Below are 56,585 nucleotides of genomic sequence, written 5' to 3'. Positions count from 1 at the left end.
ACATACGGGCTTGAGCGCGAGCGAGGTCGTCGAGCGTCATGCGGGCGGCGCCTACGTGGTGTTCTTTCTCGGCTTTCAGCCCGGCTTCGCCTATATGGGTGGGCTCGACGCGGCGCTGCACACGCCGCGCCGCGCGTCGCCACGGCTCGAAGTGCCGGCGGGCTCGGTCGGCATCGGCGGCGAGCAGACCGGCATCTATCCGGCGGTGTCGCCGGGCGGCTGGCAGCTGATCGGCCGCACCGAGGTGCCGCTGTTCGACCCGGCGCGCCGCCCGCCCACCCTGCTGCAGCCCGGCGACCGGGTGCGCTTCACGATCGCGGGGATGCACGCATGATCGACGTGATCCGCGCGGGTCTCCAGACCACGATCCAGGACCTCGGCCGCCACGGCTACCGGCATCTCGGTGTCGCGATGAGTGGTGCGCTCGACCGGTTGTCGCTCGAAGTCGGCAACCGGCTGGTCGGCAATCGCCCGGATGCGGCCGGCCTCGAAATCACCTTCGGTCCGACCGTGCTGCGCTTTCTGCGCGCAACGCGCGTCGCCATCGCCGGCCCCGACTTCGGCTCGACGCTGGACGGCAAGCCGGTCTTTTCATGGTGGAGCCTGCCCGTGCAGGCCGGCCAGGAACTCGTGCTGAACGCGGCGAAGCGCGGCATGCGCGGTTATGTGTGCGTGGCGGGCGGCATCGACGTACTGCCGATGCTCGGCTCGCGCAGCACCGATCTCGCCGGTCGTTTCGGCGGACTCGGCGGCCGCGCGCTCAACGATGGCGACCGTCTGCCGGTCGGCGCGCCGCCGCAGCGCGGCCAACTCGGCTTCGCGCCGGAGGCGCCCGCGTTCGGCGTGAAGGCGCCCACATGGTGCAAGTTCGTGCTGGTCCCCGAGCCGCTGCGGCGCGGCCGACATCCGTCGGGCGTGCCGTGGGCGGTTCCGATCCGCGTGCTGCGCGGCCCCGAATACGACAGCTTCACCACGGATGCGCAGCAGTCGTTCTGGTCCGACGAGTGGCTCGTCACGCCGAACAGCAACCGCATGGGCTACCGCCTCGCGGGCACGGAACTGAAACGCACGCACAAGACCGATCTGCTGTCGCACGCGGTGCTGCCCGGCACGATCCAGGTGCCGCCGAACGGTCAGCCGATCGTGCTGATGAGCGATGCGCAGACCACCGGCGGCTATCCGAAGATCGGCGCGGTGATCCAGGCCGATCTGTGGAAGCTCGCGCAGGTGCGCCTGAACGCGGCGGTCCGTTTCATCCCGACGACGCCCTACGAGGCGCGCCAGGCTTTGCTGGAAGAACGCACGTATCTGCGGCAGATCGATGCCGCGATCGCGATGCATGAAGAGCGTTGCACGCGCCAGGCGGCGCTCGCGGCGCTGTAACGGTGAGAAGGGGAGTCCCCATGGAAATCGACCTGAACGCCGATCTCGGCGAAGGCTGCGGCTCCGACGAGGCGCTGCTCGACCTCGTGAGCTCGGCCAACATCGCATGCGGCTGGCATGCGGGCGGACCCAACGCGATGCGCGACTGCGTGCGCTGGGCCGTGCAGAAAGGCGTGTCGATCGGCGCGCATCCGAGCTTCAACGATCCGGAGAATTTCGGCCGGAAGGAAATGGATCTGCCGGCGGGCGAGATCTACGCGGGCGTGCTGTATCAGCTCGGTGCGCTGTCGGCGATCGCGCAGGCCGAGGGCGGACGCATCGCGCATGTGAAGCCGCACGGCGCGCTGTACAACCAGGCCGCGCGCGACGCGAAGATCGCCGACGCGATCGTCTCCGCGGTGCACGACTTCGATCCGTCGGTGGCGGTGTTCGCGCTCGCCAACAGCGGGCTCGTCAGCGCCGCGCGCAACGCGGGCCTGACCGCGATCGAGGAAGTGTTCGCCGACCGCGGCTATCGCGCCGACGGCTCGCTGGTGCCGCGCAAGGAGCCGGGCGCGCTGCTCGACGACGAGGACGAAGTGCTCGCGCGCACGCTTACGATGATCCGCGAGCAACGCGTGAAGGCCGTCGACGGACAGTGGGTGCCGTTGAAGGCGCAAACCATCTGCCTGCACGGCGACGGCCCGCACGCGCTCGCGTTCGCGCGACGCATTCGCGCCGCGCTCGCCGACGCCGGCATCGAGGTGCACCCGGCGGGCGCCGCGCGCGTCTGAGCGTTCGCATCGCCACCGTGCACGCCTCGCGCGGTGATGCCCGCTGCAAACCCGCCGATGCCGACGCACACGCATCCGCGGGGCAGGTAAAGAGAGTTCGACGCGGCCGCAGAGCCGCGGCAGCACGCCGGCGCATGGGGCCGCATGCACCGGTTCACGTCAGCCGCCACCCGCGGCGAAGTTGTAACCTCTTTGGAGACCCTGATGCAGACAACTGTCAGTCTTTGGCCGCTCATCGGCGTGGCGGTCATCATCGTTGGCTTTCTGTTGCGCTTCAATCCGATGCTGATCGTGGCCGTCGCCGCGATCGTCACCGGTTTCGCCGCGCATTTCCCGCCGGAAAAAATCCTCGCGCTGATCGGCACCGGCTTCATCAAGACGCGCAACATCCCGCTGATCATCCTGCTGCCGCTCGCGGTGATCGGCCTGCTCGAACGACATGGCCTGCGCGAGCGTGCGCAGGCATGGATCAGCGGCATCAAGGCGGCGACCGCCGGGCGTCTGTTGATCGTCTATCTGGCCGTGCGCGAGCTGACCGCCGCGGTCGGCCTGACCGGGCTCGGCGGCCATCCGCAGATGGTGCGTCCGCTGATCGCGCCGATGGCCGAGGGCGCGACCGAGAACCGCTTCGGCAAGATCAGCGACGCGGTGCGCTTCCGGCTGCGCGCGTTCTCGGCCGCAACCGACAACGTCGGCCTCTTTTTCGGTGAGGACATCTTCGTCGCGTTCGGAGCGATCGTGCTGATGACGACCTTCCTGAAGGAAGCGGGCATCGTCGTGGAGCCGATTCACGTTGCGGTGTGGGGCATTCCGACCGCGATCAGCGCGTTCATCGTGCACGGCTTCCGGCTCTGGCTGCTCGACCGGTGGCTCGAGCGTGAATTGCGCGGCAAGGTGTCGGGCGGTACTTCTAGCGCGAAAGCGACTGCCGCATCGAAACCGTCGTCGGCCACACGTGCTACCGGAGACGAAGCATGACCTTCACGATCACTTATCTGTTCTGGTTGCTCGGCATCGTGCTGCTGATCGTCGGCGGCATGATCGTTGCGGACCGCCAGCATCCGCGCCGCTTCACCGCGGGCGGCTTCTGGATTCTTTACGCGCTGATCTTCCTGATCGGCGACCGGCTGCCGCCGGCCGTGGTCGGCGTCGCGGTGATCGCGATGGCGCTGATCGCGGGCTTCGGCGGCGTCACCGCGGGCAAGCCGAAGACGCTGTCGCTCGAAGCGCGTCAAGCGAGCGCCGCGCGTCTGCGCAACAAGCTGTTCGTGCCCGCGCTGACGATTCCGGTCATCACCGTGATCATCACGCTAGCGGCAAGCCATCTCGTGTTCGGCGGCGTGCCGCTGATCGAGAAGGCCAACGTCACGCTGATCGGCTTCGGCATCGGCTGCGTGATTGCGCTCGCGATCGCCTGCATGATCACGCGCGACACGGTCGGTCAGTCGATGAAGGAGGCGCGCCGCCTCGTCGATGCGCTGTCGTGGGCCGCGGTGCTGCCGCAGATGCTCGGCATGCTCGGCCTCGTGTTCTCGGACGCGGGCGTCGGCAAGGCGGTCGCGCACGTGACCACGTCGTATATCAGCCTCGACTACCGCTTCGTCGCGGTGGCCGTGTACTGCATCGGCATGGCGTTGTTCACGATGGTGATGGGCAACGGCTTCGCGGCGTTTCCGGTGATGACGGGCGGCGTCGGGGTGCCGATCCTCGTCGGCGTATTCCACGGCAACCCGGCCGTGATGGCCGCGATCGGCATGTTCTCCGGCTACTGCGGCACGCTGATGACGCCGATGGCCGCAAACTTCAACATGGTGCCGGTCGCGCTGCTCGAATTACCCGACAAGAATGCAGTGATCAAGGCGCAGATTCCGACGGCGTTGACGCTGCTGGTGATCAATATTTTTCTGTTGAACTTTTTGATGTTTCTGTAGCGCTGCTGACAAGCGCGTTGCTCAGACAAGCGGCGCGTGAAAAGACGTGAGCGGTCTTGCGCCGCTCACCCCGCCTCCACCACGAAGCCGTGCTGCCGCAACAGCTGCAGCACGCCCTTCGGTCCACCCAGATGGAGCGCGCCGATCGCGACGAACAGCGGCTTGTTCGGCGCGGCGAGCTGCAGCATCTTCGCGACGAAGCGGCGATTGCGCTCGTAGACGATCCGGTTGTCGATCGAATCGGAGATGCGGGGATCGCGCGCGAGCTTCTCAGATTTGGCGGCCTGCCACGCGGCGATCGCGTCGGCATCGCCGACCTGCCATAGCCGATGCAGCGTGCGCACGTCCTGGACGTTCTGCGCCGGCGTCTGCACCAGGTCCTGTGCGAGCATCTCACGCTGCTGCGCGGCCGACAGTCCGGTGAACGAACGCATCTGCTGTGCGAGCGTTTCGAGTCCGACGATCTTGCCGCGCGTCTTCAGATACACGTTCTGCAATTGCGCTTCGGTACCGTACTCAGTTTGCAGACCCGCTGACAGCGAGTCGTAGGTCTCGACCACCAGCGACGCAAGCCACGGCCGCATCTTCTTGATCGCATCGAGCGCGGCCGGGTTGCCGCGCAGCCGCAGCGCGAGCTTGTGCCACAACGGCTCGGGCAGCAGGCCCGGCAGGCAGTCGTGCTTGCACACGCCGTACTTGGAGACGTCGTCCTGCGACACCAGCAGTTCGTCGGGCGACAGTTCGAGCGCGAGTGTCGGCGACGCGGCGAGCGCCGCGAGGATCGGCGCGCGGAACGGCTGCGCCGCCGGATAGTCGGCCGGATCGCCGACGTGCAGCGTGCCGAGCACATAGATCGTGATATTGCCGCGTGTCGCGACATAGAACGGCATGCGCGCCGGTTGCTGACGCACCGGTCCGCTCGCGGTGGTGCCGGGGACCGGGGGCGGAGCAATCGACGGCGGTGGCGTGGTTGGCACATTAACCGCCGGTCGGGCCGCCTGCGCCGCCGGGGCTGGCGTATTGGCCGCCGCGCCGGCCGCGTCAGCGATGCCGGGCACGGCCGCGCCGACCGACAGCGCGCAGCCTACGCGCAATAAAGCGGACAGCGAAGCGTGAACAACTACGGAACAAAAGGCGCGCGCGAGCGCATCGACAAACGCGCACAAGAACGTGCGAAAAAACTCTCTGACGAAGCTTCCAGCAAATGCGCCGCAGGGCGCGGCGCCTCCCGACGCACGCGCCCCGCGGCGCCGCACGAAGGCGGCTATCCCGCCGCCCTCACACAAGCGGCGCGCAAGACGACGCGCCGCCACCCCATCAGGCATCCACGTCCCCCACCTCTTCGGCGCGGTGACACGAGACGAGGCGCCCATCCACTTCACGCAGCTTCGGCACCTCGCTGCGGCAACGATCGATCACGTACGGGCAGCGCTGATGGAACGTGCAGCCCGACGGCGGATTCAGCGGCGACGGCATTTCGCCTTGCAGCTTGATCTTGATCGTGCGGTCCGCCTCGAAGATCGACGGGGTCGCCGACATCAGCGCGCGCGTGTACGGATGGCGCGGGTGCGAGAAGATGCGCTTCTTGTCGCCGAGCTCGGCGACGCCGCCGAAGTACATGACCATCACGTCGTCGGCGATATGCTCCACCACCGACAGGTTGTGCGAGATGAACACGTAGCTCGTCTTGAACTCATCCTGCAGGTCCATGAACAGGTTCAGGATCTGCGCCTGGATCGACACGTCGAGCGCGGACACAGGTTCGTCGGCGACCACGATCTGCGGATCGAGGATCATCGCGCGCGCGATCGCGACCCGCTGACGCTGGCCGCCGGAGAACATGTGCGGATAGCGCTTCGCGTGCTCGGGCCGCAGGCCGACCGTGCGCATCATCTGCGCGATGCGCTCGGCGCGCTCGGTCGCGCTCATCTGCGTGTTGATCGCGAGCGGTTCGCCGAGCGTTTGCTCGACGGTCTTGCGCGGATTGAGCGACGCAAACGGGTTCTGGAACACCATCTGCACGCGCCGCCTGAGCGCGGCGATCTTCTCGTGATTCGCGCCGGCCACGTCCTCGCCATCGATCAGCAGGCGGCCCGCGCTCGGCGTTTCGATCATCGTCAGCTGACGTGCGAGCGTCGACTTGCCGCAGCCGGACTCGCCGACCACCGCCAGCGTCTTGCCGCGTTCGAGCGCGAACGACACGCCGTTCAGCGCCTTCACCGTGCCGTGCGCGAACATGCCGCGCTTGACCGTGTAGTAGCGCGCGAGCTGGTCGGCGACGAGCACGTGATCGCCAGGACGATCCGACTGGCGACGGGTTTCGGGTACTGCGCTCATCGGGCGCCTCCTTGCGTGTGAACGTTGGCGTCCTTCTCGAGGTTCAGCGGCTTGATGCAGCGCACGCGCGTGAATTCCGCATGGGCGGGCAGCGCGGCGAGCGCGGGGCGCGCCTTCATGCAGTCGTCGACCACGTACTTGCAGCGCGGCGCGAACAGGCAGCCCTTGGGCCGGTCGTCGCGGCCCGGCACCATGCCCGGCAGCGCCGCGAGCCGCACCGCGCCCACGTTGTGCTCGGGAATCGCGGCCAGCAGCGCTTCCGTGTACGGATGATGAGGCGCGGCAAAGATGTCGGGCACCTTGTTCGTCTCGATCACCTCGCCCGCGTACATCACGGCGACGCGCTGCGCGACCTCGGACACCACCGCCAGATCGTGAGAAATCAGCACGAGCGCCATGCCGCGTTCCTTCTGCAGGCGCATCAGCAGTTCCATGATCTGCGCCTGGATCGTCACGTCGAGCGCGGTGGTCGGCTCGTCGGCGATCAGCAGCTTCGGGTTGCAGGCGATCGCCATCGCGATCATCACGCGCTGGTTCATGCCGCCCGACATCTGATGCGGAAACGCGCCGATGCGGTTCTTCGCATCCGGAATGCCGACCTGGTCGAGCAGTTCGAGTGCGCGTTTGTCGAGCGCGCTGCCGCGCAAGCCTTCGTGCAGCTTCAGCACTTCCTTGATCTGATAGCCGACCGTGTAGCTCGGGTTCAGGCTCGTCAGCGCGTCCTGGAACACCATCGCGATGTCCTTGCCGATGATCTTGCGGCGTTCCTTCGCGGAGGCGTTCAGCAGGTTCTTGCCGTCGAACGTGATTTCGTCGGCGGTGACCTTGCCGGGCGCGTCGATCAGGCCCATCAGCGCCATCATCGTCACGCTCTTGCCCGACCCCGATTCGCCGACCACGCCGAGCACTTCGCCCGGTGCGACGTCCAGATTGATGCGATCGACCGCGGGCAGGCCGCCGAAGTTGACCGCGAGATTGCGGATGGTCAGTAGATTGCTCATGTTCAGGCCATCCGTTTCAGTTTGGGGTCGAGCGCGTCGCGCAGCCCGTCGCCGAGCAGGTTGATCGCAAGCACCGAGATCAGGATGGACAGGCCAGGCATCGTGACGATCCACCATGCGCTGTCGATGTAATCGCGCGCCGACGCGAGCATCGCGCCCCACTCCGCCGACGGCGGCTGCACGCCGAGGCCGAGGAAGCCGAGCGCGGCGGCATCCAGAATCGCCGACGAAAAGCCCAGCGTTGCCTGCACGATCAGCGGCGCGGTGCAGTTCGGCAGGACCTGCGAGAACATCAGCCGCAAGGTGCCCGCACCCGCCACGCGCGAAGCGGTCACATACTCCTTCTGTAACTCGCCCTGCGCGGACGCGCGCGTCAGACGCACATAGCCCGGCAGCGCGACGATTGCGATCGCGAGCATCGTGTTGACGAGACCCGGACCGATGATCGCGACCACTGCAACCGCGAGCAACAGCGACGGCAGCGCGAGCAGCACGTCCATGATGCGCATGATCGGCGTGTCGGCCCATTTCTCGAAGAACGCGGCGATGAGCCCGAGCACGATGCCCGGAATCAGCGCGAGCACCACCGACACGAAGCCGATCCAGAACGACAGCCGCGCGCCGTACATCAGACGCGAGAGGATGTCGCGGCCCGCTTCGTCGGTGCCGAGAATGAACTTCCAGTTGCCGCCGTCGAGCCACGCGGGCGGAATCTTGACGGAGTCACGATACTGCTCGATCGGGCTGTGCGGCGCGATCAGCGGCGCGAAGATCGCGATGAAGATCAGCACCAGCACGATGATGCCCGCGCCGACCGCGCCTCGGTTGCGCGAGAAGTTCGCCCAGAATTCGCGTGCCGCGATGGCGCGGCCGCTCGGTGGGGTGACCGCCTGGGGGACGGTGTTTTGAATGTCAGCCATGGTCGTGATTACCTCGTATGGCGAATGCGCGGGTTGAGCACGCCGTACAGCAGATCGACGACGAGGTTCACGACGATCACCAGCGTCGCGATCAGCAGGATACCGCCCTGCACGACCGGATAATCGCGCCGGCCGATCGCATCGATCAGCCATTTGCCGATGCCCGGCCATGAAAACAGCGTTTCGGTCAGCACCGCGCCCGCAAGCAGCGTGCCGACCTGCAAACCAATCACGGTGACGACCGGAATCAGCGCATTGCGCAGCGCATGCACGACGATCACGCGTCCCGGCGACAGCCCCTTCGCGCGCGCGGTGCGGATGTAGTCCTCGCGCAGCACTTCGAGCATCGACGAGCGCGTCATGCGCGCGACGACCGCGAGCGGAATCGTGCCGAGCACGATCGCGGGAAGGATCAGGTGACTGAGCGCGGACGTGAACGCGCCTTCGTCGGTGGACATCAGCGAGTCGATCAGCATGAAGCCGGTCACGTGCGGGATGTCGTATTCGACCGCGATGCGGCCCGACACCGGCGTCAAGCCGAGCTTGACCGAGAACACCATGATGAGGATCAAGCCCCACCAGAAGATCGGCATCGAGTAGCCGGTCAGCGCGGTGCCCATCACGCCGTGATCGACCACCGTGCCGCGCCTCAGCGCCGCGAACACGCCCGCCGGCAGACCGACGATCAGCGCGAACAGCATCGCGCACATCGACAGTTCGACGGTGGCGGGAAAACGCGCGAGGAATTCGCCCATCACGCTGGTGTTGGTGATGATCGAAGTGCCGAGGTTGCCGTGCAAGGCGCGGACGATGTAGTGGAAGTATTGAATCGGCAGGGGCTCGTCGAGCCCGAGGCGGTGCATCGCGGCCGCATGCATGGCCGGATCGACGCCGCGCTCGCCCATCATCACTTCGATGGGGTCGCCCGGGATCAGGTGAATCAGCGCGAACGCGAGGATGGTGATGCCGATGAACGTCGGTATCACCATGCCGATGCGGCGCAAAACGAAGCGGAACATGGTTCGCTCCTATAGTACTGGTGATGAAAAAACGCAACCGGCGACGAGGGCTCGTGACCCCGGTCGCCGGACCATTTCGACCAGTTTTCTAACCGTGCGAAAGCGTACTTTACTGCGGCGTACTGTGCGAACTTTACGAATTACTTGATGCTGACGCCGTCGAAGCGTGCGTAGCCAAGCGGTTCGATGCGCATGTCGACCACTTTCTTGCTGACCGGCTGATAGACGGTCGAGTGCGCGATCGGCGAGAACGGCAGTTGCTGCGCGAAGATATGTTGCGCGTCGCCGTAGATCTTCGTGCGGCTCGGCACGTCCGAAGTCGTGCGGCCCTTCTGGATCAGATCGTCGAACGGCTTGTAGCACCACTTCGAGAAGTTGTTGCCGTTGATCGCCTCGCAGCCGAGCAGCGTGCCGAGCCAGTTGTCCGGATCGCCGTTGTCGCCGGTCCAGCCGATCAGCATCGAGTCGTGTTCGCCCGCGTGCGCGCGCTTGATGTACTCACCCCATTCGTAGGTGACGATCTTCGCCTTCACGCCGATCTTCGCCCAGTCCGCCTGGATCATTTCCGCCATCAGACGCGCGTTCGGGTTGTACGCGCGCTGCACCGGCATGGCCCACAGCGTGAGGTCGAAGCCGTTCGGGTAGCCCGCCTTCGCCAGCAGATCCTTCGCCTTGGCCGGATCGTACGAGGCGGCCGGCAAGTTCTTGACGAACGACCATTGCGTCGGCGGCATCGGGTTCGTCGCGAGCTGGCCCGCGCCCTGGTAGACCGAGTCGATGATCGCCTTCTTGTTGATCGCCATGTCGAGCGCCTGACGCACTTCGAGCTTGTCGACCGGCTTGTGCGTCACGTTGTACGCGAGGTAGCCGAGGTTGAAGCCCGGCTGCGACGGCATGTCGATGTTCGGCTCGGCCTTCAGCGGCGCGATATCGGCCGGGCGCGGATAGCTCATCACCTGGCATTCGTCGCGCTTGATCTTCTGCACGCGCACGCCGGCGTCCGGCGTGATCGAGAAGATCAGCTTCGAGATCTTCACCGCGTTCGGCTTCCAGTATTCCGGATTGCCGTCGAAGCGGATCGTCGCGTCCTTCGTGTAGCTGCGGAAGATGAACGGACCGGTGCCGACCGGGAACTGATTGATATCGGCGGCCTTGCCTGCCTTCAGCAGTTGATCCGCATATTCGGCCGACAGGATCGACGCGTATTCCATCGCCAGATTCTGGATGAACGGCGCGTTGACTTCCTTCAGCGTGAACTTGACCGTGTACGGGTCGACTTTCTCGATGCTCGTGATCAGCTTGTCGAGGCCCATGTCGGTGAAGTACGGGAACTGCACCGGATACGCCTTGCGGAACGGCTGGTTCGGGTCGAGCATGCGCTGGAACGAGAACACCACGTCGTCCGCGTTGAATTCGCGCGTCGGCTTGAAGAACGAGGTGGTCTGGAACTTCACGCCGTGACGCAGATGGAACGTGTAGGTCTTGCCATCCGGCGAGACGTCCCACTTCTCCGCGAGGCCCGGTTCGACCTTGGTGCCGCCGCGCTCGAATTCGACGAGGCGGTTATAGACGGTGAACGTGTTGGCCGTGAAGTCGACGCCCGTCGTGTATTGGGCCGGATCGAAACCCGCGGGACTGCCTTCCGAGCAGTAGACGAGGGTTTTGTTCGGAATCCCAGCGGCCTGCGCGCTCGTGGCGCCAAGCAGGGATGCCGCTGCGGCAGCGACGAGCGTAGACACACGCGCGACGCGCAACAGATTGTTTTGCTTCATGTTTCCTCCAGGTTCAGGGCCGGCTTGCGCCGGCGTAGCGGGATATTACTTGAGCTTGGGCCGGCCACCAAGCGGAGCAATATCCCTCTGTTGACGATAGGAAACACTTCGTGCAAACGTTTTGCCGCGGTACTGTCGCGGGCCGGACGGCCCGTTCGAGCCGCCCGGCGACGAAAGCGGCGCAAAAAGCGCGCCGCGTCCGCTTACTTCACCCCGACCTCCAGGAATTGCGTCGGTCCGAACGGATCGATCTTGAAGCCCGTCACGTTCTTGCTGATCGGCTGATACACGGTCGAATGCGCGATCGGCGTGAACGGCACCTGGTCCTTGAAGATTTCCTGAGCCTGGGTATAGGCCTTCAGCCGATCGGGCATCTTGGTGGTGCTGCGGCCCTGCTTGATCAGATCGTCGTAAGGCTTGTAGCACCACTTCGAGAAGTTGCTGCCGTTGACCGCGTCGCAGCCGAGCAACACGCCGAGCCAGTTGTCGGGGTCGCCGTAGTCACCCGTCCATCCGATCAGCATCGCCTGATGCTCGCCGGCGTGCGCGCGGCGGATGTACTCGCCCCACTCGTACGTGGCGATATTCACCTTGACGCCGATCTTCGCCCAGTCAGACTGCAGCATTTCGGCCATCAGGCGCGCGTTCGGGTTATACGGGCGCTGCACCGGCATCGCCCACAGCGTCAGCTCGAAGCCGTCGGGGTAGCCGGCCTCCTTCAGCAGCGCTTTCGCTTTGTCGACGTCGTACGGCGCGTCCTTCAGGCTCTTGTCGTAGCCCCATTGCGTCGGCGGCATCGGGTTGGTCGCGAGCTGGCCCGCACCCTGGTAGACCGCTTCGATGATCGCCTTCTTGTTGACCGACATGTCGAGCGCGCGGCGCACGAGCACGTTATCGAGCGGCTTTTTGCTCGTGTTGTAAGCGATATAGCCGAGGTTGAAGCCCACTTCGCTCGGCATCGCGAGCGAGCCATCGGCCTTCACGGTCGGGATGTCGGCCGGGCGCGGATACGACATCACCTGACATTCGCCGCGCTTCAGCTTTTGCAGGCGCACGGCCGGATCGACGGTGATCGCGAAGATCAGCTTGCCGACCTTCGCGACGCCCGGCTTCCAGTAGTCGGGATTGCCGTCGAAGCGGATCGTGTCGTCCTTCGTATAGCTGCGGAAGATGAACGGACCGGTGCCGACCGGGTACTGGTTGATGTCGGACGCCTTGCCCGCCTTCAGCAGCTGATCCGTGTATTCAGCCGACAGGATCGATGCGAACGGCATCGCAATCTGCTGCAGGAACGGTGCGTCGACTTCCTTCAGCGTGAAGCGCACCGTGTACGGATCGACCTTCTCGATTTTGGCGATGTTCTTCGCGAGACCGAGGTCGTTGAAGTACGGAAAATTGACCGGATACGCCTTGCGGAACGGATTCTCGGGATCGAGCATGCGCTCGAAGGTGAACACGACGTCGTCCGCGTCGAATTCGCGGGTCGGCTTGAAATACGACGTGGTCTGGAATTTGACGCCGCGGCGCAGATGGAACGTATAGGTGAGGCCGTCGGGCGACACGTCCCACTTTTCGGCGAGTCCCGGTTCGATGTCCGTGCTGCCATGCGCAAATTCGACCAGCCGGTTATAGACCGTGTACGAGCCGGCGCTGAACTCGACGCTAGTCGTGTATTGCGCGGTATCGAAGCCCGCCGGGCTGCCTTCGGAGCAGAAAATCAGCGTCTTGTCGGGCAGCGAGGCCGCCTGCGACGCGGCGGGCGCGAGGCCGCTGGTGGCGACCGCGAGCGCGGCGAGAGCCGGCAGGCAGAACTGGTGAAGCGCGAACAGTCGGTGTGCCGCAGTCATTCTTGTCACTGTCATATCGTCCTCCGCACAGCAGCCGGGGTAGCTGCTTTTCGATGATAGACAGCCCAAAAATGAGCTTCAACAGGGACTTACCACGCTATTTGGGACAAATTCGAGACTCAAGCCGGACTGGCGGGGACCGCGCGGCCGTTGCTGCCGCGCGAGCATGGCCGTTAAACGGCGAGCCGTTCGCAGATCGCCTTGGTCGAGGTGGCCGCGTTCAGCGTATAGAAGTGCAGCCCCGGCACCTTCGCGTCGACGAGCCGTTGACACAGATCCGTCACCACGTCGAGCCCGAACGCGCGGATCGACTCGCGGTCGTCGCCGAAGCTCTCGAGCCGGCGCGCGATCCAGCGCGGCACTTCGGCGCCGCACATTTCGGAGAAGCGCATCAGCTGCGAGAAGTTCGTGATCGGCATGATGCCGGGCACGATCGGCACGTCGACGCCGAGCTGGCGCGCATCGTCGACGAAACGGAAGTACGCGTCCGCGTTGAAGAAGTACTGCGTGATCGCCGAGTTCGCGCCGGCTTTCACCTTGCGTGCGAAATTCTCCAGATCGTGACGCGGCGAACGCGACTGCGGATGGTATTCCGGATAGCCGGCCACCTCGATCCAGAACCAGTCGCCGAACTCGGCGCGGATGAAGCTGACGAGCTCCGACGCATAGCGCAACTCGCCGACCGCGCCCATGCCCGAGGGCAGATCGCCGCGCAGCGCGACGATATGGCGGATGCCGTGCGCGCGGTACTCGTTAAGAATCGCGCGCAGGCTTTCCTTCGACGAGCCGATGCACGACAGGTGCGGCGCCGCCTCGAGCCCTTCCTTCGTCATGTCGATGACGGTATCGAGCGTGCCTTGCTGGGTCGAGCCGCCAGCGCCGAACGTGACGGACACGAACTTCGGCTTGAGCGACACGAGTTGCGCGCGGGTCGCGCGCAGTTTGTCGATGCCTTCCTGCGTTTTCGGCGGGAAGAATTCGAATGAGAGTTCGATCGGATTCATAGTCAATGAGGTCAACCTAGACTGCGGTTGCCGAAAATGAGCGCGGACAGCAGCCACGACACGATGCTGTACAGGATCGAGCCGAAGAACGCCGACCAGAAGCCCGACACCTCGAAGCCCTTCAACAGCGACGAGGCCAGCCAGAAGCACAGCGCATTGACGACCAGAATGAAGAGTCCGAGCGTGAGAATCGTGACGGGTAGCGTCAGCAGGATCAGTACCGGCCGAATCACCGCATTGATGAGACCGAGCACGATAGCGACGATCAGCGCGGTGCCGAAGCTGCGGATGTGGATCGACGGAACGATGTAGGTGATGATCAGCAGCGCGAGCGCGTTGATGAGCCAGGTCAGCAGCACGGTCATGTTAGAACTCCTTGTAAGCACCTGTGCGGGGAAGATGTCCAGCAAATGAAAAGCGGCGCTGTCGAACAAAGCGGCGCATTGCGCGCCGCCCCGAGATCAGACCGTCAAACTTTTCACCGCCGTCCGCTTGGCCGGGCGCGCGAAGCGCGCCTCGAACCCGCGGGCGGCCGCCTACTTAGTAGCGATAGTGGTTCGGCTTGAACGGACCGTTCTTGTCGACGCCGATGTAGCCGGCCTGCGCGTCGGACAGCACGGTCAGGTTCGCGCCGATGCGCGCCAGATGCAGACGCGCGACCTTCTCGTCGAGATGCTTCGGCAGCACGTACACCTTGTTCTCGTACTTCGCGCCCTGCGTGAATAGTTCGATCTGCGCGAGCGTCTGGTTCGTGAACGAGTTCGACATCACGAACGACGGGTGGCCCGTCGCGCAGCCGAGGTTCACGAGACGGCCTTCGGCCAGCAGGATCACGCGCTTGCCGTCCGGGAAAATGATGTGGTCGACTTGCGGCTTGATGTTTTCCCACTGGTACTGACGGGTCGACGCAACGTCGATTTCCGAGTCGAAGTGGCCGATGTTGCAGACGATCGCGTTATGACGCATCGCCTTCATGTGATCGTGGTTGATCACGTGGTAGTTGCCGGTCGCGGTCACGAAGATGTCGGCTTTATCCGCCGCGTATTCCATCGTCACGACGCGGTAGCCTTCCATCGCCGCTTGCAGTGCGCAGATCGGATCGATTTCGGTGACCCACACGGTCGCGCCCAGACCACGCAGCGATTGCGCGCAGCCCTTGCCCACGTCGCCGTAGCCGGCCACGACCGCGATCTTGCCCGCGATCATCACGTCGGTCGCGCGCTTGATGCCGTCGACGAGCGACTCGCGGCAGCCGTACAGGTTGTCGAACTTCGACTTCGTGACCGAGTCGTTGACGTTGATGGCCGGGAACGGCAGACGGCCTTCCTTTTCCATCTGGTACAGGCGGTGCACGCCGGTGGTGGTTTCTTCGGTGACGCCCTTGATCGCCGCGAGGCGCTTCGAGTACCACGTCGGGTCGATCTCGAGGTGCGCGGCGATCGACTTGTACAGCGCGATCTCTTCCTCGTTGGTCGGCTTGGCGATCACCGAGCGGTCTTTTTCGGCCTTCGAGCCGAGGATCAGCAGCAGCGTTGCGTCGCCGCCGTCGTCGAGAATCATGTTGGCGAACTCGCCGTTCGGCCATTCGAAGATGCGGTGGGAGAACTCCCAGTATTCGTCGAGCGATTCGCCCTTGAACGCGAACACCGGCGTGCCGGCCTGCGCGATCGCGGCGGCGGCATGGTCCTGGGTCGAGAAGATGTTGCACGAGGCCCAGCGCACGTCGGCGCCGAGCGCGGTCAGCGTCTCAATCAGCACGCCGGTCTGGATCGTCATGTGCAGCGAGCCGGCGACGCGCGCGCCCTTCAGCGGCTGCTGCGCCTTGTACTCTTCACGCGTTTGCATGAGGCCGGGCATTTCGGTCTCGGCGATCGTGAGTTCCTTGCGGCCCCAAGCGGCGAGCGACATGTCGGCAACAACGTAATCCTGCTTTTGGGAATCGATGACTGCGGCGTTCATCACGCCCTCCTTTCTAAGAAATTGACTAGAAATGTGACGTGAGCGCGGTTTGAGGCAACGCACGGATTCGCGTGATGCGCATTCCATGCTGCCGATTGAAGCCTTCGAGCCTGGCGGGCGGCCGGCGAATGCGGATTCGCGGTACCCGTCGCAACGCTCCTCGAAGACGAACGGCGATTGTAGCAAATCGAGATGACTTCGGCGTGCGCGAGATGGCGTGGCGCGCCGGTTCAGATCGGCAGCAGTCCCAGCATTGGCGCGAGCAGCACCATCGCGACGCCGGCGATCATCATCGTCAGGCTGGACACCACGCCCTCCTCGCTGCCGATCTCGCGTGCCTTGGCGGTGCCGACGCCGTGCGCGGCCGCGCCGAACAGCGCGCCGCGCGCGAGCCGCGTGCGCAGCGGCATGAACGCGAGCACGAGTTCGCCGAACAGCATGCCGCAGACGCCCGTCGCGATCACGAACAGCGCGCTCAGGTCCTTCGGCGCGTGAATCCGGTCGGACACGGCGAGCGCGAACGGCGTCGACACCGAGCGCGTCATCAGGCTGCGCTGCAATTCCGGCGACAGATGCAGCAGCTTCGCGAGCATCAGAGAGCCGCCGACGCCGACCAGAATGCCCACCGTCACCCCGACGGACAGCGAGATCCAGTGGCGCTTCAGCAGTGCGCGGTACTCGTAGATCGGCACGGCGAACGCGACCGTCGCGGGGCCGAGCAGCCACATCAGCCAGCGCGTGTCCTCGAAGTACAGCGAATACGGAATGTGCGCGAGCGCGACGATCGCAACGAGCGCGGCCGGCACGGTCAGCATTGGCGTGAGCCACGGCGAGCGCACGCGCGCATACAACGCCTTCGACGCGAAATACAGCGCGATCGTCAGCACGAGGCAGCCTGCCGCGATCAGGCGAGAGGCGTCGTCGGCCAGCAGCGAAGCGAAAAAGTGCGGGTTCATCGGCGCTCGCGCGACAGACTGCCTGCCTCGCGCGCAACCCGCACCCGGCGCAGCGCGAAACGTCGTTCGACGCGCGCGGCCTGATCGACGGCGAACGCCACCGCGACCATCACCATCAGCGTGCCGGCGATCACGACCAGCGCGAGGCGCCAGCCGTCCGCGCGGAACAGGCCGCCGTATTGCACGGCGGCGACCGCAGCCGGAATGAAGAACAGCAGCATGTCGGACAGCAGCCAGTCCGCGCCGGCCTTGACCCAGCGCGGCGCGACGCCGCCGCAGAACAGCAGCGCGAGCAGCACGACGAGGCCGAGCACGCCGCCCGGCACCGGCAGATGCAGTCGGCGCACGATGAAATCCGCGCCCATCCACAGCACGGCGATCGCGGCGCTTTGCACGGCGATGCGTGCAACCCGGCCGAAGCCACCCGCGCCGCCGCTCGAACCGCCATCGGCGGGAGGCACGGAACGGGCGAAAACTGGGGTGGACATGGCATTCCCTGGCTGACTCGGAAGGCATTCAGTATGGGGCCCATCGCGCCATAAACAAAATGACTTACAATCATCGGAACCATTCCAAACTGGAATTCTGGAGGCCGCGATCATGGAACTCCGCGCGCTGCGCTATTTCGTCGAAGTAGTCCGTCAACAGAGCTTCACGGTCGCCGCCGAGCAGATGTTCGTCACGCAGCCGACCATCAGCAAGATGGTCAAGTCGCTGGAAGATGAAATCGGCTCGCCGCTGCTGCTGCGCGACGGCCGTCAGATGGTGCTGACCGACGTCGGCCGGATCGTCTATCAGCGCGGCCAGGACGTGCTCGCCGCGCACGCGCAACTGCAGGCCGAACTGAACGATCTCGACACCCTTGGGCGCGGTGAACTCGCAATCGGCATCCCGCCGATGGGCGGCGAGCTCTTCACGCCCGCAATCGCCGCATTCCGCCAGCGCTATCCGAAGATCGAACTGAAGCTGTTCGAGCAGGGCTCGCGCGCGATCGAAGCCGCGCTGATCAACGGCGAGCTGGAACTCGGCGGGGTGCTGCAGCCGGTCGATCCCGACAACATCGACGTGCTGCCAATGTCGCGCCAGTTGCTGTGGCTCGTCGCGCGCACCGGCTCGCGCTGGGATGCGTTGAACGAGGTGCCGCTCGCGCAGCTCGCGAACGAGCCGTTCGTGTTTTACGGCGAGAGCCTCGCGTTGAACGACGTCGTGCTGAACGCGTGCCGCGCGGCGGGGTTTGCGCCGGCTATCGTCGGGCGTAGCGGGCATTGGGACTTCATGGCGGCGCTGGTGCTGGCCGGCGTCGGCATCGCGCTGCTGCCCGCGCCCTATTGCCGCCGGCTCGACCCCGCGCAGTTCACCTGCCGCCCGGTCGTCGAACCGGAGATCCCGTGGGAAATGGCGATCGGCTGGCGCCGCAACGGCTATCTGTCGCACGCGGCGCGCGCATGGCTCGACGTCGCGCGCGAGACGCTGCCGACGCACGTCAGCGACGATTTCATGCTCGGACCGGGAATCGGCTTCAACGGAATCGCAGCGCCGGACGAAGCTTAGCTACCCGCGCACGAGTGACGCGCGGCGGGCGGTTGCATCGCGCCGCCGCGTTTCTCGAACCCGTCGTCAGCGGCGATCAAACCGCCTGCGCCGACATCCCCGCTCCCTGTCGCCGGCTCGCCGCAATCAGCTCCGCCGCCCGCTCACCGATCATCACCGTCGGCGAATTGGTGTTGCCGCCTATCAGTGTCGGCATCACCGACGCATCGACGATCCTCAACCCCGTTACGCCGCGCACGCGCAATTGCGGATCGACGACCGAGCGCGCGTCGCCGCCCATCCGGCAGGTCGCGACCGGGTGATAGATCGTGTCCGCGCGCTCGGCGATCGTCTGGCGCAGTTCTGCGTCTGATTGCCCCGGCCGCGTGTACAACTCCTCGCCGCCATGAAGCGCGAGCGACGGCGCGTCGAGAATGCGCCGCGCGATCTTCGCGCCCTCGACGAGCAGATCGAGGTCGCGCGCATCGCTCAGAAAGCGCGGATCGATCAGCGGCGCGACACGCGCATCGGCGCTCGCGAGCGTCACGGAGCCGCGGCTATGCGGACGCAGCACGCACACGTGCAGCGAATAGCCGTGGCCCCAGTGCATATGGCGGTTGTGATCGTCGACGATCGCCGCGCAGAAATGCAATTGCAGATCGGGCCGCTCGAGCGTCGGCCGGGTCTTCAGAAACCCGCCCGCCTCGGCGACGTTGCTCGACAGCATGCCGCGCTCGTGCCGCATGAACGTGACGAATTGCGGCAGCATCCGCGCGATGCCGCGCACCGAGAAACCGACCGGCTCGATCGACCTCACCCGTTTGTTGATCGTGAAATCGATGTGATCGGTCAGGTTCTGGCCCACTTCGGGTGCATCGTGCAGCACGTCGATGCCGAGCGAGCGCAAATGCGCGGCCGGCCCGATACCCGAGCACATCAGTAGTTGCGGCGAGTTGAACGCGCCCGCGGCGAGCACGACCTCGGCGCGCGCGGCGAGCGTTTCGATCCGGCCGCCGCGCGCGATCTCGACGCCGCTCGCGCGCTTGCCGTCGAACACGACGCGCAGCACGGTTGCATCGGCGATCGCGTGCAGGTTCGCGCGCGGCCGGTCGTAGATATACGCGCGCGCAACGCTGCAGCGGCGTCCGTCGCGCTGCGTGACCTGATAGAAACCGATGCCTTCCTGGTCCGCGCCGTTGAAATCGTCGTTCGCCTTGTAGCCCGCTTCGAGCGCGGCCTGCACGAAGCGCTTTGAAAACGGATTCTTGAAGCGCAGATCGGACACCGTCAGCGGACCGGCCTCGCCATGCCACGCATCGGCGCCGCGCTCGTTGTCTTCCGCGCGGCGGAAATACGGCAGCACCTCGGCCCACGACCAGCCGTCGCAGCCGAGCCGCGCCCACTCGTCGTAATCGAGCGGATGGCCGCGCGTATAGATCATCGCGTTGATCGCGCTCGATCCGCCGAAACCGCGGCCGCGCGGCTGATAGCCCTGGCGACCGGCGAGCCCCGGCTGCGGCGTGGTCAGGTAGCCGTAGTTGGTCTTCAGCCGGTTCGGCACCACGGCCGCGACGCCGACCGGCATGTTCACCAGCAGATTGCGCTCGGTATGCGGACCGGCTTCGATCAACGCGATGGTCGCGTCGGGACAGCTATCCGCGAGACGGCTCGCGAGCGTGCAGCCACCCGAGCCCGCACCGACGATGATGTAGTCGTATTGCATGCGCTCCTCCTGATGGGCCGCGTTGCTCGCGGACCCTGTCTCGTGCACACTTGTCTACGTGTGTTTTCTGCGCATTGTAGGGAGCGTTTTGGGGCTGCGGCGGCTTACTGGCAGAACGATTCCTCTAAACGCCGGCGGCATCGCGCCCCTATGATGAAAGGCGCGCACGGGCCGCGCGCGGCACGCAAACACGGCGCGGCGCGCGCCTTTCTCCCTCATCCGGCATCACGCGCGGCGCCCGAACAGATGCGTCGAAACACATCGCGGATGCCGTCGGCAAAGCGGCGCACAATAGCGAAAGCACGGAGACAGCAGATGGAACGGCACGGCTTCGGCCAGACTCACGAGGTGACGAATCAGGCGCCTGCGCTCGCGGACTACAACCTGTTCGCGAGCGACGCCGCCTTGAGCGCGGCCGTCGATCGCGACGGCGCGAGCTGGCATCGCGAGGCGCTGCTGCGACACGGCGCGGCGCTGACGACGCCCGACACGCTCGCGCTCGCCGAGCTCGCCAACCGTCATACGCCGGAGCTGGTCACGCATAGCCCTCGCGGCGAGCGCATCGACGCGCTCGAGTTTCATCCCGCGTGGCACGAACTGCTCGTGCTGCTGCGCCGCGAAGGACTGCACGCGCTGCCGTTTTCCGATCCGCGAAGCGGCGCGATGGCCGCGCGCTGCGCCGGCTACTTCATGCATGCGCAGATCGAATCCGGCTCGCTGTGTCCGCTGACGATGACCTTCGCGAGCATTCCGGTGTTGCAGCGCGAGTCCGCGTTGTTCGACACACTGCGCGAGCAGTTGTACACGCGCGAGCACGATCCGCGCGACGTGCCGCTCACGCAGAAACGCTCGATGATGATCGGCATGGGCATGACCGAGAAACAGGGCGGCTCCGACGTGCGCAGCAACCAGACGCGAGCGCATGTGCTCGACGGTGCCGGCGGGCGCGGCGGCGCCTACGGGCTCATCGGTCATAAGTGGTTTTTCTCGGCGCCGCAATGCGACGCGCATCTGGTGCTCGCGCGCACCGGCACGCACGAGGGACTGTCGTGCTTCTTCGTGCCGCGCTTCGCGCCGGACGGCAGCAAGAACGCGGTGCAGATCCAGCGCCTGAAGGACAAGCTCGGCAACCGCTCCAACGCAAGCAGCGAAGTCGAATTTCTCGACGCATACGGCGTGATGATCGGCGACGAAGGACGCGGCGTGCCGACCATCATCGAGATGGCGAACTACACGCGGCTCGACTGCGTGATCGGCAGCGCCGCGCTGATGCGCGCCGCGCTCGTGCAGGCGATCCATCATGCGCGGCATCGCAGCGCGTTCGGCCGGCACCTTGCCGAGCAGCCGCTGATGCGCAACGTGCTTGCCGATCTCGCGCTCGAATCGGAAGCGGCGACGGTGCTGTTCATGCGTCTCGCGCGCGCCTTCGAGGAATCCGCCGACGCGTCGTCGGCTTCATCGGCCGAACGCGCGTGGCGGCGCATCGTTACGCCGGCCGCGAAGTACTGGGTCTGCAAGCGCGCGCTCGAATTCACCGGCGAGGCGATGGAAGTGTGGGGCGGCAACGGCTACGTCGAAACCGGGCCGATGGCGCGCTTCTATCGCGAGGCGCCGGTCAACTCGATCTGGGAAGGCTCGGGCAACGTGATGTGCCTCGACGTGCTGCGCGCGATGGAGCGCGAGCCGCAAGCCGCGCAAGCGCTGTTCGCCGCCTGGCAGGACGTCGCGCGCGCGCATCCGGCGTTGGGGGCGGCGCTCGCGCGTCTGACCGCGACGCTGAACGGGCCAGCCGAACAGCGCGAGGCGTCGGCACGACGTATCGCGCAGCAGATCGTGCTGCTCGCCCAGGCGACGCTGCTCGCCGAGCACGCGCCCGCGGCGGTCGCCGACGCGTTCATCGCGACGCGTGTCGCCGACGGCTGCGGCGAAAGCGGCCGCGTGTACGGCACGCTGCCGGCCACGTTCGATCACGCGGCGATCATCGAGCGCGCCTTTCCCGCCTAAGCGCGGCGGGGCACGCTAACTCCGGGCGCTCCGCTCGCAATACCGACGCCAAGCTCAATCCAATAAGCGCGCTCGACGCGCATCGTCATCCATCAGGGAGTGGACTCACATGAAGAATGATCTGGCGGGAGTCGCCGCGCTCGAAGCGCTGCTGCGCGATCAACGTCACGCGCATCTGCGCGCGCCGTATCCGTCGTGGGACACGCGCGCGACGCATCTGCGCGCGCTGCGCAAGCTGATGCTCGACAATCGCGACGCACTCGCCGATGCGATGCACGCGGACTTCGGCAATCGCGCGAAGGAAGAAGTGCTGCTCGCCGAATTCCTGCTCGTGAAGGAAGAGATCGACGCCGCGCTGCGTCACGGCAAGCGCTGGATGAAAGCGCAGCGCCGCCGCACCAACAAATGGCTGCTGCCGGCGCGCGCGAAGGTGGTGCCGCAGCCGCTCGGCGTGGTCGGCATCATCGTGCCGTGGAATTACCCCGTGTTGCTCGCGGTCGGGCCGTTGATCAGCGCGCTGACGGCCGGCAATCGCGCGATCATCAAGATGTCCGAGCTGACGCCGCGCACCTCGGCGCTATTCGAGTTGCTGATCGGCCAGACCTTCGCGCGCAATCACGTCGCGGTCGTCAACGGCGACGCGGCGCTCGCGGCCGCGTTCAGCGCGCAGCCGTTCGATCATCTGCTGTTCACTGGCTCGACGAAGGTCGGCCACGAAGTGATGCGCGCGGCGGCCGAGCATCTGACGCCGGTCACGCTCGAACTCGGCGGCAAGTCGCCGGCGCTGATCGGCGCGCATGCGCGTTTCGACAACGCGGTCGACAACCTGATCGCCGGCAAGACGCTGAACGCCGGGCAGACCTGCATCGCGCCCGACTACGTGCTGGTGCCGCGCGGCAAGGAGCAGGCGTTCATCGAACGGGCGCGCGTGCGAATGGCGAGGATGTACCCGAATTTCGCGCACAACCCGGACTACACGTCGATCATTTCGGCGCGGCACTTCGAGCGGCTCGAACGCCTCGCCGACGAAGCGCGGGCTGCGGGTGCGCAGTTGCATGCGCTGACCGACGCGACGCCCGATGCCGCGAGCCGGCGCTTTCCGCTGATCGCCGTAACCGGCGCGCCGAACGAATGCGCGCTGATGCAGGAGGAGATTTTTGGGCCGCTGTTGCCGCTTGTGCCGTACGACACGCTCGATGATGCGATCGCATGGATCAATGCGCGGCCGCGGCCGCTGGCGCTTTATCTCTATGCCGACGATGCGCGGACTATTGAGCGTGTCACGCTCGAAACTATTGCCGGTGGCATGGCGGTTAATGAGACGCTGATGCAGCTTGCCTGTGAGAGTTTGCCTTTCGGCGGGGTTGGGGCGAGTGGGATGGGGGCGTACCACGGGTATGAGGGGTTCGTTACTTTTTCGAAGATGAAGCCTGTGCTTATGCAGGCGCGCCTCAACGCGCGTGGGTTAATCTCGCCGCCCTACGGTCGGCGTGTGAATGCGTTGTTGAAGTTGATGATGAGGTTTTGATTTTTACCTTGGGCGGGGTGAGGGCTTTGGCCGCTTTCCATCTTTGCGAACGGCAAGCGTGGCAACTTGAATATCACGTCATATTTGCGAATCAATAATCAGGACTCTTTCCGTAACCGCATAGGAAAGACACGAACAGCGCCGGTTGCGGGAAGTCCTGGTCCATATCGGCGAAGACTACCGGCGCATCAATGACTGCGATCACGAACTGTTCACCGCTCTGGGGCTCGACGCGAAGGACCTTCCGAACCGGCGACTCACGCGTCGTGATGCGGCAGACCTTCTCGACGACGTGGCACAAAGCGCAGGCGACAGTCTGGCGGCTTTGAGCGCTCTCGCGACGAAGCACGAACGCGTTGATCCCTGACGGCAAAGGCGGGCCGATGCCGCCTTTCCGTCTGCGTCGCAGTAAAAATCGAATCCACATATTTCCGAAAAAAAACGTCCATCAGACCGATCCGATTTTCGAAAATCCGTTGTCATCGCGCATTCATTAACATTGCCTGACAGATCTGAAAAGCATGTTGGCCTATCTTCGGAAGATAGCCAAAAAAGCGTCACGCAAAATGAATAAGAATATCTTCCGGCTGGTATTCAGCCGCTGTCGGGGCATGCTCGTTGCCGTCGCAGAAACAGCCGTCGCCCATGGCCGGACCGGTGACGGCGAAACGCGCGCGCCTTGCACTCCGGTTTCCATCATGCAGTTCGCGATGCGCCACGTGGCCTTTGCCGTACTGGTGCTCGCCGGATTCGCTCCCGCTCTGTCGGACGCACAGATCGTCCCCTCTGGCGCGAACGCGCCGAACGTGATCAGTACGGCGAACGGGTTACCACAGGTGAACGTGAACCGACCCTCGGGGAGTGGAGGCGTATCACTGAATACCTATTCGCAATTTGACGTCTCACGTTCAGGCGCGATTCTGAACAATTCACCCGTGATAACGGGCACGCAGCAGGCCGGGCAGATCAACGGCAACCCGAATTTCGGGGCGAACCAGGCTGCGCGCATCATCGTGAACCAGGTCAACAGCAGCGCGGCGAGTCAGATCAACGGCATGCTTGAAGTGGCAGGACAACGCGCAGAGGTGGTGATAGCTAACGGTTCCGGCATTTCGGTGAACGGCGGCGGCTTTCTGAATACCTCGCGCGCCATTCTGACGACAGGCACGCCGAACTTTGCCCCGGATGGTTCGCTCACCGGTTTTAATGTGACTCGCGGCAACATCACCGTGCAGGGAGCGGGACTCGACGGCTCGACTGTGGATCAGGTTGACCTGCTGGCCCGAGCGGTGCAGATCAATGCGGAGGTGTACGCCGGGAAAAACCTGAATGTCATCACCGGCGCAAACCAGATCGGTCACGACTCACTGGCGTTCACGCCGATTGCGGGCGACGGACCCGCACCGGCCGTCTCTATTGACGTGAGCCAGCTGGGCGGCATGTACAGCGGGCGGATTTTTCTGGCGAGCAACGAGTACGGTGTAGGCGTTTCGAACCAGGGCGTAATCGCCGCGAAGGCGGGCGACCTGACGCTGCAATCGAACGGCCTGCTGTCCCTCGCCGGCAAGGCCAGCGCGAGCGGCAATCTTGCCGCCACCGCTGGCGTTATCCAGAACAGCGGCACGACCTACGCGCAGCAAAGCGCGATTCTCTCGGCCAGCGGTACGGTCACGAACAGCGGCATGGTGGCCGCGCAGCAAAATACAACCGTCAACGCCGCCAGCGTGAATTCAACTGGCACGCTCGCGGCGGGCGTGAACGGCGACGGCTCGCTCGCGCAGACCGGCGACCTGAATGTAAGCGCATCCGGCGCTGTCACCGCAACCGGCCGCAATGTCGCGGGCGGCGATGTGAGCGTGAGTGGCGCGGCGGTCAATCTTGCGGGCGCGATCAGTTCGGCGAATGGCGCGCTTTCACTCGCTGCGAACAGCGGCGACCTGAACCTGTCGGGTGCGACCACGACGGCGGGCGGCGCGCTCGACGCTCGCGCGACAGGCACCCTCACGAACGACAACGGCGCAATGTCGTCGGGCGGCGCACAGATCATCACGGCTGGCGCACTCTCGAACCGCAACGGCCAGATCGTTTCGGGTGGTCCGCTGACGGCTAACGTGACAGGTGCTGTGTCGAACGCGGGCGGCACGATGCAGGCGGCGGGGGCGCTAACGGCGAACGCAGGCAGCCTCGACAATACGGCTGGCCACATCGCCTCACTCAATGGCGATGGCCTGAGCGTCTTCACGACGGGCCTGCTGAACAACGGCGCGGGCGGCACCATCGGCGGCAACGGGAGGGTGACGGCGCAGGCCGGGCAGCTTGCCAACGCGGGCTCGATCACGGCAGTGCAGTCGCTGATCGCCCGCGCCGTGCAGACGCTGTTCAACAGCGGCACCCTGGCCGCCAACGGCAACACGACCGTCTCGGCGGGCACAGTGTTGACCAGTTCCGGCACGATCGGAGCCGGCCAGCTGGCGAGCGCAAGCGCCACGACAATCGACAACAGCGCGGGCGCAATCAGCGCGAATCAGATCGCGTTGCACGGAACGAATCTCGTCAACCACGGCGGTACGATCACGCAGACCGGAACCGGCGCGACGACGCTCGACATGACCGGTACGCTCGACAACTCGGCAGGCGGCACACTCCAGACCAACAGCACGGACCTGACTCTTGCACCGGCCGCGCTCGACAACGACGGCGGCACGATTACGCATGCGGGTACCGGCACGCTGAGGATTACGCCGGGTAACGGTGCCGGGTCAATCTCGAACGTTCACGGAACGATCATCACTGCCGGTCAGATCGCCGCACAGGCCGGGAGTCTGAACAACGCGACGGGCGTGTTCGCCACGCAGGGCAATATCGCGGCGAGCATCGCCGGCAATATCAACAATATGCAGGGCGCGTTGCGCTCGCTCACGTCCCTCTCGCTCGCCAGTGGTGGCGCGCTGACGAGTACGAACGGACAGATCCAGTCGGGCACGGGCGCGGCGGGCGATGCGAGCACGCTCGGCGTTCAGGCTGCGTCGATCGACAATACGAACGGTCTCATCAGCAACCTCGGCACGGGCGATGCGACCGTGCAGGGTGGCAGCCAGATCGTCAACAGCGGCGGTGTCATGACGGGCAACGGTAATGTGGCCGTCGACACGTCATCGCTCTCCAATACCCAGGGCGCTCAACTGAGCGGCGCGAGCCTCGCGGTTCAGGCGGATACCGTCGACAACAGCGGCGGCAGGATCGGCAGTTTTGCGGGCTGGACTGGCGACGTTGCCATCACGACGACCGGCGCGGTGACGAACGCGAACGGCCAGATTGGCGCGACGCATGATCTGTCCGTGAATGCCGCGACGCTGACGGGCGGTGGTACCTACAGCGCGGCTCATGACGTGGCAGTGAGCGTTCAGGGCGATTTCGCGCCCACGCCCGATGTGCAGTTCAACGCCGGTCATGACCTGTCCTTCACCCTGCCGGGCGCGTTCAGCAACGGCGCGCTGGTTGAGGCGGCGAACAACCTGAACGTCCATGCCGCCGATGTCCGGAACAGCGGTGTCATGATGGCGGGCGGCACGCTCGCGACGCATTCGGACACGCTGGAAAATACGGGCGTGATGGTCGGCGGCAGCGTCTCGCTGAACGGCACGCAATCGATCACGAATGTCGGGCCGACCGCGCTGATCGGTGCGACGGACAGTAACGGCCTGCTCGAACTGCTAGCGCCCGATATCGAGAACCGCGACGACACCACGCCGACCGATACGCAGGCGACCACCGCGATTTACGGTCTCGGCAAGGTCGTGCTGGCGGGTGGAAAAAACGCGGACGGCAGTTATACCAACGCGAACCTGATTAACAACGTCTCGGCGCTGATCCAGTCCTCGGGCGACATGGGGCTGTACGCGACCCAGGTCACGAACACGCGGCGCGTGATGACGACCGACGGGGCCTACGTGGAGCCGCTGGACGCGAGTTCCCCGCTTATCCAGGCGCTGGGTATCAGCCTGTCCGGCTGCGCGGCCATCGACATGGCGGCATGCGGTCCGGGCAATCCGCAGGTCCAGGGCCTCCAGTTTGATCCGAATGCTTCCAACTACGATCCCGCCGCCATCGCCGCGGCGCAGGCCCAGCCAGGCGGCATGCCGATCAATCCGCCGCACGGGGGCCAATGGAACAGCACCTACCAGTACACGAGCTATACGGGCGTGGCGCTCGCGAACCTCATTACGGGGATCAGCCCGCAGGCGCAGATCATCGCCGGGGGCAACCTTGATGCGTCGAACGTCGGCACGTTCCAGAACTACTGGAGCGCCGTTGCTGCGGCTGGCAGCATCGCCGCGCCCGTGACGCTCGATCAGAATAGCTGGCGCGGGCAACTTGCTCCCGGCCTGCAGGTAACCTATTCAGGTCAGTATCACTACAACAATTACGACAACACCGAACACAACTGGCAGTTGCCGTTCGGCAACGCGACGTTCGTGACCTCCAATCCGGGCGGCTACCAGGTCGCGCCGGCTGACATCCGCACTTACGCGCTGCCGAGCTACGAATCGACGTTTGTCGCAGGCAGCACGCTTTCCGGCACGGGCGTGAACATCGATAACACGGCGGGTAACGCCGGGATGCCTTCGCCCGGTCTTGTGCCCGGCCAGTCGCTGGGCGGCGTGACTGTTGGCGGCGTCAGCGGCGGCGGTCTCGTCAATCCGGTCATCGCCAGTGCGACTGCGCAGAACGTGCTGCAAAACCTCTCGTTTCCCCAGGGCGGACTGTTCAGCCCTGCGAGCGCACCGGGCGCAACCTACCTGATCGAGACCAACCCGGCGTTCACGAACCAGAAGTCATTCATATCGAGCGACTACTACCTGCAACAGCTTGGCCTGAATCCGCAGACGACGGAAAAGCGCCTGGGCGACGGGTTCTACGAACAGCAACTGGTCCGGAACCAGATTACGTCGCTGACCGGCAAGGCGGTACTCGGCCCGTACACCGACCTTCAGTCGATGTATCAGGCGATGCTCGACGCGGGCGCATCGCTGTCGAAGTCGCTCGATCTGCCGCTCGGCATGAGCCTGTCGGCTGAGCAGGTGGCCGCGCTCACGAGTAACGTCATCATCATGCAGACCAAGACCGTCAACGGGCAACAGGTACTCGTACCCGTCGTCTATCTCGCGAAGGCCAGCCAGCAGGACATGAACGGGCCGTTGATTGCGGCGACCGACATCGACCTTCAGAACACGCAGACGTTCACGAATAGCGGCACGATGCAGGCAGGCAATACGCTGTCGATCCAGGGCCAGCAGATCGACAACGCGTTCGGCAAGCTGCAAAGCGGCGGCCTGATGTCGCTGGCGACCACTGGCAATGTGGACCTGACCTCGGCCACGGTGAATGCAGGCAGCCTCGCGCTGAACGCGGGCGGCAACCTGTTGCTGAACGCGGCGGTCAAGACCGTTGATCAGGTCAGCGCAACCGGCGCGACACGCAGCACGACCGCGCTTGGCCCGATTGCGAACCTGAACGTGGCGGGCGATGCCGTGATCGTCACGGCCGGCAACGTCGAGCAGAACGCGGGCAACCTGAACGTGGGCGGCAACCTCGGCATGGCCGTGGGCGGCAACTACGATCTCGGCTCGGTGCAGACCGGCGAGCATAAGGTGGTCGCGGGCGCGAACGGCGTATCGGATACCGACTTCAACCAGACGACAGGCAGTTCGATTAACGTAGGCGGCGTCTCGCAGATCGGCGTGGGCGGCAACCTGACCGCGACGGGCGCTGATATCAACCTGGGCGGTGGCGGGACGGTTGCGGCGAACGGCGACGTCACGCTCCAGGCGGCGAAGGCAACCTCGACCGTCGACAGCAGCAGTTCCGGTAGCGATAGCCACGTCAGCTATTCAGCGTCGCAGCATACCTCAGCCGATACCCTGACGGGGACGACGCTCCATGCCGGCGATTCACTGACCGTTGCATCGGGCCACGATCTCAATCTCATCGGCAGCGCGATCAGTCTCGACCAGGGGACGGCGACGCTGGCGGCGGCGAACAACGTCAACATCGGCGCGGCCACCGCGACCTATGTCGACAATTCGCAGGAACAGCACAGCCACAGCAATATCGTGAGCGGCAAGGATGTGGCGAGTTCGAGCCACACCACCGCCACGCTCTCGCAGGGCAGCCTGGTTTCGGCAGACGCCGTGACTATCGCCAGTGGCAACGACATCAACGTCAAGGGCAGCACGATTGTCGGCACGAACGATGTCGCGCTCCGTGCTGCGCATGACGTGAATATCACGACGTCACAGGACACCATGCAGTCGTCCAGCAGCTATGAGGAGACGCGCACGGGCCTGGGGACGAGCGGCCTGAGCGTGACGGTCGGCACCAACAAGCTCGCGACGACCAGTGAGGCATCGGGTGTCACGAACAACGCGAGCACGGTCGGCTCGCTGAACGGCGACCTGTCGACCCAGGCGGGTAACACCCTGCACGTCACCGGCAGCGATCTTGTCGCGGGCGGGAACCTCGCTGGAACGGCGGCGAACGTCATCATCGACGCGGCCACCGATACCTCGCACCAGGCGCAGACGCAGAAGACCAGCAGCAGCGGCCTCACGATTGGTCTGGCGGGTTCGGTCGGCGATGCGATCAACAACGCGTATTCGGAAAGTCAGGCGGCGAAGAATTCGACCAGCACGGGCAATGACCGTGCGGCTGCGCTGCATAGCATTGCGGCGGCGGGCGATGCAGCGATAGCGGGGATGGGGGCGAAAACCCTGGCCGATGGTGGCAAGCCCGACATCGGCATCAAGGTCAGCATCGGGTCCAGCAAGAGCGAAAGCCAGTCATCGGAAGATCAGACGATGCAGCGCGGCTCCAGCGTGCAGGCAGGCGGCACGGCGGGATTCGTGGCGACGAACGGCGACCTGACGATCGCCGGGTCGAACATCAGCGCGAACGATGTCATTCTGGCGGCGAAAAACCAGGTGAACGTCATCAACACGGCCGACACCGATTCGACGCGTAGCTCGAACAGCTCCAGCAGCGCAAGCGTTGGCGTGCAGTACACGCTGGGGGGCGGCTTTGGCCTCTCGGCTGCGATGTCGAACGCGCATGGCGACGCGAACAGCGACGCATCGATCCAGAACGCGTCGCATGTGAACGGCGCGAACAGCGTCACGGTGATATCGGGCGGCGACACGAACATCATCGGCTCGCAGATCAACGGCAGGCAGATCGCGGCCGACTTGGGCGGCAATCTGAATATTGTGAGTGTGCAGGATGTGACGAACAGTGCCGCACACCAGAGCAGCACGGGCGGCGGATTCACGATCAGCCAGGGCGGCGGCAGCGCCAGCTTCAGCGCGCAGAACGGCCATGCCGATTCGAACTACGCGGGCGTCGACGAACAGGCCGGGATCAATGCCGGCGACGGCGGGTTCAGCATCAACGTCAAGGGCAACACGGACCTGACGGGCGGCGTGATTTCGAGCGCGGCCGATCCGTCGCAGAACAGCCTGACGACCGGCACGCTCACGTTCAGCGATATCCAGAACCAGTCGCACTACAGCGCCAACAGCAACGGTATCAGTGCGGGCATAGGCGTAGGCAACACCGGCAAGGCAACGGGTCCGGGTTCTGTGAGTGGCACACCGGGCGTGTCGCCGATGATCTCGCAGAACGAGAATGGCGACGAAAGCGCCACCACGCGCAGTGCTGTGAGCGCGGGTGCGATCAATATCACGGACGGCGCGAAGCAGACGCAGGATCTGGCGAGCCTCAGCCGCGACACGACGAACACGAATGGCACAGTTGCGAAAACGCCGGACGTGAACGCTATCCTCTCTCAGCAGGCCGATACGATGCAGGCCGCACAGGCGGCGGGTCAGACGGTATCGCAAGGCATCGGCGCGTATGCTGAATCGAAGCTGGAGGCGGCGCAGAAGGCCGGTGACGCGGCCGGAGAGGCCGCGTGGGATGAAGGCGGCGACAACCGTGCGCTGCTGCATCTGGCGGGCGGTGCGCTGATTGGCGGGCTTGGCGGTGGCAGCGTCTTCACGGCGGTGGGTGGTGGCCTTGGCGCGGGCCTGTCGTCGAAGCTGGCGGGACAACTTGAGAGCCTGTCCACGGGTGTCGGAGCAGAGACGGGCTCGCAACTGCTCGGCAACCTTGCTGCGAATGTGGCGGCGGGCGTAGGTGGCGCGCTTGTGGGCGGCACGGCAGGCGCCGCTACTGCGTCGAACGTCGAGTTGTACAACCAGATGCTTCATCAGAAGAAGAAAGACCTGGTTTCTCAGGTTTGTGGGGCCGGCGCGCAGTGCAGTGATGCGACGCTCAATGCGGTGATTGGCGCACAGGGGGCAATTGCTCAGACGGCCTCGGACAACATGAAAGCGCAAGCGCCGTATGTCGCAGGTACTCTTGCCTTGGGCTTTCTTGGTCCTGACGCGATAATATCCGCAGGTACAGTTGCTTTATTGGATCTTACTAGTGACGCCGCCAATTACATGATTGGTCTTTCGGCTGACAAGCCTAATATTGGGAAATCATATGTTACGGGTTTAGTTGGCGGTATTTTCGGCCCACTGGCCATTGGTGATGAGAGTGTCGCAGCGATGAGTAAAGGAGGCATCCTTGCGGCTGGTAGTTATAATGCGCTCGTTAATGCGACTTCTGTATTTGGTACGTCGGCGGCTACGGGCAATAGTCCTGATCTACCTACGGGTCTGGCGGCTGGTACGACGGTTGCAGGATATGCCGCGCAAGCTTTAGTTCCGGGACCTGCCGGTGTTTGGGCGAATAAAGTTATTCAGAATTCGGCAGGCACCGTCCAGAACGTGATTACGAAGAAATAGGTGGAGCAATGTTAGAAGCAAGCAAGATTGCCTGTTCGAAGCTGCAGAAATGGGTGCCAACTCTCGTATCATTGGCAGTCTTTTCAGTTGTTGTTGGTCTTGCAAGAGGCGCGGAATGGAAAGCTGTCTTGGGGAGACTAATTCCGCTCTTGGTTTTGGTTGCGGTGTTTTTTATCTATCAAGTTATAAAGGCGCGCCGTATTTTGAAGGGTGCTCCAAAATTAAGCCGAAGTGCACTCTTTGGTCGATTTTATTTGGCGGCGTTTGGTTTGCTTGTTACCTATTTTGGAATTTCTATTGCTTGGGAGATGAACGGGAAAGGCGAGGAGGCCTTTTCAATTTTAATTCCTGTCTTGCTCTTTTGCGTAGTGCTGTGCGGCGTTGCGCTATATAAGGAGCTTGGTGATTTGGACGAGGACTTCGAAGGGAAATACTAGGATGTGAGTTTATGGGAGGGTACTTGTGTGTCCTCCATATAAGTCGTTCGGGGAAGCTAAAGTTTAATTCACAGAGTGTGATTTTCTACACACTTTGTTCTCAACCATTCACCGTATGAAAATCAGAAAGAGGCTGGCGGCGCTGCCGCTCACAGCCCTGATGACGCTCGCGCATGCGCAGCAGACGCCGACGCCTGCGGATACCGCAGCGGCGGCACGCGCCAGTGCTGAGCAGAACCAGCAGGTCGAGCAGCAACGCAAAGCACAGGAACGCGAAGCGACGGTTAATGCGCCTTCGGTGCGCTCGACGGTTGAGCGCGCCTCTGGCTGGCCAGGTCTGCCGGCTGAAACGCCGTGCTTCCGCATTGACTCGTTCGTGCTTGACGTGCCGGCGACGCTACCTGATGCCGTGCGCTCGCAAGGCGCATCCGCGTTGCCGCTCGACCGCTTCGCGTTCGCCCGCGAATGGCTCGATCACTACACGGGGCAATGCGTGGGCAAAGCAGGACTCGACACGCTCACGAAGGGACTGCAACAGGTCATCCTGAGCCGGGGCTACATCACCACGCGCGTACTCCTGCCCGAGCAGGACCTCTCTACCGGTGCGCTGAAGTTCGCGCTGGTGCCGGGTGTTGTGCGTGCGATCCGCTTCGCCGAACCTGCCACGCGCGGTACGTGGAAAACTGCCTTCCCGGCCCGCGAGGGTGATCTGCTGAACCTGCGCGACCTCGAACAGGGGCTCGAACAGATGAAGCGCGTCAGCAGCCAGGACGTGGACATGAAAATCGAGCCAACTGATGTACCTGGCGAAAGCGATATTGTCGTTACGGTAAAGCGCGTGAAGCCGTGGACGGTGGTCGCCTCGGTGGACAACTCAGGCACGCGGGCCACCGGCAAGCTGCAAGGCAACCTGAGCCTGGGCATCGACAATCCGCTCGGGCTGAACGACATTTTCAATGTCGGTGTGAGTCAGGACCTCGAATTCGGCGACAAGGGTCTCGGTTCGCACGGCTGGAACGGTTCCTACTCGATTCCGTGGGGTTACTGGACTGGCACGCTGTCAGCCTATACGAACACGTACTATCAGCAGATCGCGGGCGTCAACACGACTTTCGTGTCGAGCGGCAACTCGCAGACCGTCGATTTCAGACTACAGCGGGTATTGATGCGCAGCCAGAACAACGTACTCGGCGCGCAGTTCAGGCTCACGAAGCGCTTCGGTGAAAGCTTCATTGAAGACACCGCTATTCCGCAGCAGCGGCGCAACAACACATTCATCGAGGCGGGGCTTACCGACCGTCACTACTTCGGCGCATCGCAGTTCGACGGCAGTCTCGCGTACCGTCAGGGTGTGGGCGGACTTGGGGCGACACCAGACTTCTACGAGAATGGTCCGACTTACCGCTTCCGCATGGCCGTCCTCGACGCGAACCTGTCGGTGCCGTTCCAGATCGCGAACCAGCCGCTACGCTTCGTCACAACCGTTCACGGCCAGTTCACCAACAACACGCTCAACTATATCGATGACCTGACCATCGGCAGCCGCTACACGGTGCGCGGCTTCGACGGCGAAACGATGCTGGCCGCCGAGCGCGGTTTCTTCTGGCGCAATGAGCTTCAGTTACCCATCGGCTCGACGGGCCAGTCTGTGTATGCCGGTATCGACTACGGCCGCGTGTTCGGGCCGAACACCGCATTTCTCGCCGGTACCCAACTCGCGGGCGCGGTGATCGGTGTGCGCGGCAGCGCATCGGCAAAGACAGGTGCGGTTGCCTGCGACCTCTTTGCAGCTACGCCCATCTATAAACCATCCGGCTTTCCAACTGCACGCGTGACGCTCGGATTCCAGGTGACGGGGCAGTTCTGACAGACCGTCTTCGCCGTTTCCGCGCAGTGCCGCAACTTCCCCACTGGCTCCCCACGGGACGCGTTTTAACGACCGCTGCAACCGTCTCAATCGCTGAAAGCCTTCTTCCGGCGGCGCTACGCGCGCCGAAACCCCGTTGCAGAATCACCGGTTGTTTCGGCGCTTCGTCCCCTCTACGCCTGGACCTGTTGAATCGGTATTCCGCCGCGACCTCAATGCGCCGCGACCTTTTTGTTCGCCTCTGCGTCGCTGTCATTCAATGTCTCCAGAAAGGCGACCACGTCGCGGATGTCGCTGTCCGACCAGACCGGCTTGCCGCCTTTGTGATTCGTCATCGGCGCGGTGCGATGGTCGACGTTGCTTTGGTATTGCACTGGCAGGTCGTCGAACTGCTGCTTGCCACCGGCATGCGGATACCACTTGCCCGGGTTCGTGTCGCGTTGCACGTAAAAGCGCAAAGCATCTTCGAGCGTGTGGAAGCGGCCGTTATGGAAAAACACCTGGCGGGTTGCGGTGTTGCGCAGCGTGGGCGTTCTGAACATGCCGCAGTACCACTTGTTGTCGGTCTTGTCGGTCCGCATCGGGCCGCACAAACCCAGGTCGTAGTACTTCGGATCGGCGTTGGCCGGAATCTCCGGGTTGCGTGGCACGCCCAGTGTCTGGAAGTTGTAGTCGGAAAGCGTCGGATGCGCACCGGCCGCGCCCTTGTCGACCAGGTGACACGACGCGCAGTTGCCGCGCTCGGGATCGACGAACAGGCTGAAACCCCGCGCCTCCTGCGTAGTGAACTGCGCCTTGCCGTCCAGCACGCGATCGAACTTGCTGTCGAACGGCTGAAAGCTCGGATCGTCGAACTGGAAGCGCTCCAGCGACTTGCCGAGCGCCGCGAGCGCGTCGGCCGGACGCGAGAAGATGTCCTGACCGAACACGGCACGGAAACGCGCAGCGTAAGCGCTCCTGCTCAATCTGCTCGCGACCGCGGCAGCGTCCGCGTTGGCCATCTCGTCGGGATTCAAAAGCGGGAACGCGGCCTGGTCTGCTGGGCGGTCGAAGCGCCCATCCCAGGTGTAGCCGCCGGAAGGCATGTTGTCGCCATCCTCCATGCGTTCCTTGGCGCTGCTCGCGTACGTGTGCGTCCAGATCGGCACGCGCCGCAGATAGCGCAGCGATGGCACGGCACGCGTGCCGTAGTGCTTCATATCGGCGCCGCCCAGTTGCACGGCGAGGCCATTGGGCGGCCCATAGGCACGATCAGGGCTGTGACAGCTCGCACACGACTGCCGGCCCGACGCCGACAGCGACGGATCGAAAAAAGCCAGCTTGCCGATCTCGGCCATGTCCTTGTTGGAAGGCGCTGCGGAAGTTGCCGCGGGGGGCGTCGCGGCGGCAGCGGTGCTGATCGCCTCTTCCCTGGGGCCGCAGGCCGTGAGGAAGAAACTCGCAAAGAGAAAAAGGGCCGCCCCCCGGGCGGTCCCTTTCGTAAAGTGCAAAGCCATCGATCTTTACTGAGTGAAGATGTCGGAGCCGAAGGCCGTCAGATTCACATCGTTTGCATAGCCCAGATACTGCGGAATACCGAATATGTTTTCCAGGCTCTTGAGCAGCGAGTAGTGGTTGTAGCCCGTAGCGGTGGTCGTACCCGCCTTGATGAACGGTGACAACAGCACGGCCCCGGTGCGGTCGCCGCCCACGCCGTTGTAGTGCATGCCGAGGCTGAACGTGGTCGCCGTCGGGAATGCTGCCGTCAGCGCCGAAGCACTTGCCGAACCAAGCAATCCCGCAGCAGCGGAAATCGGATAGTTCGCCATCAGGAACTCGTCCTCGGGACGCGTGACATTAGGACCGCTCTGCTGGTTGGCGGTCGACGCGCCAGTCAGTTTGATCATCAGTTGCAGCGTCGTGCCGTTGAGGGACGGGCTATAACCGCCGCTGGACGCATTCGACTCATCGAAGTTGATGACGATCAAACCATCGCGCTGGTAAGCCGGCGAAGCCTGGATGATAGGAATCCACTTTTTCAGGAACGCGTCGATCGAAGTCAGACCGCCCGGTGCGCCGCTCTTGCAGCCCTTGCCTGCCGCGCCCGTGCCGTCGCCGTCATGGCCGTCATCGCACAGGTTCGGCGTGATGAACACGAGGTTCGGCGTGGTGTCGATCGACTTCAGATCGTTTTCCAGGTTTGCGTCCAGATTCACGACGTGCTGATCGCAATATTCGATGTCGTCGATGATCGAGTGAAAGTACACGAACGGATTGTGACGCGTTGCGTAGGCGTCCGCGATGACGTCGCCGGACGCGGAACCCGCCGAAGCCGACTGCGTACCGTCGACCGCCTTGGCGGGATCAGTGCCCGCCAGCTTCGCGGTACGGGTCGGGAAGCTGCACGTCTTCGTGCCGTCGCGGTTCAGGTCGTTACCCATGTCGCCCATGTAGCCCTTCCAGGCGAACTTGGCGTTATCGAGCTGGTTGGCAAGCGTCTTGACGCGCGCCGGATACACACAGCCGCCACCGACGTGACCGTTTGCATCCGTGCCAGCCTTGAGCAGCTTGGCACCGTTGACCGGATCGGTGTAGTCGCCGGCATCGACGATGTCGGACCAGAGCGCGAAGCAGTCGGTCTCGGTATCCACCGTCGAGGGCTGACCGCTCATCATCGAGATGTAGTTATCGAGGCTGACGTGACCCGTACCGTAGTAGTTGGTCAGCATCGCGCCCTGCGTCGCGAGCGACTTCAGGTAAGGGTCCTGGCCACTGGTGGCCGCAGTCGTGCCAAAAGACTCCTCGTAGTCCTTGTTTTCCATCGTGATCACGAAAACGTGGCGCACCGCTTTTGCGCCGACCACCGCTTTGATGTAGTTGTCGCTTGCGGTCTTCAGGCTGGCAAGGCTGCTGTCGCCGTTGAAGTCGCCGAGCAGTTTGTCGGCCGGCACGCTGCCGTACCTGGCTGCGAGCGTGCTCTTTGCGTCGTCGAGCGTGGCGCCGCCCGCCACCAGTTGAGCCAGTTGCGTGGTGATGGCGCTGACGGTGCCCGTCGCGCCCTTGGGCGCGCGGAAGAACGTGCCGGAACCGAACTGGGTGCCCATGTTGTTGCCATTGGCATCGTTTTCCCGCGCGTTGGTCAGATCGGCGATCACATTCTTCCAGCCGCCGTTGCTCGCGTCGCCAATGGAGAATTTGCCCTTGGCATCGGTCACCGCATAGGGCTCGCCGCTATCGCACTTGCCGTTGTCGTTGAGGTCGAGACAGACCTTCGCATTCTGGATGTAGCTGCCGAGCACCTGGCCCGACACCTGGGGAACCATGCTGTTGCTGCCGCCACACGCGCTCAGGCCCGCCGCCACACCGATGCTGGCCAGCAGCGCACAAGCGCTCACCCGCAACATCCGACTCTTGTTCTTTGAAAAATCCATACGATGTCAATCCTCTACGCGCTGGACGGATGTCGTCTTCGCGAAACCTCGCCCGATTATTGAAATTATTGCTTCGGGCGGCAGTGTAAGAACGTTACGTGACAATTCCATTGCATGTTTGAAAGCAATGCACTTTGACACGCCACGGAGTCGACGATTACGCGCCCGCTAACCCGAAAGGCCGTTAATGGTCGGGGCGCAATGCCGCCTTTTTTAGTCATCCTGCGTGAGCAGGAATATGCAATAGAAATAGAGATACCCGACACAATAGTAAATAGTTGTCGAAAACGTTTTATCTCAATTTAAAGCCGTTGACCGTGTTGCGTTTTCGATGGTTAATTCGTCGGGTGTATTCTGGAAAAACAGCAGAGGTCAGATGGAAAAACAGAAGCAGGATGAAACCCGGGGCATGGAAGAGTGCCAGCTTTGTCGTATCACCTATTCCCTCTACTCAAACTTCCCGCCAATGCCGTCGGCGATGGCGCTGAACGCTGAAACCGGCGAATGGTTTCCGTTCGATAGTCTGAAGTCGTGTCCCACCGGTTATGAGATGGCCGAAGCCCTAGGTTACGGATGGGCATGCAATTGTCGCGGACGCTCTCCGGATACTCCACAGAAAAAAGGCCCGTCATCGGTCTACGGCGCAACGCCCCGGCCGGTGCTTCCGCAGTCGTCTATCTGTCTCGATTGCATGATTCGCGCTGCCGGGCAAGGTGCGATGACCCTGGAGCGCTGATGATTCCCGCCTCTGTCAATGAACAGCTTCGCCAGTACGGGCAACGGCGCTACAGCGGCCACGTGCTGGCGCTGGTGGACGGTATCCAGTACCAGCAGCATACCGGCCAGCAACTCACTGCCGAAACCGATCGGGCGGTTTCGCTGTTCGCGGGAACGCACGAGATGGCACTCGCACACGCGGGGCCGTGGCTGCTTGATCCGAAGATGGCGCGCGAGTTTATTGCGGACCTGCGCGAACTCGAACAGGCCCGCCCTGGCGTGATCTGGCTGAGTACCGCAGAGAGCCTTGAGCGGCAGGCCGCAAAGCTGCGCCCGCACCTGCATACCCGAATACCAAAAGGACGGTCGGCCCTGCTGCGCTTTTGGGACCCGAGGGTGCTGCATGCGCTCGATGCGGTATGCCGCGGCAAGAGCGAGCGTGAGCTTTTCAGGGCTGCCGACGCGTGGCACTACCTCAACGAAGGACGACGGTTCACCATCGACGACAATGGAATTTACCGAAGGACAATGGGCGCTTCTGAAAGCCTATGAAGACCGCAACTATGTCGACTTTATCCGCGGCCATATCGTGCGCGATTATCCCGCGCTGGCCAATGATCCGACCTTGCGCGACCGGCTTGATGGGGCCTTTGCACAGACAAGGATGCTCCGTTTTACACATGACGGGCCGATAGTCGATTTCCTGTATGTGGAAGCAACCACGCCGGGGTTTTACTGGATTCCGGAGGTCATAGCATGGCTGCACAAGCCCGGGGTCCCAGCTGAACAGCGATTCGAAATGCTGATGCAGGCAACGCGAAAAAGACAACAGGAAATGAAGGAGAAACGCTGATGGGTATTCCATTCCCGGCGACGCTCGCACGCGCAGCACACGCAATGGCGCAGGCAACGCCTATGCCTGTTCCGGTCCCCGCTGTCGCACCGTCTGCTGGCCCTGTGGGCAGCAGCGGCACGGGAGCGCGTGCAGACGGCGGATGGGGCGAACTAGCGCGTGACCGGTCCCGCGAACGCGAAAGGCCGTGCAAGTGCCCGCCCGAGAAGGGTGGCGAAAAGGTGCAAAGGAATCACAGCATGAATCCTGAGCCCCGACGCTACCAGGCCCGCATCACAGGGTTTGAGTACGGAATAGTGACGAACGGGCAAGGCAGGGAAACCAGCCAGGGCTGGAATATGGAGTGGGCGTGGCTCGGTACAGATTTTGATGGATTTCAACCGTCGCAATGTCTCTTGCAGGAAGCAAAGGGGAATTACGACCAATTTATTGGCGCAGACGATAAACCAAAGCCGTTTTTTGTGGGCTTTAAAAGAATGGCGGATCAAATATTTGATCAAGGGACTACAGTGCGCGCAAATCCTCCGGCAAGGCTCACGTGGTATTTTCAGACCCCGAAGACGAGGGAATATATGATTTCCACGCTTCGAGCCGCTGGTGTGCCATCAGTCAATCAACCCTGATCCACTCATGAATCTGTTTGAACAACATCGAGATAGTAGCGTCATCCCCTCTTCGGCGTTTGAGTTTCATATTCGCCGACTGCGTCCGCTTATTGATTTGATGACGCAAAAGGACAGGACCTTGGCCAATTGGTATATGCAAGGCGATACCATCACGGAGGCTTTGCTGTGCAAGGTTTACGAAAATAATGAGCCCTCCGAGGCGGCCGTTCTTTCGCTAGCCGATGAATATAAGGGAAAAGCTTCGAATGTCACGAAATCAATCGGCATCTGGAATGGTGTTGAATCGGGGGGCGAAGGGGCCACCGCTTATGTTTCGTTCGATGGAGGAGGGGTAATTTCTCAAATGCTTGATTTAGAAATTGGCGAGAAGAATCTCAATTCCTCAAGATTGGGTGAATATAAATCTGTTGCCGAGATTGTGGCGAAGACGGTTGAGATTTACGGGTCACTTTACGTGACTTTTGGGCCGCGCAAGTACACGACCGAAGCCGTCTTCGATGATCGTCTTGCCGTAAGCTGGATGCTCTACCTGCCGCACGTTCTCACGCAGGCCCAAGTGCCCGAAGCGCGCGACCTTATCCCTGTCATCCGCGATGGCAATCAGCAAGGCACGATCGTCGTCAGCGTGACGGATGAAGTCTTCGATGTGCACAACCGGGAGCACGTCAAGGCGGCAAATGATATCGAAATCCGCCTCGCCGATCAGGACCTGTTGCCACGTTTCGTTGATCTCTGAGTTCGGCTCGCTATTCCCGCTTTTGCGGGGGTTTCCTGCGAAAGGCCCGCGCCGCAGCGAGGCCTTTTCTACGTCACGCGAGGCACCGTTTGCGATGGCGCAGGGTCAATGCCAATAGACCGACAAGCAAGGAAAGACCAACACCGCAAGAACAAAGACAAAAAAGAACTCCGCTCTGCAAAAGGGCAAGCCCGCACCGTCAATGATCCACAGCCCCCGTGCCGCCAGGCACATCAGTAGCAACAACATCCACCACATCCTGCGCGCCAGCACTCTCCCCCTCATGAGCCGGCTCAACATCAGCCCCACTCTCGAGCCGATGCAACCAGGCCAACAACTCGGCAACAGCCTGATATAGCTCCGGAGGAATCCGCGCATCCAGATCGACCTGCATCAACAGCGACACCATCTCGGGCGCCTCGTGCACATACAGCCCTGCTTCCTTCGCGCGCTGCACGATCATGTCGGCAAGCAGCCCATACCCCTTCGCGACCACACGCGGCGCTGGTTCCCCGCCATGAGCGTCATAAACGAGCGCAGCCGCGCTGCGACGATGGGTGCGGCTCATCAGATATCCCAATCGAAGTCGTCGCGCAAAGCGGTGCTCGCCGCCGCCGACTCGGTTACAGCCGCCGACGCCGACCGTGCATACGCGCCCGCCGCCTGCGCCCCCGCCGCCGAGGCGCCAGCCACCGCAGACGCCGGTGCACCGCCGCCAATCTCCCGAATCGTCAAGCCCTGCAGCTCGATCCCCGCCGCCGCGAGCCGCTGACGGAAACCGTCACCCTGATTCGCGAGCCGCGCGGCGCCCCGCGGGCTCGCCTGCACGCGCGCGCTCAGCCGCGTGCCGGTCAGCGTCAGTTCGGCATCGACGGTGCCGAGCGTCGGCAGCGACAGCGTCAGGCGCGTGCGCCACGGCTGGTCGTCCTCGCTCGCGAGGCCGCCGCCGCTGCGGTCCCATTCGTCGCCATCCTGCTCGATGGTCCAGTCCAGACGCGCGCCGGGCCACGCCTCGCCGGTCCAGCGAAACTGTCCGGTCGCGAGCAGATCGAGCTGCTGGCGCACGAGCGGGACCGTCGCCGGATGCACCGCCGCCGCCATTGCCTGCGCGCTCTTCGATGGACCCGCATCGGCCGCCTGCGACGCCGCGCCGTGCGGCCCCGCATGTGTGGACTGCCCGTTCAGATCGGACACCGAACTGGCCAGCAGCTCGCCCGCGACGAGGCGCGCGGCCTGCGCGGTCAGGATCGACGGCATCGCGTGCGAGGCCGGGTTGTTGTCGGCGGCGTTCGGCGTGCCAGCCGGCGTGCCGTTCGGTGTACCGTTCGGCGCGCCGCGTGGCGTCGCCTCGGCAGCTCCGTTCGCCGAAGCGGACCGCGTGCTCGCGTCGCCAGCGTCGGCGCTCCAGCCGGGGGGCAATTGAGAATCTGCGACGAGCTGGTTCTGTGCCTCGTTCGCCAGTTGAGCCGGCGACCGCTGGCCGACCAGCCACGCTGCGAGATGCGCCTCGTAGAACAGGCCGCTGTCGGCCACTGTCCTTTGCAGCGCGGCCGCGAGCGCCGCGACGGGCACTTCGGTCGCCGCCACGCTCGCGGTGGTAGCCGCGCTAGCGTGGGCAGCAGCGTTGGGATTGGTATTGAGATTCGCAGAAGCGGCGGAATCGCCAGTAGCGGCGCCCGCATTGGTCAGCGGCAAGCTCTCGATGGCGACGTCGAGCGCCGGCGCGGCCGCCCAGATCGGCGCGCGGCCGAGCACCGCCGGTGTCGCCTCGCCGCCCGAGTGCGCGATCGCGTTCAGCGTCAGCGCGACGGCCGACAGCGCGGTTTGCGCGGACGACTGCGGCGCTGGCGTCGCGTTCGCAGGCGCCGCGGGAACCTTGGTATCGACGCCGGCCGCGCCGGTCTGCGAGGTCGTCGCGGTTCCCGGCGCAATGTTGAGCAGGCTGTCGATCCGGCTCGACAGCACCGAAGCGAGGGCCGAATCGATTCCGTTCATGCCGGTTCCTTGGTCGCATCGGCGGCAATGCGCGCGATGCTCTGATTGCTGCGATCCTTCAGACGCGCACGGCGTGACGCCAGCTCACCCGCGTGCCCGCCCGCACTCAGCGCGCCCCGTACAGCTCCTTGAGCACACGCGTCGGCCGGCCGGCGAACAGCACCGACAGATGCGCCATGCTCGGATTCGCGAGGTCGCGGATCGCGGCGTCGTCGGCGAGGATCTGGCGGATCAGCGCGTACTTGCGCAGGCGCTCGGCCTCGTCGAGCTTGACGCCCACGTCGGCTTCGCGCAGCGCTTCGACCAGATGCCGATACTCTTCCTGCAAGTGCACCAGGTCGCTCCACAGTGCACGGCGGGCCGCGATCAGCATGCGGCAGGACAGCGCGGCGACCGCTTCATAGCGGGCAAAATAGTCTGCGTTCGATGTCATCTCAGGCTTTCCGCGGCTGGCTGTGCCGCCATCCGCGCGATCTCCGGGGCAATCCCGATCCATGCCTCTTCGAGCGTCGCGAGCAGTCGGTCCACTTCCACGAGCATCGCCTCGCTCTGATTGATATTGGCCTGCAACAGCCGACGCGCCATATAGTCGTACAACGCATTGAGCCGTTCGGCGATTTCGCCGCCTACCTCGAGGTTGAGCGACGCCTGCAGCCCGCTTTCGATGATCCGGATCGCCTTGCTGATCGCCATGCCACGCTCGGCCACGTTGCCCTGCTGCAAATGCAGGCGGCTTTGCGCGATCGCCTGGCGTGCACCCTGGTACAGCAACACGATCAGACGATGCGGACTTGCACCCATCACGGATGTCTCGATACCGACACGTGCATACGCGTTGGCTCCAGCGTGTCCTTGGGAAAACATCGGCGCTCCTCCTCTGATACTGGCTGCGGTTAAGTCGTGGCGTGGCCGCGCGGCGCGTCGCCGCGCCAATCGCTGACATGTACTTTGGTTATCGGATGCGCGACGACAAAGCTTTAGTCCGGTGTCGGGAGGATCGAAAGCGCCGCTGGGCGGGCACGGAAGACGCGGCGCGAGCCGCCGGCGCAAGCACCGGCAGCGGCTTGCCGGATCGTCGGACGGGACTCCAGCGGACCTTCGGGCAAGTCCTTCAGGCAGTCCCGCGCGATCCCGCTCAGATCGACATCTGCGCGATGTCGTTGTACGCGGCGACCAGCTTGTTGCGCACCTGCAGGCCGAACTGGAAGCCGATGTTGGCCTTCTGCATATCGACCATCACGTCGTTCAGCGACACGTTCGACGCGCCGAGTTCGAACGCCTGCGACTCACCGATCGCCTTCTGCTGGTCGCTGCTGATCTTGTCGAGCGAGGCCTTCAGCGCCGCCGCGAAGTTGGTCGGCGTCGCCGCGCCGGATTGCTCCGCCACTGGGGTCGAGCCGCCGGCCGCCTGCGCCGCCATCGCCTGCATCTGTTGCAGCGCCGACGATAGCGCGTTCACGGGCATGGTCATCTTCTTCTCCGTTGGATAGGCGATCGGAGCACCGGAAGGTGTACCGATCTGGACGAAAGCATAGCAGCGGCCCCACGCGGAAAGTCCCGAAACTAGGGGGGAAACCCGGCTCTATTCAAGCAATCGGGTTGGGCGGCGCTGCGGATAATTTCAAGGGTGAAAGTCTCTGTCCGTCCGCCGAGCCCCGGCGCGGCATCACGGCAGAACGCCAAGGCATCCCCCGGAGAAACCCGACGCATGGATTCGTCAGCCAACTCTTTGATCAACCCCGACGCCCGCATGGGGCTCGCCGGCGCGCAGCCCGCGGCCGCTCAGGCCGCGAGCGGCCAGGCCGGCGGCACGGCCGACCTCGGCGGCCTCGGCGGCCTCGGAGGTCTCGGCGGCAATTTCGGCCAGCGTCTGTCCGGACTCGCGCAGATGCGCGGCAACCCGCGCGCGCCGCTCGTGTTCGCGGTCGCGCTGCTGGTGGCGGTCGTCGCCGGTCTGTTCCTGTGGTCGCGCGCACCTAGCTACAAAGTGCTCTACAGCAATCTGTCCGATCGCGACGGCGGTTCGATCATCACCGCGCTGCAGCAGGCCAATATCCCATACAAGCTGTCCGAAAGCGGCACCGCGGTCCTCGTGCCCGCCGAGCAGGTCCACGAGACCCGCTTGCGCCTCGCCTCGCAGGGACTGCCGAAGAGCGGCTCGGTCGGCTTCGAGCTGATGGACAACCAGAAATTCGGCATCAGCCAGTTCGACGAACAGGTCAACTATCAGCGCGCGCTCGAAGGCGAACTCGAACGCACGATCGGATCGATCTCGAGCGTCAAATCGGCGCGTGTGCACCTCGCGATTCCGAAGCCGAGCGTATTCGTGCGCGACAAGGAACCGCCGTCGGCGTCGGTGCTCGTGAACCTGTACCCGGGCCGCGTGCTCGACGAAGCGCAGGTGGTCGCGATTACGCATATGGTGGCGTCGGCGGTGCCGCAAATGCCGGTGCACGGTGTGACGATCCTCGACCAGGACGGCAACCTGCTCACGCAGCCAAGCAACGGCAGCGGCCTCGATGCAACCCAGCTGAAGTTCCGCCAGCAGATCGAACGCAACACGCAGCAGCGCATCGACACGATCCTCGCGCCGCTGTTCGGCGCCGGCAACGCGCGCTCGCAGGTCAGCGCCGACATCGACTTCTCGCACAGCGAGCAGACTTCGGAGAAGTACGGCCCGAACGCCAATCCGCAGGACGCCGCGATCCGCAGCCAGCAGACGAGCAGCGCCACCGAAATGTCGCAGGGGGGCGCCTCGGGGGTGCCGGGCGCGCTGTCGAATCAGCCGCCGCAGCCTGCCTCCGCGCCGATCGTGGCCGGCAACGGCGCGAGCTCGGTGAGCGCGACGCCGATCAGCGATCACAAGGATTCGACCACCAACTACGAGCTCGACAAGACCGTGCGCCACATCGACCAGCCGATGGGCGGCATCCGCAGGCTGACGGTCGCGGTGGTCGTCAACTATCTGCGGGTCGTCGATCCGAAGGGCCATGTGACGATGCAACCGGTCAGCGCCGACAAGCTCGCGCAGATCACGCAGCTCGTGAAGGACGCGATGGGCTACGACGCGTCGCGCGGCGATTCGGTCAACGTGGTCAACAGCGCGTTCACCACCGATCTCGATCCGAACGCCGACCTGCCGTGGTGGCGCACCCCGGACATGCTCGCGCTGTACAAGCAGATCGCGACGTACCTCGGCATCGGCGCAGTGGCCCTGTTCCTCTACTTCGTGATGGTGAAGCCGGCGCTGCGCCGCGCCTTCCCGCCGCCGCCCGAGCCGGTGCCCGCGCTGATGTCGCCCGACGAGCCGGTGCTGCTCGACGGCATCCCGGCCGAGGAGCGCGATGGCGCGGTAGTCGAAATCGAAGCGGATAGCGAGAAGCTCGCGCTCGAAAACGCGAAGCACAAGTACGAGCGGAACCTCGAGTTCGCGCGCAACATCGCGCGTCAGGATCCGAAGATCGTAGCAACCGTCGTCAAGAACTGGGTGTCCGATGAGCGCTGAAGGCGTAGTGAAGAGCGCGCTGCTGCTGATGTCGATCGGCGAGGAAGAGGCGGCGCAGGTGTTCAAGTTTCTGGGCCCGCGTGAGGTTCAGAAAATCGGCGTCGCGATGGCCGCGCTGAAAAACGTCACCCGCGAGCAGATCGACGAGGTGCTGCAGGAGTTCGTGCGCGAGGCCGAGCAGCACACCGGCATGTCGCTCGATTCGAGCGATTACATCCGCTCGGTGCTGACCAAGGCGCTCGGCGACGACAAGGCCGGCGCGATCATCGACCGGATCCTGCAGGGCAGCGACACGAGCGGCATCGAAGGCCTGAAGTGGATGGACTCGTCGGCGGTCGCGGAACTGATCAAGAACGAGCATCCCCAGATCATCGCGACGATCCTCGTGCATCTGGACCGCGATCAGGCCTCGGAGATCGTGTCGTGCTTCGCGGAGCGCCTGCGCAACGACGTGCTGCTGCGGATCGCGACGCTCGACGGCATCCAGCCGGCCGCGCTGCGCGAGCTCGACGACGTGCTGACCGGCCTGCTGTCGGGCAGCGACAACCTGAAGCGCAGCCCGATGGGCGGCATCCGCACGGCGGCCGAGATTCTGAACTTCATGTCGAGCAACCACGAGGAAGGCGTGATCGAAAACGTGCGCCAGTACGACGCCGAGCTCGCGCAAAAGATCATCGACCAGATGTTCGTGTTCGAGAACCTGCTCGACCTCGAAGACCGCGCGATCCAGCTGCTGCTGAAGGAAGTCGAATCCGAGGCGCTGATCATCTCGCTGAAGGGCGCGCCGCCCGCGCTGCGTCAGAAGTTCCTGTCGAACATGTCGCAGCGCGCGGCCGAGTTGCTCGCCGAAGACCTCGACGCACGCGGCCCGGTGCGCGTGTCCGAAGTCGAGACGCAGCAGCGCCGCATCCTGCAGATCGTGCGCAACCTGGCCGAGAGCGGCCAGATTGTGATCGGCGGCAAGGCGGAAGACGCATATGTCTGATTCGAACGCCCCGGCAAAGGACGGCCTCTCGGCTTACCAGCGCTGGGAGATGGCGTCGTTCGACCCGGCCCCGCCGCCGCCCCCGCCGGCCGAACCCGAGTTCGACGAGCGCGCGTTCGAAGCCGAACTCGAGCGCCGCCGCGAAGCCGCGCATGCGCAGGGCGTCGCGTCCGGTCATGTGGCCGGCCAGGCGCTCGGCTATCAGGCGGGCTACGACCAGGGGCGCGCGCAGGGTTTCGCGCAGGGCCAGACCGAGGCGCGCGAGGAAGCGATGCGGCTCGCCGCGCTGGCCGAAACCTTCAAGACCGCGCTCGATGGCGCGCAGCACGCGATCTCCGAAACGCTGATCGCACTCGCGCTCGACATCGCGCAACAGGTCGTGCGCCAGCACGTGCAGCACGACCCGACCGCGCTGATCGCGGCCGCGCGCGAGGTGCTCGCGGCTGAGCCCGCGCTCTCCGGGGCGCCGGCGCTGATCGTGAGTCCCGCCGATCTGCCGGTCGTCGAGGCGTATCTGCTCGAAGAATTGCAAACCCGCGGCTGGACCGTGCGTACCGATGCATCGGTGGAGCGCGGCGGTTGCCGCGCGCAGGCCGGCACCGGCGAGGTCGACGCGGGCATCGACACGCGCTGGCAGCGCGTCGCCGCCGCGCTCGGCAAGGTGAGCACGTGGTGAAGCCGACACTCGACGAGATCCGCGCGAGCGATCTGACGCCGCTCGAACGCGAACTTGCGTTGGCGTCGTTCGGCGCCGAGGCGCTGGCCGATGTCGAGTCGTCCGGTTTTCCGGAGCCCCCGGATGCGGGATGGCACGCTCCTGCGAGTGAGCATCCGGCGACAGGCGCGGCGGTGAGCCGCCCGTCCGCCGCGAAGGACCACGCCGCTCACGCGCCGCACGCACCGTCCTACGATCCCGCGCTCGACATCAATCCGCATATGCAGGCATGGCGCGGCCAGCTCGACGCGCTGCGCGCGCGCAACGCGATCGCGAAGCCGCTGCGCGCGTGCGGACGTCTGACGCGCGCGGCCGGTCTGGTGCTCGAAGCGGTCGGGCTGCGCCTGTCGGTCGGCGCCGAAGTGATGATCGAGCTGCCGCCCGGCAGTTCGCTGCCGATGGCCGAAGCCGAAGTGGTCGGCTTCTCCGGCGACAAGCTGTTCCTGATGCCGACCACCGAAGTGATCGGCCTGCTGCCCGGCGCGCGCGTCTTTCCGCTCGAAAGCGCGCCGATCGCCGATCCGCTCGCCGGCGCGAAGCGTCTGCCGGTCGGCTGGGAATTGCTCGGCCGCGTGCTCGACGCATCGGGCCGTCCGCTCGACGGGCTCGGCCCGCTCGGCACGCAAACCGATGCGCCGCTGTCCGCGCCGGTCATCAATCCACTCAATCGCGAGCCGATTCACAAGGTGCTCGACGTCGGCGTGCGCGCGATCAACTCGCTGCTGACCGTCGGCCGTGGTCAACGCATGGGGCTGTTCGCGGGTTCGGGCGTCGGTAAATCGGTGTTGCTCGGCACGATGGCGCGCTACACGAGCGCCGAAGTGATCGTGATCGGCCTGATCGGCGAACGCGGCCGCGAAGTGAAGGAGTTCATCGAACAGATTCTCGGCGAGGAAGGCTTGGCGCGCTCGGTCGTGATCGCCGCGCCGGCCGACGTGTCGCCGCTATTGCGGATGCAGGCCGCCGCGTACTCGACCTCGCTCGCCGAATACTTCCGCGACCAGGGCAAGCACGTGCTGCTGCTGATGGATTCGCTGACCCGTTACGCGATGGCGCAGCGCGAGATCGCGCTGGCGATCGGCGAGCCGCCCGCCACCAAGGGCTATCCGCCGTCTGTGTTCGCGAAGCTGCCGGCGCTGGTCGAGCGCACCGGCAACGGACCGGCGGGCGGCGGCTCGATCACCGCGTTCTACACGGTGCTCACCGAAGGCGACGACCAGCAGGACCCGATCGCCGACTCGGCGCGCGCGATTCTCGACGGCCACATCGTGCTGTCGCGCTCGCTCGCCGAAGCCGGCCACTACCCCGCGATCGATATCGAAGCGTCGATTAGCCGGGCAATGACCGCGTTGATCGACGATAACCATCTGAATAAAACGCGTATGTTCAAGCAGATGCTGTCGCGCTACCAGCGCAACCGCGATCTGATCAACGTCGGCGCCTATTCGGCCGGGCGCGACGCGCTGCTCGATCGCGCGATCGCGCTGTACCCGCGGATGGAAGCGTTCCTGCAGCAAGGCTTTCGCGAGTGCGCGAACTTCCAGCCGAGCATCGACATGCTCAACGCGCTGTTTGCTTAGGGCCGAGGAGGCTGACGATGTCGAAACACTTTCCGATCAAGACGCTGATCGGTCTCGCGCAGGACGACGTGGATGCCGCCGCGCAGCGGCTCGGCCGCGCGCAGCGCGAGCGCAACGACGCAGAGGCGCAACTCGATGCACTCGTGCAGTACCGCAACGAATACTACGCACGCTTCACGGAGAGCGCGCAGTCGGGCATGCCCGCCGGCAACATGCGCAATTTCCAGGCGTTCCTCGACACGCTCGACGCCGCGATCGAGCAGCAGCGCAACCTGCTCGCGGCGGCGAGCGCGCGCGTCGAGATGGCAAAGCCCGACTGGCAGCGCCAGAAACAGAAGCTTGGCTCGTATGAAGTGCTGCAGGCGCGCGGCGAGGCAGCCGAGGCGAAGGTTGCGGCGCGGCGCGAACAGCGCGACGCCGACGAATTCGCGGCGCGAAGTCTGCGCATGCGAGCCGACGGCGCGTGAGGCCTTGCCTCTCGGTTAATGCCTGACGGCACCCCCGTTTGACCGATTCACAGGATTCTTTATGTCGCTTCTTTCACAGATCGGCTCGCAACTGAGCACGCTGCTCGACACGAGCAGCAATGGGTCGAGCAGCGCGGCCGCGAACGCCGCGAGCCCGACCCCGTTCGCACAGACCTTGCAGCAGAGCATCGACCAGCAGAACAGCGGGAATCAACAGCAGACCGGTTCAGCGAAGGCGTCGCAAACCTCGGCACCGAGTGCGCCCAGCGCACCCGCGCCGGCGCCCGCTCCGTCGCAGCAGAGCGCGAGCAGCGGCCAGAACGCCAGCGGCACGACGAGCAACGCGGCGAGCAACGCGGCGAGCAGCAGCGCTTCATCGTCGTCCACGACGCCGGCGACACCCACGCAGCAAGCATCGAACAGCCAGTCGACCACGACGCAAACCAGGCAGCAAGACACCAAGGCGCAGACCGAGGCTGGCGCGCTCGCCGCCGCGGCGGCTGCCGTCCAGGCCCAGGCGCAAGCGCAGGCACACGCCGCCGTCAATAGCGCCGCCGATGCGAACGCGCCCACCGTAACCGATGCCGCAAGCTCCGCGGCCGACGCGGTGAGCGCGCTGGCCGGCACCGCCACGAGCGCGCTCACGGCCGCCGCGGCGAGCAGGAAAGGCGCGGTCGATCCGAAGTCGCTGCAGGATGCGCTGCAGAGTGCGCTGTCGGCGCTATCGAGCGGCCAGGGCGCGGTGCCTGCGGCCGCGCTCGCCAGCGGCGCGGCTGCGAAAGCCGCGAGCGTATCGAGCGCGGTGCGCGGCCTTAGCAACACGAAAAATGACCTGAACGGCACCTCGGACGACAAGACGGTCGGCAACGGCACCGGCAAGGGCACCTCGACATTCCACACGACGCCGACGACCGCAACGACCGCAACGGCCGCCGCGACCGCGCTGGCCGATCCATCGACAGCGAAGTCCGCCGCCGACGCCATGAGCGCCGCGGCCGCGACGAGCGGCCAGGCTGACAACGTCGCATCGGCGCGCAGCGCGTCCGAGGCGGCGAACAGCGCGCTGGCTGCGGCGCAGGCGGCAGCGAACGCTGCTAGCACGACGGCGGCGGTGCAGAGCACCGGCAACGCGAGTGCTGCCGCCGCCGCGAACGCGTTGACGCCGCAGGTCGGCACGAGCGCGTGGGAAGAAGCGTTGAGCCAGAAGGTGGTGTTTTTGTCGAATGCGCATTCGCAGAGTGCTGAGCTGACGCTCAATCCGAAGGATCTGGGGCCGTTGCAGGTCGTGTTGCAGGTTGCGGATAACCATGCGCATGCGCTGTTCGTGTCGCAGCACCAGTCGGTGCGGGAGGCGGTCGAGGCGGCGTTGCCGAAGCTTCGCGAGGCGATGGAGTCCAATGGGATTGGGCTTGGCAGCGCGAGTGTGAGTGATGGGTTTGCCCGGCAGAGCGGACAACAGCAGCAGAGCGCTGGCGCGGGTGGGTCGAATGGGAAGGGCGGCGGTAGTGGTAGTGGTGGCTCCCTTGCAGGGGACAGCTCGGAGGACTCCAGCGATGCCATCGCTAATGTTGCCGTGCGGCAGCAGGTTGGATTAGTCGATACGTTTGCCTGAGCCAGGCGGGCTTCTTTTTCGTTGTTCTGGCTTTGTTGGCCTTTCCTTGCTGACTTGTCGGTCTATTGGCGTTGCCCCTGTGCGGGGCGGCACCTACTTTCTTTGCTGCTGCAAAGAAAGTAGGCAAAGAAGACAGCTAAAACCGCTAACTCTTAAGCGGGTCCCTCGGTCCACACAAGGTAGTGGTGCATCTGGAATCCGTGCTCCCGCACATTCCGCGTCAGTGACAAGGCAGTCATCCTTCCGGCGGCGCTCCGCTCGCCGAAGCACTGTTCTCAAACCATTGGTCATTTCGGCGTGTCGCCGAGGCGCAGCCGAGGGCTCCCGCTGCGCGGGCAAGCCCGCCGGTTTCCCAGGCGGACCCGTCCGCGACGCACGTAGTGCGGAGTGGGAGGGATGATGGCTTTGTCACGAACGGGGAATGTGCGGGGGCACGGATTCCAGATGCACCACTACCCCTGCCAAGCCAGGGGACCCGCTTATGAGCTGGCGGTTTGAGCTGTCTTCTTTGCCTACTTTCTTTGCAGCAGCAAAGAAAGTAGGTGCCGCCCCGCACAGGGGCAACGCTAATAGACCGATAAGAAAGCAAGGAAAGGCCAACACCGCCAAGAATAAAGACAAGAAAAAAACAACCAAAAACTAGAAACACCCAGAAATAGCCAGAAATAGCCCTTCTTTTCGACCCATAGCGCCGCAGGCAAATCAACAACAATCACCCTAACCCTTACTACGCCAGCACCAGGCTGGCAACCCAAATGGCAACTACGACCGCCCCGCAACAAGCCGCGCCCGCCTCGCCGGGCCCCATGAAGCGCATCATCCTGATCGGCCTCATTGCGCTGATCGCCGCGGGCGCTGCCGGTGCCGGCGTGTGGTTCTTCATGTCGAAGCGCGCACCCGTCGCCGTATCGGCCGAAGCCGCGCCGGCGCCGTCCGCCGTGCCGCTGTTCTTCCCGCTCGAATCGATGACCGTCAACCTGCAATCGGACGACGGCCAGCAACACTTCCTGCGCATCGGCCTCACGCTGAAGCTCGGCGACGCCGGCACCCAGCAGGCGCTCACCGATCACATGCCGGAAGTGCGCAGCCGCATCCTGCTCGCGCTGTCGAACAAGCACCCCGAAGAACTCGCGCCGCTCGAAGGCAAGCGCGCGCTCGCCGAAGAGCTGAAGACGCTGATCACCGAGCCGACCGAGCGGGGCGCCGCACCGATCCGCGTGCAGGACGTGCTGTTCACCGAGTTCGTCGTGCAGTGACGTGACCTTGTCCAGCACTGCCATCATCAATCGCCAAGGGACGCACGAGGAATAAGCAATGAGCCATGAAGAGTTCATGTCCCAGGAGGAGGTCGATGCCCTTCTGAAGGGCGTCACCGGCGAATCCGACACGGAATCCGAGCAAAACGACCGCACGGGCGTACGCCCGTACAACATCGCGACGCAGGAACGCATCGTCCGTGGCCGGATGCCGGGCCTCGAAATCATCAACGACCGCTTCGCGCGCCTGTTGCGCGTCGGCATTTTCAACTTCATGCGGCGCTCGGCGGAAATCTCCGTCGGCCCGGTGAAGGTGCAGAAGTACAGCGAATTCACGCGCAACCTGCCGATCCCGACCAATCTGAACCTGGTCCACGTGAAGCCGCTGCGCGGCACGTCGCTGTTCGTGTTCGATCCGAACCTCGTGTTCTTCGTGGTCGATAACCTGTTCGGCGGCGACGGGCGTTTCCATACGCGCGTCGAAGGACGCGATTTCACGCAGACCGAGCAGCGCATCATCACGAAGCTGCTCAATCTGACATTCGAGCACTACACCGCGTCGTGGAAGAGCGTGCGCCCGCTGCAGTTCGAATACGTGCGCTCGGAAATGCACACGCAGTTCGCCAACGTCGCGACGCCGAACGAAATCGTCATCGTCACCCAGTTTTCGATCGAGTTCGGCTCGACGGGCGGCACGCTGCACATCTGCATGCCGTACTCGATGATCGAGCCGATCCGCGACGTGCTCTCATCGCCGATCCAGGGCGAAGCGATGGACGTCGATCGGCGCTGGGTGCGCGTGCTGTCGCAGCAGGTGCAGGCTGCCGAAGTGCAGCTGACCGCCGACCTCGCGCAGGTGCCGGTCACGTTCGAACAGATCCTGAACATGCGCAAAGGCGATGTTCTGCCGATCAACATCCCCGAGCACATCACCGCGAAAGTCGACGGCGTGCCGGTGATGGAATGCGGCTACGGAATTTTCAATGGTCAGTACGCGTTGCGGGTCCAGAAGATGATCAGCGCAGCCGACACGATGAAGGAAGGTGGATATGAGTGACCTGAACGCAAAGCCCGAGAGCGATCTCGAGGCAGCCGAGCAACTCGCCGCCGGCGCGCTGTCCGCCGCGGAAGACGACGCGGCGATGGACGACTGGGCGAGCGCGCTCGCCGAGCAGAACGGCAACGCCGAGGTCAACCCGGCCGCGGCCGGTGTGTTCCAGCCGCTGTCGAAGGTCGAACCGACCGCGACGCACAACGATATCGACATGATCCTGGACATCCCCGTCCAGATGACGGTCGAGCTCGGCCGCACCAAGATCGCGATCCGCAATCTGCTGCAGCTCGCGCAGGGCTCGGTCGTCGAACTCGACGGCATGGCCGGCGAGCCGATGGACGTGCTCGTCAACGGCTGTCTGATCGCGCAGGGCGAAGTGGTGGTCGTCAACGACAAGTTCGGTATCCGGCTGACCGACATCATCACGCCGTCCGAACGCATCCGGAAACTCAATCGATGAAACGTTTGGCAGGTCGCGGCGTGTTGCTCGCGCCGCTCATCGCGTCCAGCGTCGCTCACGCCGCCGACATGAACGCGGTCAACAACGCCGCGAAGATCGCCTCGGGGGTCGGCGCGGGTAGCGCGGTGCCGGCGCTCGGCGTCGGCGCGGTGCTGCAAACCTTCGTCGGGCTCGCGGTCGTGATCGGCCTCGTGTTCGGCTGCGCATGGCTCGCGCGACGCTTCGGCCTGCACCCGGGCCAGCGCGGCGGCCTCGTGAAGACCGTGGGCGGCGCTTCGCTCGGCGGCAAGGAGCGCGTCGCGGTCGTCGAGATCGGCGATACGTGGCTCGTGCTCGGCGCTGCGCCCGGCAACGTGCGGCTGCTGCATACGATGCCGGCGGGTTCCGTCGCGGCCGATACGGTTGCCGCTTCGCCCGAACCGCTTTCCGGCACCTTTGGTCAACGCTTTCGCGACGCCATGAAGGGCGAAGTGGGCAAACGTTTCAACGCGCACCGCGGCGGGGATCGGTAATGCAGGTCAGTTTCAGGCAGTCAGGTTGGTTCTTCACGCTATCGCGCCGTGCGGCGCGCTCGCTCCCCGCAGTGCTTCGACTCGCGCTGCCAGCACTGCTGGTCGCGCTGCCGACGCTGTCGTTCGCGCAAACCGCCGGCCTGCCGGCCTTCACGACGAGCCCCGGCCCGAACGGCGGCACGACCTACTCGCTGAGCGTGCAGACGATGCTGCTGCTCACGATGCTGTCGTTCCTGCCCGCGATGGTGCTGATGATGACGAGCTTCACGCGCATCGTGATCGTGTTGTCGCTGCTGCGCCAGGCGCTCGGCACGACCACGACGCCGCCGAACCAGGTGCTGGTCGGTCTTGCGCTGTTTCTGACGTTTTTCGTGATGTCGCCGGTGCTCGATAAGGCCTATAACGAAGGCTACAAGCCGTTTTCCGAAGGCACGCTGCCGATGGACCAGGCGGTGTCGCGCGGCGTCGCGCCGTTCAAGACCTTCATGCTGCGTCAGACCCGCGAAAGCGACCTGGCACTGTTCGCGCGCATCTCGCACGCGGCGCCGATGCAGGGGCCCGAAGACGTGCCGCTGTCGCTGCTGGTGCCGTCGTTCGTGACGAGCGAGTTGAAAACCGGCTTCACGATCGGCTTCACGATCTTCATTCCGTTCCTGATCATCGACATGGTGGTCGCGAGCGTGCTGATGTCGATGGGTATGATGATGGTGTCGCCGGCGACGATTTCGCTGCCGTTCAAGCTGATGCTGTTCGTGCTCGTCGACGGCTGGCAGTTGCTGCTGGGCTCGCTCGCGCAGAGCTTCGTCTGATTATTTTCGACTCCTCGTTCTTCAGGTACTCACGATGACACCCGAAGCAGTCATGACGCTGGCCCACCAGGCCATGTATGTCGGCCTCATGATGGCCGCCCCGCTGCTGCTCGTCGCGCTCGTCGTCGGTCTGGTCGTGAGCCTGTTCCAGGCGGCCACGCAGATCAACGAGAGCACCTTGTCGTTCATCCCGAAGCTGCTCGCGATCGCGGCCACGCTGGTGATCGCCGGGCCGTGGATGCTGACCACGATGCTCGACTATCTGCGCCACACGCTCACCAGCATTCCGACGCTCGTCAACTGAGCGCTGCTCGCACGTCCGCCCTCCCCGCTCCATGTTCACGGTCACCTACGCGCAACTGAACGTCTGGCTGACCGCGTTCCTGTGGCCGTTCGCGCGCATCGCCGCGCTGATCGCGACCGCGCCGGTGTTCGGCAATTCGTCGCTGCCCT

51 protein-coding genes and 1 riboswitch (2 of these 52 cut by a window edge) are annotated in these 56,585 nt (G+C 64.4%); of the genes, 30 read left to right on the top strand and 21 right to left on the bottom strand.

Annotated features, from left to right (window positions below):
- The 5 genes from pxpB to AB3X95_RS31925 form a co-directional block, all read left to right on the top strand.
- On the top strand, positions 1 to 334 hold the 3' portion of the coding sequence (pxpB, locus tag AB3X95_RS31945) for a 5-oxoprolinase subunit PxpB (protein ID WP_368623380.1). Its footprint begins 320 nt before the window's first position; 334 of the gene's 654 nt are visible here — the last part of the coding sequence; its start codon lies off the left edge, out of view; its stop codon occupies positions 332 to 334.
- Complete coding sequence (locus tag AB3X95_RS31940) at positions 331 to 1,383, top strand: biotin-dependent carboxyltransferase family protein (protein ID WP_176110045.1); 1,053 nt, start codon at positions 331 to 333, stop codon at positions 1,381 to 1,383. The genes pxpB and AB3X95_RS31940 overlap by 4 nt, the downstream gene beginning before the upstream one ends.
- A gap of 20 nt (positions 1,384 to 1,403) precedes the next feature.
- Positions 1,404 to 2,156 carry a 5-oxoprolinase subunit PxpA gene (gene pxpA / locus AB3X95_RS31935; protein WP_152852541.1) on the top strand — a complete coding sequence of 251 codons (753 nt, stop codon included), beginning with the start codon at positions 1,404 to 1,406 and terminating at the stop codon, positions 2,154 to 2,156.
- Between the two features lie 204 nt (positions 2,157 to 2,360).
- Positions 2,361 to 3,134 (top strand): DUF969 domain-containing protein, encoded by a 774-nt coding sequence (locus AB3X95_RS31930; RefSeq protein ID WP_176110043.1) that lies wholly within the window; start codon positions 2,361 to 2,363, stop codon positions 3,132 to 3,134.
- Entirely contained in the window at positions 3,131 to 4,087 is a 957-nt protein-coding gene (locus AB3X95_RS31925; RefSeq protein WP_368623379.1) for a DUF979 domain-containing protein, read from the top strand. Before AB3X95_RS31930 ends, AB3X95_RS31925 begins: the two co-directional genes overlap by 4 nt.
- 65 nt (positions 4,088 to 4,152) lie before the next feature.
- Here AB3X95_RS31925 and AB3X95_RS31920 read toward each other — a convergent pair whose 3' ends face one another.
- The 12 genes from AB3X95_RS31920 to AB3X95_RS31865 all read right to left on the bottom strand — a co-directional run bounded on the left by AB3X95_RS31920 (position 4,153) and on the right by AB3X95_RS31865 (position 17,267).
- On the bottom strand, positions 4,153 to 5,412 hold the full coding sequence (locus tag AB3X95_RS31920; RefSeq protein ID WP_176124547.1) for a TraB/GumN family protein: 1,260 nt from the start codon (positions 5,410 to 5,412) through the stop codon (positions 4,153 to 4,155).
- Positions 5,405 to 6,424, bottom strand: a complete 1,020-nt coding sequence (locus AB3X95_RS31915) for a peptide ABC transporter ATP-binding protein (RefSeq protein WP_176367734.1) — start codon at positions 6,422 to 6,424, stop codon at positions 5,405 to 5,407. The genes AB3X95_RS31920 and AB3X95_RS31915 overlap by 8 nt, the downstream gene beginning before the upstream one ends.
- Entirely contained in the window at positions 6,421 to 7,425 is a 1,005-nt protein-coding gene (locus tag AB3X95_RS31910) for an ABC transporter ATP-binding protein (protein WP_368599188.1), read from the bottom strand. Before AB3X95_RS31910 ends, AB3X95_RS31915 begins: the two co-directional genes overlap by 4 nt.
- 2 nt (positions 7,426 to 7,427) lie before the next feature.
- Complete coding sequence (locus AB3X95_RS31905) at positions 7,428 to 8,345, bottom strand: ABC transporter permease subunit (RefSeq protein WP_176367735.1); 918 nt, start codon at positions 8,343 to 8,345, stop codon at positions 7,428 to 7,430.
- Between the two features lie 8 nt (positions 8,346 to 8,353).
- Positions 8,354 to 9,364, bottom strand: coding sequence for an ABC transporter permease subunit (locus AB3X95_RS31900; RefSeq protein WP_176367736.1), 1,011 nt, complete (start codon positions 9,362 to 9,364; stop codon positions 8,354 to 8,356).
- Positions 9,365 to 9,504: 140 nt separating this feature from the next.
- Positions 9,505 to 11,136 carry an ABC transporter substrate-binding protein gene (locus AB3X95_RS31895; RefSeq protein ID WP_368623378.1) on the bottom strand — a complete coding sequence of 544 codons (1,632 nt, stop codon included), beginning with the start codon at positions 11,134 to 11,136 and terminating at the stop codon, positions 9,505 to 9,507.
- A gap of 203 nt (positions 11,137 to 11,339) precedes the next feature.
- Positions 11,340 to 12,983 carry an ABC transporter substrate-binding protein gene (locus AB3X95_RS31890; protein WP_368623397.1) on the bottom strand — a complete coding sequence of 548 codons (1,644 nt, stop codon included), beginning with the start codon at positions 12,981 to 12,983 and terminating at the stop codon, positions 11,340 to 11,342.
- Between the two features lie 173 nt (positions 12,984 to 13,156).
- Positions 13,157 to 13,987, bottom strand: coding sequence for a methylenetetrahydrofolate reductase [NAD(P)H] (metF, locus tag AB3X95_RS31885; protein ID WP_176124636.1), 831 nt, complete (start codon positions 13,985 to 13,987; stop codon positions 13,157 to 13,159).
- Positions 13,988 to 13,998: 11 nt separating this feature from the next.
- Positions 13,999 to 14,352 carry a phage holin family protein gene (locus tag AB3X95_RS31880; protein WP_018432546.1) on the bottom strand — a complete coding sequence of 118 codons (354 nt, stop codon included), beginning with the start codon at positions 14,350 to 14,352 and terminating at the stop codon, positions 13,999 to 14,001.
- 175 nt (positions 14,353 to 14,527) lie between these two features.
- The gene (gene ahcY, locus AB3X95_RS31875; RefSeq protein ID WP_176110035.1) at positions 14,528 to 15,946 is read right to left on the bottom strand and encodes an adenosylhomocysteinase; all 1,419 of its coding nucleotides are present in this window, start codon (positions 15,944 to 15,946) and stop codon (positions 14,528 to 14,530) included.
- A gap of 33 nt (positions 15,947 to 15,979) precedes the next feature.
- A riboswitch (S-adenosyl-L-homocysteine riboswitch) is annotated at positions 15,980 to 16,114 on the bottom strand.
- A gap of 62 nt (positions 16,115 to 16,176) precedes the next feature.
- Positions 16,177 to 16,902 (bottom strand): LrgB family protein, encoded by a 726-nt coding sequence (locus AB3X95_RS31870; protein ID WP_176367737.1) that lies wholly within the window; start codon positions 16,900 to 16,902, stop codon positions 16,177 to 16,179.
- A complete protein-coding gene (locus AB3X95_RS31865; RefSeq protein ID WP_254906038.1) occupies positions 16,899 to 17,267 on the bottom strand; it encodes a CidA/LrgA family protein in 369 nt (122 codons plus the stop codon). Before AB3X95_RS31865 ends, AB3X95_RS31870 begins: the two co-directional genes overlap by 4 nt.
- A gap of 235 nt (positions 17,268 to 17,502) precedes the next feature.
- On the opposite strand from AB3X95_RS31865, the gene AB3X95_RS31860 reads away from it, so the two are divergent.
- Positions 17,503 to 18,453: a LysR family transcriptional regulator gene (locus AB3X95_RS31860; protein WP_176110032.1), complete on the top strand. Its 951-nt coding sequence runs from the start codon at positions 17,503 to 17,505 to the stop codon at positions 18,451 to 18,453.
- Between the two features lie 76 nt (positions 18,454 to 18,529).
- Here the strand turns inward: AB3X95_RS31860 and AB3X95_RS31855 are convergent, their stop codons facing one another.
- Positions 18,530 to 20,155, bottom strand: coding sequence for a GMC family oxidoreductase (locus AB3X95_RS31855; RefSeq protein ID WP_368623377.1), 1,626 nt, complete (start codon positions 20,153 to 20,155; stop codon positions 18,530 to 18,532).
- 315 nt (positions 20,156 to 20,470) lie between these two features.
- Between AB3X95_RS31855 and AB3X95_RS31850 the strand changes: the two genes are divergently transcribed.
- Both AB3X95_RS31850 and AB3X95_RS31845 read left to right on the top strand, forming a co-directional pair.
- The gene (locus tag AB3X95_RS31850) at positions 20,471 to 22,159 is read left to right on the top strand and encodes an isovaleryl-CoA dehydrogenase (RefSeq protein ID WP_368623376.1); all 1,689 of its coding nucleotides are present in this window, start codon (positions 20,471 to 20,473) and stop codon (positions 22,157 to 22,159) included.
- 109 nt (positions 22,160 to 22,268) lie between these two features.
- Positions 22,269 to 23,687 (top strand): coniferyl aldehyde dehydrogenase, encoded by a 1,419-nt coding sequence (locus AB3X95_RS31845; RefSeq protein ID WP_368623375.1) that lies wholly within the window; start codon positions 22,269 to 22,271, stop codon positions 23,685 to 23,687.
- Positions 23,688 to 23,778: 91 nt separating this feature from the next.
- Here the strand turns inward: AB3X95_RS31845 and AB3X95_RS31840 are convergent, their stop codons facing one another.
- Positions 23,779 to 24,114 carry a hypothetical protein gene (locus tag AB3X95_RS31840; RefSeq protein ID WP_368623374.1) on the bottom strand — a complete coding sequence of 112 codons (336 nt, stop codon included), beginning with the start codon at positions 24,112 to 24,114 and terminating at the stop codon, positions 23,779 to 23,781.
- 139 nt (positions 24,115 to 24,253) lie between these two features.
- On the opposite strand from AB3X95_RS31840, the gene AB3X95_RS31835 reads away from it, so the two are divergent.
- The 3 genes from AB3X95_RS31835 to AB3X95_RS31825 all read left to right on the top strand — a co-directional run bounded on the left by AB3X95_RS31835 (position 24,254) and on the right by AB3X95_RS31825 (position 34,840).
- A complete protein-coding gene (locus tag AB3X95_RS31835) occupies positions 24,254 to 32,536 on the top strand; it encodes a hemagglutinin repeat-containing protein (RefSeq protein ID WP_368623373.1) in 8,283 nt (2,760 codons plus the stop codon).
- Positions 32,537 to 32,544: 8 nt separating this feature from the next.
- Entirely contained in the window at positions 32,545 to 32,973 is a 429-nt protein-coding gene (locus AB3X95_RS31830; RefSeq protein WP_176124521.1) for a hypothetical protein, read from the top strand.
- Between the two features lie 115 nt (positions 32,974 to 33,088).
- A complete protein-coding gene (locus tag AB3X95_RS31825) occupies positions 33,089 to 34,840 on the top strand; it encodes a ShlB/FhaC/HecB family hemolysin secretion/activation protein (RefSeq protein ID WP_368623372.1) in 1,752 nt (583 codons plus the stop codon).
- A gap of 212 nt (positions 34,841 to 35,052) precedes the next feature.
- Here AB3X95_RS31825 and AB3X95_RS31820 read toward each other — a convergent pair whose 3' ends face one another.
- Positions 35,053 to 36,177: a cytochrome-c peroxidase gene (locus tag AB3X95_RS31820; protein ID WP_176124517.1), complete on the bottom strand. Its 1,125-nt coding sequence runs from the start codon at positions 36,175 to 36,177 to the stop codon at positions 35,053 to 35,055.
- 165 nt (positions 36,178 to 36,342) lie between these two features.
- Positions 36,343 to 38,250, bottom strand: a complete 1,908-nt coding sequence (locus AB3X95_RS31815; protein WP_368623371.1) for an alkaline phosphatase family protein — start codon at positions 38,248 to 38,250, stop codon at positions 36,343 to 36,345.
- Between the two features lie 376 nt (positions 38,251 to 38,626).
- Between AB3X95_RS31815 and AB3X95_RS31810 the strand changes: the two genes are divergently transcribed.
- From AB3X95_RS31810 to AB3X95_RS31790, 5 genes are read left to right on the top strand one after another with little or no spacing between them, the layout of a single operon-like run.
- The gene (locus AB3X95_RS31810; protein ID WP_368623370.1) at positions 38,627 to 38,986 is read left to right on the top strand and encodes a hypothetical protein; all 360 of its coding nucleotides are present in this window, start codon (positions 38,627 to 38,629) and stop codon (positions 38,984 to 38,986) included.
- On the top strand, positions 38,986 to 39,519 hold the full coding sequence (locus tag AB3X95_RS31805) for a DUF4123 domain-containing protein (protein WP_368623369.1): 534 nt from the start codon (positions 38,986 to 38,988) through the stop codon (positions 39,517 to 39,519). The genes AB3X95_RS31810 and AB3X95_RS31805 overlap by 1 nt, the downstream gene beginning before the upstream one ends.
- Entirely contained in the window at positions 39,476 to 39,820 is a 345-nt protein-coding gene (locus tag AB3X95_RS31800; RefSeq protein WP_368588182.1) for a hypothetical protein, read from the top strand. Before AB3X95_RS31805 ends, AB3X95_RS31800 begins: the two co-directional genes overlap by 44 nt.
- Complete coding sequence (locus AB3X95_RS31795; RefSeq protein ID WP_368623368.1) at positions 39,820 to 40,443, top strand: restriction endonuclease fold toxin 5 domain-containing protein; 624 nt, start codon at positions 39,820 to 39,822, stop codon at positions 40,441 to 40,443. The genes AB3X95_RS31800 and AB3X95_RS31795 overlap by 1 nt, the downstream gene beginning before the upstream one ends.
- 7 nt (positions 40,444 to 40,450) lie before the next feature.
- Entirely contained in the window at positions 40,451 to 41,182 is a 732-nt protein-coding gene (locus AB3X95_RS31790; RefSeq protein WP_254906031.1) for an immunity 52 family protein, read from the top strand.
- A gap of 199 nt (positions 41,183 to 41,381) precedes the next feature.
- Here AB3X95_RS31790 and AB3X95_RS31785 read toward each other — a convergent pair whose 3' ends face one another.
- From AB3X95_RS31785 to fliE, 5 genes are all read right to left on the bottom strand, one after another.
- Positions 41,382 to 41,750: an EscU/YscU/HrcU family type III secretion system export apparatus switch protein gene (locus AB3X95_RS31785; protein ID WP_176110011.1), complete on the bottom strand. Its 369-nt coding sequence runs from the start codon at positions 41,748 to 41,750 to the stop codon at positions 41,382 to 41,384.
- Complete coding sequence (locus AB3X95_RS31780; RefSeq protein ID WP_368623367.1) at positions 41,750 to 43,177, bottom strand: flagellar hook-length control protein FliK; 1,428 nt, start codon at positions 43,175 to 43,177, stop codon at positions 41,750 to 41,752. The genes AB3X95_RS31785 and AB3X95_RS31780 overlap by 1 nt, the downstream gene beginning before the upstream one ends.
- 106 nt (positions 43,178 to 43,283) lie before the next feature.
- Positions 43,284 to 43,610, bottom strand: a complete 327-nt coding sequence (locus tag AB3X95_RS31775; protein WP_176124510.1) for a flagellar protein FliT — start codon at positions 43,608 to 43,610, stop codon at positions 43,284 to 43,286.
- Positions 43,607 to 44,041, bottom strand: coding sequence for a flagellar export chaperone FliS (gene fliS / locus AB3X95_RS31770; protein ID WP_013090844.1), 435 nt, complete (start codon positions 44,039 to 44,041; stop codon positions 43,607 to 43,609). Before fliS ends, AB3X95_RS31775 begins: the two co-directional genes overlap by 4 nt.
- Positions 44,042 to 44,312: 271 nt before the next feature.
- Positions 44,313 to 44,648, bottom strand: a complete 336-nt coding sequence (fliE, locus tag AB3X95_RS31765; protein ID WP_176110007.1) for a flagellar hook-basal body complex protein FliE — start codon at positions 44,646 to 44,648, stop codon at positions 44,313 to 44,315.
- 237 nt (positions 44,649 to 44,885) lie between these two features.
- On the opposite strand from fliE, the gene fliF reads away from it, so the two are divergent.
- The 14 genes from fliF to fliR all read left to right on the top strand — a co-directional run.
- Positions 44,886 to 46,682 (top strand): flagellar basal-body MS-ring/collar protein FliF, encoded by a 1,797-nt coding sequence (gene fliF / locus AB3X95_RS31760; protein WP_184226249.1) that lies wholly within the window; start codon positions 44,886 to 44,888, stop codon positions 46,680 to 46,682.
- Positions 46,672 to 47,667 (top strand): flagellar motor switch protein FliG, encoded by a 996-nt coding sequence (gene fliG, locus AB3X95_RS31755; RefSeq protein WP_176124506.1) that lies wholly within the window; start codon positions 46,672 to 46,674, stop codon positions 47,665 to 47,667. The genes fliF and fliG overlap by 11 nt, the downstream gene beginning before the upstream one ends.
- A complete protein-coding gene (gene fliH / locus AB3X95_RS31750; RefSeq protein ID WP_176110004.1) occupies positions 47,660 to 48,343 on the top strand; it encodes a flagellar assembly protein FliH in 684 nt (227 codons plus the stop codon). The genes fliG and fliH overlap by 8 nt, the downstream gene beginning before the upstream one ends.
- On the top strand, positions 48,337 to 49,962 hold the full coding sequence (gene fliI, locus AB3X95_RS31745) for a flagellar protein export ATPase FliI (protein WP_368623366.1): 1,626 nt from the start codon (positions 48,337 to 48,339) through the stop codon (positions 49,960 to 49,962). Before fliH ends, fliI begins: the two co-directional genes overlap by 7 nt.
- Before the next feature lie 17 nt (positions 49,963 to 49,979).
- Complete coding sequence (gene fliJ, locus AB3X95_RS31740) at positions 49,980 to 50,429, top strand: flagellar export protein FliJ (RefSeq protein WP_368623365.1); 450 nt, start codon at positions 49,980 to 49,982, stop codon at positions 50,427 to 50,429.
- Between the two features lie 61 nt (positions 50,430 to 50,490).
- Entirely contained in the window at positions 50,491 to 52,041 is a 1,551-nt protein-coding gene (locus tag AB3X95_RS31735; protein ID WP_368623364.1) for a flagellar hook-length control protein FliK, read from the top strand.
- Between the two features lie 481 nt (positions 52,042 to 52,522).
- A complete protein-coding gene (locus tag AB3X95_RS31730; protein WP_368623363.1) occupies positions 52,523 to 52,684 on the top strand; it encodes a hypothetical protein in 162 nt (53 codons plus the stop codon).
- A gap of 112 nt (positions 52,685 to 52,796) precedes the next feature.
- Positions 52,797 to 53,297, top strand: a complete 501-nt coding sequence (fliL, locus tag AB3X95_RS31725; RefSeq protein WP_176124501.1) for a flagellar basal body-associated protein FliL — start codon at positions 52,797 to 52,799, stop codon at positions 53,295 to 53,297.
- Positions 53,298 to 53,355: 58 nt separating this feature from the next.
- The gene (gene fliM / locus AB3X95_RS31720) at positions 53,356 to 54,354 is read left to right on the top strand and encodes a flagellar motor switch protein FliM (protein ID WP_013090865.1); all 999 of its coding nucleotides are present in this window, start codon (positions 53,356 to 53,358) and stop codon (positions 54,352 to 54,354) included.
- Positions 54,347 to 54,811 (top strand): flagellar motor switch protein FliN, encoded by a 465-nt coding sequence (fliN, locus tag AB3X95_RS31715; protein ID WP_013090866.1) that lies wholly within the window; start codon positions 54,347 to 54,349, stop codon positions 54,809 to 54,811. Before fliM ends, fliN begins: the two co-directional genes overlap by 8 nt.
- Positions 54,808 to 55,323: a flagellar biosynthetic protein FliO gene (gene fliO, locus AB3X95_RS31710; protein ID WP_368623362.1), complete on the top strand. Its 516-nt coding sequence runs from the start codon at positions 54,808 to 54,810 to the stop codon at positions 55,321 to 55,323. The genes fliN and fliO overlap by 4 nt, the downstream gene beginning before the upstream one ends.
- Positions 55,323 to 56,132: a flagellar type III secretion system pore protein FliP gene (gene fliP, locus AB3X95_RS31705; protein WP_013090868.1), complete on the top strand. Its 810-nt coding sequence runs from the start codon at positions 55,323 to 55,325 to the stop codon at positions 56,130 to 56,132. Before fliO ends, fliP begins: the two co-directional genes overlap by 1 nt.
- Before the next feature lie 34 nt (positions 56,133 to 56,166).
- Positions 56,167 to 56,436, top strand: coding sequence for a flagellar biosynthesis protein FliQ (gene fliQ, locus AB3X95_RS31700; protein WP_176109996.1), 270 nt, complete (start codon positions 56,167 to 56,169; stop codon positions 56,434 to 56,436).
- A 31-nt stretch (positions 56,437 to 56,467) separates the two neighbouring features.
- Positions 56,468 to 56,585 carry the 5' portion of a flagellar biosynthetic protein FliR gene (fliR, locus tag AB3X95_RS31695; protein WP_176124498.1) on the top strand. It continues 665 nt past the right edge of the window, so the window shows 118 of its 783 coding nt (coding positions 1–118); its start codon is at positions 56,468 to 56,470; its stop codon lies beyond the right edge, outside the window.

The sequence above is a fragment of the Paraburkholderia sp. BR13444 genome (assembly GCF_040948755.1).
GTDB lineage: Bacteria > Pseudomonadota > Gammaproteobacteria > Burkholderiales > Burkholderiaceae > Paraburkholderia > Paraburkholderia youngii.
Note: the sequence above shows the minus strand (reverse complement) of the source record. Positions and strands in the feature narration are given on the sequence as shown.

Excerpts from the sequence above, each read along its gene's own strand:
- fliP (WP_013090868.1), top strand. The coding sequence starts at position 55,323 with ATGCAGGTCAGTTTCAGGCAGTCAGGTTGGTTCTTCACGCTATCGCGC.
- AB3X95_RS31865 (WP_254906038.1), bottom strand. The coding sequence starts at position 17,267 with ATGGGCGCGGATTTCATCGTGCGCCGACTGCATCTGCCGGTGCCGGGC.
- AB3X95_RS31810 (WP_368623370.1), top strand. The coding sequence starts at position 38,627 with ATGGAAAAACAGAAGCAGGATGAAACCCGGGGCATGGAAGAGTGCCAG.
- AB3X95_RS31900 (WP_176367736.1), bottom strand. The coding sequence starts at position 9,364 with ATGTTCCGCTTCGTTTTGCGCCGCATCGGCATGGTGATACCGACGTTC.
- metF (WP_176124636.1), bottom strand. The coding sequence starts at position 13,987 with ATGAATCCGATCGAACTCTCATTCGAATTCTTCCCGCCGAAAACGCAG.
- fliM (WP_013090865.1), top strand. The coding sequence starts at position 53,356 with ATGAGCCATGAAGAGTTCATGTCCCAGGAGGAGGTCGATGCCCTTCTG.
- AB3X95_RS31850 (WP_368623376.1), top strand. The coding sequence starts at position 20,471 with ATGGAACGGCACGGCTTCGGCCAGACTCACGAGGTGACGAATCAGGCG.
- AB3X95_RS31930 (WP_176110043.1), top strand. The coding sequence starts at position 2,361 with ATGCAGACAACTGTCAGTCTTTGGCCGCTCATCGGCGTGGCGGTCATC.
- AB3X95_RS31785 (WP_176110011.1), bottom strand. The coding sequence starts at position 41,750 with ATGAGCCGCACCCATCGTCGCAGCGCGGCTGCGCTCGTTTATGACGCT.
- AB3X95_RS31840 (WP_368623374.1), bottom strand. The coding sequence starts at position 24,114 with ATGTGGATTCGATTTTTACTGCGACGCAGACGGAAAGGCGGCATCGGC.
- AB3X95_RS31835 (WP_368623373.1), top strand. The coding sequence starts at position 24,254 with ATGAATAAGAATATCTTCCGGCTGGTATTCAGCCGCTGTCGGGGCATG.
- pxpA (WP_152852541.1), top strand. The coding sequence starts at position 1,404 with ATGGAAATCGACCTGAACGCCGATCTCGGCGAAGGCTGCGGCTCCGAC.
- AB3X95_RS31775 (WP_176124510.1), bottom strand. The coding sequence starts at position 43,610 with ATGACATCGAACGCAGACTATTTTGCCCGCTATGAAGCGGTCGCCGCG.
- AB3X95_RS31910 (WP_368599188.1), bottom strand. The coding sequence starts at position 7,425 with ATGAGCAATCTACTGACCATCCGCAATCTCGCGGTCAACTTCGGCGGC.
- fliL (WP_176124501.1), top strand. The coding sequence starts at position 52,797 with ATGGCAACTACGACCGCCCCGCAACAAGCCGCGCCCGCCTCGCCGGGC.
- AB3X95_RS31815 (WP_368623371.1), bottom strand. The coding sequence starts at position 38,250 with ATGGATTTTTCAAAGAACAAGAGTCGGATGTTGCGGGTGAGCGCTTGT.
- fliG (WP_176124506.1), top strand. The coding sequence starts at position 46,672 with ATGAGCGCTGAAGGCGTAGTGAAGAGCGCGCTGCTGCTGATGTCGATC.
- ahcY (WP_176110035.1), bottom strand. The coding sequence starts at position 15,946 with ATGAACGCCGCAGTCATCGATTCCCAAAAGCAGGATTACGTTGTTGCC.
- AB3X95_RS31800 (WP_368588182.1), top strand. The coding sequence starts at position 39,476 with ATGGAATTTACCGAAGGACAATGGGCGCTTCTGAAAGCCTATGAAGAC.
- AB3X95_RS31780 (WP_368623367.1), bottom strand. The coding sequence starts at position 43,177 with ATGAACGGAATCGATTCGGCCCTCGCTTCGGTGCTGTCGAGCCGGATC.
- fliH (WP_176110004.1), top strand. The coding sequence starts at position 47,660 with ATGTCTGATTCGAACGCCCCGGCAAAGGACGGCCTCTCGGCTTACCAG.
- AB3X95_RS31855 (WP_368623377.1), bottom strand. The coding sequence starts at position 20,155 with ATGCAATACGACTACATCATCGTCGGTGCGGGCTCGGGTGGCTGCACG.
- AB3X95_RS31915 (WP_176367734.1), bottom strand. The coding sequence starts at position 6,424 with ATGAGCGCAGTACCCGAAACCCGTCGCCAGTCGGATCGTCCTGGCGAT.
- fliE (WP_176110007.1), bottom strand. The coding sequence starts at position 44,648 with ATGACCATGCCCGTGAACGCGCTATCGTCGGCGCTGCAACAGATGCAG.
- AB3X95_RS31895 (WP_368623378.1), bottom strand. The coding sequence starts at position 11,136 with ATGAAGCAAAACAATCTGTTGCGCGTCGCGCGTGTGTCTACGCTCGTC.
- AB3X95_RS31805 (WP_368623369.1), top strand. The coding sequence starts at position 38,986 with ATGATTCCCGCCTCTGTCAATGAACAGCTTCGCCAGTACGGGCAACGG.
- AB3X95_RS31860 (WP_176110032.1), top strand. The coding sequence starts at position 17,503 with ATGGAACTCCGCGCGCTGCGCTATTTCGTCGAAGTAGTCCGTCAACAG.
- fliN (WP_013090866.1), top strand. The coding sequence starts at position 54,347 with ATGAGTGACCTGAACGCAAAGCCCGAGAGCGATCTCGAGGCAGCCGAG.
- AB3X95_RS31920 (WP_176124547.1), bottom strand. The coding sequence starts at position 5,412 with ATGCCTGATGGGGTGGCGGCGCGTCGTCTTGCGCGCCGCTTGTGTGAG.
- AB3X95_RS31845 (WP_368623375.1), top strand. The coding sequence starts at position 22,269 with ATGAAGAATGATCTGGCGGGAGTCGCCGCGCTCGAAGCGCTGCTGCGC.
- AB3X95_RS31735 (WP_368623364.1), top strand. The coding sequence starts at position 50,491 with ATGTCGCTTCTTTCACAGATCGGCTCGCAACTGAGCACGCTGCTCGAC.
- fliJ (WP_368623365.1), top strand. The coding sequence starts at position 49,980 with ATGTCGAAACACTTTCCGATCAAGACGCTGATCGGTCTCGCGCAGGAC.
- AB3X95_RS31790 (WP_254906031.1), top strand. The coding sequence starts at position 40,451 with ATGAATCTGTTTGAACAACATCGAGATAGTAGCGTCATCCCCTCTTCG.
- AB3X95_RS31925 (WP_368623379.1), top strand. The coding sequence starts at position 3,131 with ATGACCTTCACGATCACTTATCTGTTCTGGTTGCTCGGCATCGTGCTG.
- AB3X95_RS31890 (WP_368623397.1), bottom strand. The coding sequence starts at position 12,983 with ATGACTGCGGCACACCGACTGTTCGCGCTTCACCAGTTCTGCCTGCCG.
- fliO (WP_368623362.1), top strand. The coding sequence starts at position 54,808 with ATGAAACGTTTGGCAGGTCGCGGCGTGTTGCTCGCGCCGCTCATCGCG.
- fliQ (WP_176109996.1), top strand. The coding sequence starts at position 56,167 with ATGACACCCGAAGCAGTCATGACGCTGGCCCACCAGGCCATGTATGTC.
- fliS (WP_013090844.1), bottom strand. The coding sequence starts at position 44,041 with ATGTTTTCCCAAGGACACGCTGGAGCCAACGCGTATGCACGTGTCGGT.
- AB3X95_RS31905 (WP_176367735.1), bottom strand. The coding sequence starts at position 8,345 with ATGGCTGACATTCAAAACACCGTCCCCCAGGCGGTCACCCCACCGAGC.
- AB3X95_RS31940 (WP_176110045.1), top strand. The coding sequence starts at position 331 with ATGATCGACGTGATCCGCGCGGGTCTCCAGACCACGATCCAGGACCTC.
- AB3X95_RS31820 (WP_176124517.1), bottom strand. The coding sequence starts at position 36,177 with ATGGCCGAGATCGGCAAGCTGGCTTTTTTCGATCCGTCGCTGTCGGCG.
- AB3X95_RS31830 (WP_176124521.1), top strand. The coding sequence starts at position 32,545 with ATGTTAGAAGCAAGCAAGATTGCCTGTTCGAAGCTGCAGAAATGGGTG.
- AB3X95_RS31730 (WP_368623363.1), top strand. The coding sequence starts at position 52,523 with ATGAGCTGGCGGTTTGAGCTGTCTTCTTTGCCTACTTTCTTTGCAGCA.
- AB3X95_RS31880 (WP_018432546.1), bottom strand. The coding sequence starts at position 14,352 with ATGACCGTGCTGCTGACCTGGCTCATCAACGCGCTCGCGCTGCTGATC.
- AB3X95_RS31870 (WP_176367737.1), bottom strand. The coding sequence starts at position 16,902 with ATGAACCCGCACTTTTTCGCTTCGCTGCTGGCCGACGACGCCTCTCGC.
- AB3X95_RS31825 (WP_368623372.1), top strand. The coding sequence starts at position 33,089 with ATGAAAATCAGAAAGAGGCTGGCGGCGCTGCCGCTCACAGCCCTGATG.
- AB3X95_RS31795 (WP_368623368.1), top strand. The coding sequence starts at position 39,820 with ATGGGTATTCCATTCCCGGCGACGCTCGCACGCGCAGCACACGCAATG.
- fliF (WP_184226249.1), top strand. The coding sequence starts at position 44,886 with ATGGATTCGTCAGCCAACTCTTTGATCAACCCCGACGCCCGCATGGGG.